This window comes from Hoylesella loescheii DSM 19665 = JCM 12249 = ATCC 15930, from assembly GCF_000378085.1.
GTDB classification, from domain to species: domain Bacteria; phylum Bacteroidota; class Bacteroidia; order Bacteroidales; family Bacteroidaceae; genus Prevotella; species Prevotella loescheii.
The window spans coordinates 1-57671 of record NZ_KB899222.1 but is presented as its reverse complement, the minus strand read 5'-3'; the positions used below and the strand labels follow the sequence as shown (position 1 = coordinate 57671).

Annotated in this window: 41 protein-coding genes and 2 pseudogenes (1 of these 43 running past the window's edge); 27 read left to right on the top strand and 16 right to left on the bottom strand. The window is 47.8% G+C overall.

The features are described 5' to 3' along the window. The 3 genes from F453_RS0111800 to F453_RS0111785 all read right to left on the bottom strand — a co-directional run. Positions 1 to 193 carry the start of a CPBP family intramembrane glutamic endopeptidase gene (locus tag F453_RS0111800; protein ID WP_018968201.1) on the bottom strand. Its footprint begins 611 nt before the window's first position, so 193 of the gene's 804 nt are visible here — the first part of the coding sequence; the start codon lies at positions 191 to 193; the stop codon falls past the left edge of the window. Positions 194 to 208: 15 nt separating this feature from the next. After that, a complete protein-coding gene (locus F453_RS0111795; RefSeq protein WP_018968200.1) occupies positions 209 to 2545 on the bottom strand; it encodes a TonB-dependent receptor in 2337 nt (778 codons plus the stop codon). A gap of 304 nt (positions 2546 to 2849) precedes the next feature. Further along, positions 2850 to 3983 (bottom strand): AraC family transcriptional regulator, encoded by a 1134-nt coding sequence (locus F453_RS0111785; protein ID WP_018968198.1) that lies wholly within the window; start codon positions 3981 to 3983, stop codon positions 2850 to 2852. A gap of 336 nt (positions 3984 to 4319) precedes the next feature. Between F453_RS0111785 and F453_RS0111780 the strand changes: the two genes are divergently transcribed. Next, positions 4320 to 4718, top strand: a complete 399-nt coding sequence (locus F453_RS0111780; protein WP_018968197.1) for a hypothetical protein — start codon at positions 4320 to 4322, stop codon at positions 4716 to 4718. A gap of 1551 nt (positions 4719 to 6269) precedes the next feature. Here the strand turns inward: F453_RS0111780 and F453_RS0111770 are convergent. Then, entirely contained in the window at positions 6270 to 7277 is a 1008-nt protein-coding gene (locus tag F453_RS0111770; protein ID WP_018968195.1) for a metal-dependent transcriptional regulator, read from the bottom strand. A 112-nt stretch (positions 7278 to 7389) separates the two neighbouring features. Further along, positions 7390 to 9660 (bottom strand): replication restart helicase PriA, encoded by a 2271-nt coding sequence (gene priA / locus F453_RS0111765; RefSeq protein WP_018968194.1) that lies wholly within the window; start codon positions 9658 to 9660, stop codon positions 7390 to 7392. A 489-nt stretch (positions 9661 to 10149) separates the two neighbouring features. Between priA and F453_RS0111755 the strand changes: the two genes are divergently transcribed. The 3 genes and pseudogenes from F453_RS0111755 to F453_RS16330 all read left to right on the top strand — a co-directional run bounded on the left by F453_RS0111755 (position 10150) and on the right by F453_RS16330 (position 15192). Continuing rightward, positions 10150 to 12906: a hybrid sensor histidine kinase/response regulator transcription factor gene (locus F453_RS0111755; protein ID WP_018968192.1), complete on the top strand. Its 2757-nt coding sequence runs from the start codon at positions 10150 to 10152 to the stop codon at positions 12904 to 12906. Between the two features lie 389 nt (positions 12907 to 13295). After that, positions 13296 to 13544 carry a hypothetical protein gene (locus F453_RS0111750; RefSeq protein ID WP_018968191.1) on the top strand — a complete coding sequence of 83 codons (249 nt, stop codon included), beginning with the start codon at positions 13296 to 13298 and terminating at the stop codon, positions 13542 to 13544. Between the two features lie 1456 nt (positions 13545 to 15000). Then, positions 15001 to 15192 (top strand): annotated as a pseudogene (locus F453_RS16330) (hypothetical protein). Positions 15193 to 15650: 458 nt separating this feature from the next. Here F453_RS16330 and F453_RS0111740 read toward each other — a convergent pair. The 4 genes from F453_RS0111740 to F453_RS0111730 all read right to left on the bottom strand — a co-directional run bounded on the left by F453_RS0111740 (position 15651) and on the right by F453_RS0111730 (position 18331). Continuing rightward, a complete protein-coding gene (locus F453_RS0111740) occupies positions 15651 to 16622 on the bottom strand; it encodes a tetratricopeptide repeat protein (RefSeq protein ID WP_025790092.1) in 972 nt (323 codons plus the stop codon). Positions 16623 to 16711: 89 nt separating this feature from the next. Further along, positions 16712 to 16891 carry a hypothetical protein gene (locus F453_RS15735; RefSeq protein WP_148295838.1) on the bottom strand — a complete coding sequence of 60 codons (180 nt, stop codon included), beginning with the start codon at positions 16889 to 16891 and terminating at the stop codon, positions 16712 to 16714. Between the two features lie 35 nt (positions 16892 to 16926). Then, positions 16927 to 17202 (bottom strand): hypothetical protein, encoded by a 276-nt coding sequence (locus F453_RS15730; RefSeq protein ID WP_154650702.1) that lies wholly within the window; start codon positions 17200 to 17202, stop codon positions 16927 to 16929. 154 nt (positions 17203 to 17356) lie between these two features. Then, entirely contained in the window at positions 17357 to 18331 is a 975-nt protein-coding gene (locus F453_RS0111730) for a tetratricopeptide repeat protein (RefSeq protein ID WP_018968186.1), read from the bottom strand. A gap of 264 nt (positions 18332 to 18595) precedes the next feature. Between F453_RS0111730 and F453_RS0111725 the strand changes: the two genes are divergently transcribed. The 6 genes from F453_RS0111725 (at position 18596) to F453_RS0111700 (ending at position 25289) form a co-directional block, all read left to right on the top strand. Then, a complete protein-coding gene (locus tag F453_RS0111725) occupies positions 18596 to 19534 on the top strand; it encodes a PorP/SprF family type IX secretion system membrane protein (RefSeq protein ID WP_018968185.1) in 939 nt (312 codons plus the stop codon). Positions 19535 to 19631: 97 nt separating this feature from the next. After that, positions 19632 to 21095 carry a T9SS ring complex lipoprotein PorK/GldK gene (porK, locus tag F453_RS0111720; RefSeq protein ID WP_199899120.1) on the top strand — a complete coding sequence of 488 codons (1464 nt, stop codon included), beginning with the start codon at positions 19632 to 19634 and terminating at the stop codon, positions 21093 to 21095. Continuing rightward, positions 21092 to 21892, top strand: a complete 801-nt coding sequence (porL, locus tag F453_RS0111715) for a type IX secretion system motor protein PorL/GldL (protein WP_018968183.1) — start codon at positions 21092 to 21094, stop codon at positions 21890 to 21892. Before porK ends, porL begins: the two co-directional genes overlap by 4 nt. A gap of 11 nt (positions 21893 to 21903) precedes the next feature. After that, complete coding sequence (gene porM, locus F453_RS0111710; RefSeq protein WP_009237534.1) at positions 21904 to 23460, top strand: type IX secretion system motor protein PorM/GldM; 1557 nt, start codon at positions 21904 to 21906, stop codon at positions 23458 to 23460. A gap of 103 nt (positions 23461 to 23563) precedes the next feature. Then, positions 23564 to 24586, top strand: coding sequence for a type IX secretion system ring subunit PorN/GldN (gene porN / locus F453_RS0111705; RefSeq protein ID WP_025790090.1), 1023 nt, complete (start codon positions 23564 to 23566; stop codon positions 24584 to 24586). 76 nt (positions 24587 to 24662) lie between these two features. Next, complete coding sequence (locus F453_RS0111700) at positions 24663 to 25289, top strand: porin family protein (RefSeq protein WP_018968181.1); 627 nt, start codon at positions 24663 to 24665, stop codon at positions 25287 to 25289. A gap of 389 nt (positions 25290 to 25678) precedes the next feature. Here F453_RS0111700 and F453_RS0111695 read toward each other — a convergent pair whose 3' ends face one another. After that, positions 25679 to 25870 (bottom strand): DUF8506 family protein, encoded by a 192-nt coding sequence (locus F453_RS0111695; protein ID WP_018968180.1) that lies wholly within the window; start codon positions 25868 to 25870, stop codon positions 25679 to 25681. Next, a complete protein-coding gene (locus F453_RS0111690) occupies positions 25848 to 26435 on the bottom strand; it encodes an ATPase (protein ID WP_018968179.1) in 588 nt (195 codons plus the stop codon). The genes F453_RS0111695 and F453_RS0111690 overlap by 23 nt, the downstream gene beginning before the upstream one ends. A 790-nt stretch (positions 26436 to 27225) precedes the next feature. On the opposite strand from F453_RS0111690, the gene F453_RS0111675 reads away from it, so the two are divergent. The 7 genes from F453_RS0111675 to F453_RS0111645 all read left to right on the top strand — a co-directional run bounded on the left by F453_RS0111675 (position 27226) and on the right by F453_RS0111645 (position 33878). Beyond that, complete coding sequence (locus tag F453_RS0111675) at positions 27226 to 27699, top strand: arginine repressor (RefSeq protein WP_018968176.1); 474 nt, start codon at positions 27226 to 27228, stop codon at positions 27697 to 27699. A 500-nt stretch (positions 27700 to 28199) separates the two neighbouring features. Then, positions 28200 to 28889, top strand: coding sequence for a PASTA domain-containing protein (locus F453_RS0111670; protein WP_009237542.1), 690 nt, complete (start codon positions 28200 to 28202; stop codon positions 28887 to 28889). Positions 28890 to 28940: 51 nt separating this feature from the next. After that, the gene (locus F453_RS0111665) at positions 28941 to 29990 is read left to right on the top strand and encodes an RluA family pseudouridine synthase (RefSeq protein ID WP_018968175.1); all 1050 of its coding nucleotides are present in this window, start codon (positions 28941 to 28943) and stop codon (positions 29988 to 29990) included. Positions 29991 to 30179: 189 nt separating this feature from the next. Beyond that, positions 30180 to 31181, top strand: coding sequence for a D-alanine--D-alanine ligase (locus tag F453_RS0111660; protein ID WP_025790088.1), 1002 nt, complete (start codon positions 30180 to 30182; stop codon positions 31179 to 31181). 164 nt (positions 31182 to 31345) lie between these two features. Next, entirely contained in the window at positions 31346 to 32503 is a 1158-nt protein-coding gene (locus F453_RS0111655) for a 1-acyl-sn-glycerol-3-phosphate acyltransferase (RefSeq protein ID WP_018968173.1), read from the top strand. Beyond that, entirely contained in the window at positions 32500 to 33186 is a 687-nt protein-coding gene (locus F453_RS14350; RefSeq protein WP_018968172.1) for a NigD1/NigD2 family lipoprotein, read from the top strand. Before F453_RS0111655 ends, F453_RS14350 begins: the two co-directional genes overlap by 4 nt. 200 nt (positions 33187 to 33386) lie before the next feature. Then, positions 33387 to 33878, top strand: a complete 492-nt coding sequence (locus F453_RS0111645) for a gamma carbonic anhydrase family protein (RefSeq protein WP_009237547.1) — start codon at positions 33387 to 33389, stop codon at positions 33876 to 33878. Between the two features lie 145 nt (positions 33879 to 34023). On the opposite strand, the gene F453_RS0111640 is transcribed toward F453_RS0111645, so the two are convergent. Continuing rightward, the gene (locus tag F453_RS0111640) at positions 34024 to 35820 is read right to left on the bottom strand and encodes an aminopeptidase P family protein (RefSeq protein WP_018968171.1); all 1797 of its coding nucleotides are present in this window, start codon (positions 35818 to 35820) and stop codon (positions 34024 to 34026) included. Positions 35821 to 36108: 288 nt separating this feature from the next. Between F453_RS0111640 and F453_RS0111635 the strand changes: the two genes are divergently transcribed. After that, on the top strand, positions 36109 to 37110 hold the full coding sequence (locus tag F453_RS0111635; protein ID WP_009237550.1) for a malate dehydrogenase: 1002 nt from the start codon (positions 36109 to 36111) through the stop codon (positions 37108 to 37110). Between the two features lie 288 nt (positions 37111 to 37398). Here the strand turns inward: F453_RS0111635 and F453_RS16325 are convergent. After that, positions 37399 to 37572: pseudogene (locus F453_RS16325) on the bottom strand (thioesterase). Positions 37573 to 38257: 685 nt separating this feature from the next. On the opposite strand from F453_RS16325, the gene F453_RS0111625 reads away from it, so the two are divergent. From F453_RS0111625 to F453_RS0111600, 6 genes are all read left to right on the top strand, one after another. Beyond that, positions 38258 to 41008 (top strand): GH92 family glycosyl hydrolase, encoded by a 2751-nt coding sequence (locus F453_RS0111625; RefSeq protein ID WP_018968169.1) that lies wholly within the window; start codon positions 38258 to 38260, stop codon positions 41006 to 41008. 30 nt (positions 41009 to 41038) lie between these two features. Next, entirely contained in the window at positions 41039 to 41806 is a 768-nt protein-coding gene (locus F453_RS0111620) for a discoidin domain-containing protein (protein ID WP_018968168.1), read from the top strand. Between the two features lie 183 nt (positions 41807 to 41989). Continuing rightward, positions 41990 to 44254, top strand: coding sequence for a GH92 family glycosyl hydrolase (locus F453_RS0111615; RefSeq protein ID WP_018968167.1), 2265 nt, complete (start codon positions 41990 to 41992; stop codon positions 44252 to 44254). Positions 44255 to 44318: 64 nt separating this feature from the next. After that, positions 44319 to 47519 (top strand): SusC/RagA family TonB-linked outer membrane protein, encoded by a 3201-nt coding sequence (locus tag F453_RS0111610; protein ID WP_033404301.1) that lies wholly within the window; start codon positions 44319 to 44321, stop codon positions 47517 to 47519. A gap of 15 nt (positions 47520 to 47534) precedes the next feature. Then, positions 47535 to 49295, top strand: a complete 1761-nt coding sequence (locus F453_RS0111605; RefSeq protein WP_025790087.1) for a RagB/SusD family nutrient uptake outer membrane protein — start codon at positions 47535 to 47537, stop codon at positions 49293 to 49295. A gap of 42 nt (positions 49296 to 49337) precedes the next feature. Next, positions 49338 to 50525 (top strand): glycan-binding surface protein, encoded by a 1188-nt coding sequence (locus tag F453_RS0111600; RefSeq protein ID WP_018968164.1) that lies wholly within the window; start codon positions 49338 to 49340, stop codon positions 50523 to 50525. A gap of 315 nt (positions 50526 to 50840) precedes the next feature. On the opposite strand, the gene F453_RS0111595 is transcribed toward F453_RS0111600, so the two are convergent. Together F453_RS0111595 and F453_RS16320 are read right to left on the bottom strand one after the other, a co-directional pair. Beyond that, positions 50841 to 51854: a hypothetical protein gene (locus F453_RS0111595; RefSeq protein WP_025790086.1), complete on the bottom strand. Its 1014-nt coding sequence runs from the start codon at positions 51852 to 51854 to the stop codon at positions 50841 to 50843. Positions 51855 to 52259: 405 nt separating this feature from the next. Continuing rightward, positions 52260 to 52487: a hypothetical protein gene (locus F453_RS16320; protein ID WP_018968162.1), complete on the bottom strand. Its 228-nt coding sequence runs from the start codon at positions 52485 to 52487 to the stop codon at positions 52260 to 52262. A gap of 578 nt (positions 52488 to 53065) precedes the next feature. Here F453_RS16320 and gltX point away from each other — a divergent pair. The 3 genes from gltX to F453_RS0111580 all read left to right on the top strand — a co-directional run bounded on the left by gltX (position 53066) and on the right by F453_RS0111580 (position 57117). Then, positions 53066 to 54583 carry a glutamate--tRNA ligase gene (gltX, locus tag F453_RS0111590; RefSeq protein ID WP_018968161.1) on the top strand — a complete coding sequence of 506 codons (1518 nt, stop codon included), beginning with the start codon at positions 53066 to 53068 and terminating at the stop codon, positions 54581 to 54583. A gap of 155 nt (positions 54584 to 54738) precedes the next feature. Further along, positions 54739 to 55959, top strand: a complete 1221-nt coding sequence (locus F453_RS0111585; protein WP_018968160.1) for a 3-deoxy-D-manno-octulosonic acid transferase — start codon at positions 54739 to 54741, stop codon at positions 55957 to 55959. Between the two features lie 573 nt (positions 55960 to 56532). Further along, positions 56533 to 57117: an Ig-like domain-containing protein gene (locus F453_RS0111580; protein ID WP_018968159.1), complete on the top strand. Its 585-nt coding sequence runs from the start codon at positions 56533 to 56535 to the stop codon at positions 57115 to 57117. 351 nt (positions 57118 to 57468) lie between these two features. Here F453_RS0111580 and F453_RS15915 read toward each other — a convergent pair. Next, positions 57469 to 57671 (bottom strand): hypothetical protein (locus F453_RS15915; RefSeq protein WP_026292596.1); only part of this gene is annotated, 203 nt, incomplete at its 5' end.

The window sequence follows — 57671 nt, the reverse complement described above, 5'->3', positions numbered from 1 at the left end:
ATGCCTTATTGCGCATAAATAAGATTGCTGCCACAACAATGGGCGTTAATAAGCCTGCCAATTCCAGGGTGATATGCCACCAGGGCGAAGGCGATATGGGCTGATGACTCCAATAGGCCACGATAAACCACAGCGCCCAAGGCAAGATAAGTGACAACGTAAAGAACGTTAGGGGCTTATATGCTGTTTTCATAAGAATGCCGTTTATTTAAAATTCTATTCTATAACTGATGTTAGGAATAATAAATGTAGCCTTGCTCAGCTGTATCTGTTTGGTCTTATAGTTGTAATTGTGCTCAATGTAGATAGGCGAACCCAATACATTTTTCATTTGGAAAGAGAACACGCTCGAACTCTTGCGATGGTTGATGCGGTAGTTTACGGTGAGGTCTGCATACACTAAAGCAGGCATTGAGCTCTCAAATGCACGACTGTCGTCGTAAATCACACGCTCTTTGGCAATCGATTCCGCTTCTAGATAAGGCGTAAAACGCTCACCTCCCGTAACGCTTACGCGTGCATTTACGTCTAACACCTTTCGGTTATTCTTGAAGAAGAACTCTTTTCCAAACAGGGCGTTCACTGCGTATTGCTTATTATAACGGGTGTTGCGCCATAAGCCATCGCCTGCTTTGTAAGTGGAATTGAACAGCGAGGCCGTTAAGAGATAATAGTAATGGTTGTGCATAAAGCGTTCGAGGGTGAGGTCTAGACCATAGTTACGCCCCGTGGTATTGTTTACAAGCGCCTTGTTGAGCGAGAAAATTCGGGTGTAGTTGATCAGCGAATACGAACTGCCTACTTCGCCAGGGACATCGTAAAGGTGTTGATAATATGCTTCGGCTTTAAGGCGCAGGTGTGGCGTTAACAACCAATCGTAACCCAATACGAAATGATGGGCTTTCGATAGTTTCAAGTTTCGATTGGGTTGTTCACCTCCAACATTTAGCATATACACATCCAAACTCTCAGGGCGCGAATGCTTTCCATAGCCAAGACTCAGGCTATGTGCATCGTTTATGTTCCATTGAAGGGCTATGCGTGGTTCGATGGATAGCTCTTTGTTGATTCCGAAGTATTCGGTATGCACCCCAACGTTTGCCAATAGAGAAGGGGTAAGGTTGTACTTGAATTGTGCGAACGCTTCAACAAGTGGTGTATTCCCTGTCGAATTTGCCAATAAGGCGTATGTAGAGGGGTCATAATCTTGGGCTGCACTTAGGTTATACTTGTAGAACAGGTGCTTGTAGCTAGCCCCGGCCTTTAAAGTGGCCATCGGAGAGTACTTATGTGTGAAGGCCGAAGATAGCGACAGCGTTCCGTTTTGACTTTTCAGTTTGCTGTCGGGCGTATAGGTGGTCAGGTCTTTACCCAGCAGGTCGGTCGTGATCTTGTTGTTCGTGCCCGACGCCGATAAGCTCGACTCAATGAATGTGTTACCACTCGTAATGCGATGCCTTAGCCCCGCAGCTCCCACATACATGTCCCAGTTGTTCTTAATGCGGTCCATGTCGGTTTCCCATTTGTCTTTCTCGGTAAGGGCTTCCTTTTTTGTGCCGTCTATTCCACCAATACCCCAAAGCGAGAATGTACCTGCACGCCTGGTGGGGAAAGTGAAATTAAACGAGAGGTCTTGGTATCTGATGCGCTGTTTTGTTTTGTTGATGTTCAAATCGTTGAGCAATCCAAGGGTTGAATATCGGTAGTTGAAGAGATACGACGAACCTTTTGAACGCGATAACGGACCTTCCGAAGCGAAATCGAGGCCTAACACGCCTATTTGTGCTGTGTGTTCATGTCTAGAAGGGTTGCCAGTGCGCATCCTTACATCAAATACTGCCGATAGTGCATTGCCATATTCCGCGGGAAAAGCACCCGTGAAGAAGTCCGAATTAGATAATACCTGATTGCTGAACAGCGTAATAAGACCGCCACCAACAATGTTTCCGCCAGCAAAGTGATGTGGGGCGGGGATTTCTACGCCTTCCAATCTCCACGACACACCTTGTGGCGAATTTCCGCGCACAACGATGGAGTTGTCTTGAAGATTGCCTGCTGCCACGCCTGCGTATGCCGAAACGAGGCGAGCGGGGTCGTTCAAGCCGCCTGCATAACGCTGTGTCTCCTCTACCGAGAAGCTTCGGGCGCTCACTATGGCCATTGGGTTAAGGGCTTTTTCCTTACGTATGCCAGCCACGATTTCCACTCCTTTCATTTGGGTTACCGATTCTTTAAGGGTGATGTCTAGCACAACTTCCTTACCCGAAGTTATCATCACTTCAGGGATTGAGCGTTTTTCATAACCTATATACGAAACTTGTAAGGTAACACGACCTACTGGAAGCTCCTTAAGGGTAAAGTTTCCGGCCTCGTCGGTTGTTGCACTTACTGCGGGGTCAGCACCTTCTACAACTATCGTTGCACCAATTAAAGGTTCGCGGGTAGCTTGATCTGTTACTTTTCCTTTAAGGGTTTGTCCTAGCTCTTGTGCGTTTGCCATGATTGGAAGCGCGATGCAAAGGATGATGTTCAATAACTTTTTCATTGCGTTTACATTTTAAGTTTTGATGCAAAGTTGCAATAAAAAACGATATGCATCGCCCAAGCGTGAGGGATTGGACGTATTTATGAAGCGTCTATACTTGTATTTGTTTGTTAATCAATTGTTTGTGCGTTATTAAGGTGGTGTAAAAAAAGAACGTCCGAACTTTTAAATGTGAGCGTTTGGACGTGTTTTTGTCGGTAGATAAGCTGACGAATGAGCCAGTTGACAAGGTTGTTTGTCGGTTGGAAAGTTCATGAATGAACAAGTTAACACAAAGATGTAACACGTGCATTCAACCTCTAACTTACGCGCCTTTTCTAAGATACGATGTGGGCGTCTCGCCCATAAACTTCTTAAAAACTTGGTTAAACGATGATTTTGAGTTAAAGCCCGACCCGTAAGCGATGCCAAGCAAGCTCAGGTTTTTATTCTTATCGTTTTGAGCGCGCACAATAAACTCTTGCACACGATAGCCGTTTACGAAGTCGTAAAAGTTCTTTTCTTCGTATTGATTGATAACTTGCGACAGCTTATTGGCAGCAACCCCTAGCATCTCGGCTAATTGTCCCAGCGAGAGTTTGGGTTCAAGATAAGGCTTTTCTTTCTCCATAAGCGAGCACATCTGTTGGTGCAGGGCCTCTGCTTCAGCGTCTTTTAGTCCCGATTTTTGGTATTTGTTCTCCTCCTGTGGCTCAACCAGTTCAATGTTTTTTGTCTTTTCGGTGGTAAATATCCCTTGATATCTGATGCCAAAAAAGCCAATGAAGGCTACAAACACCACGAATAGCGCGTAGGGTATTAGTTCTGCTTTAAAGCCAAGGTTAATATCCAACTCAAACTGCACCACATAAATAATGCTTATCGCACCATATATGATGACGAAACCATCGAGCAGCATAAGCAACCACCATAAGCTAATGCCTTCGTTGTAGCCAAAGTTGTTCTTGATGACGCGTTGATAATGATAGATTTTGATATAGGTCAGCACTAGATATACCGCACTTACAATCAGGTATTCTATAAAAGAAAACATGAAGAAGTAACGGAAAGGACTATTGAAACCTTCCTCGTCTAGCATGGCTTTTTCGGCAGCCGAATAGCCGAAGAGAAAGGGAAACATGCTAACATAAGTGAGTATAAAAGGCAAAAAGTGCAGAATGTCTTTCCATTTAAATCGCTGTTCCTTGCGTAAGTTCACAACAACATAGAGGTAAATAAAGGGTGCATAAAGCAAGGGAAAGGGATGTGTGGCCCCAACTAGATGCGGATACTTATGCCAATAGCCTAAATAATTCAGGTAATAGTTCAGTAGGTAGATGCTTATGCTTGTTAGGCAGATGCCAAGAATAGTGTCCGACAGTATTCTGTGCTTTTTAGTGAACAGCAATACTGCCAGAAACAGCGAGAGAAATATTCCTATTGTGAAAATCGTGCTCATCGTAATTATTATAACATAAACACAAAGATACACTAAATTTTGGAAAATCGTGACAGCTATTGTCTTTCAACTTGTTAATTCGTTAGTTAAGATATCTTACTCCTTTTGTTTTCGCCTATTTTATAGCTGAAAGTAAATGAGAAGAGAATAGCTCATTTTACTTTAGAACTGCGCAACGAAGTTGTTCCTTCCTTTTATTTCTTTCCGCTTTTTTTCATTCATAGTAAATATTTCCTTTACAAAGTCTTTGACGTCCGTTTCTTTTTACTTAACTTTGCGATATGCACCGCCATGGACCATGGCAATAGCGGTGTTGACTAGCGTATGTGAAACTTAATGGATGAAAAAATGAAGAAAAGTGGTAAGATTATTTTTGTGACCCTAGGCGTGATGCTACTCTTGGGTATGGGCCTTTTCATTTATTTGAACCACATTCCAAAAGCAGAGTCGTTTGGATATGAGAGTATGGCGTTTTGTGTGTTAGCCTATCTTTTCGACAGGCCCTTTACTAAGAAGGGGGAGCTAGAAGTTATTATGTTTACTTTCATTTGTATGTTGGGGATTAATGCCGTCATTCTTGTTCCCAAATGGACGTTCAACAACGTCATTACGGCTTGGGGATGGAGTGCAATTGGATTCCTTATTGTTTGTGTTATCAGCTTTATTGCACGTAAAACAAAGCTGCTTGCAGAGGTGGATGCTTCTGCCAAAGGGAACGAAAACCGAAGTTCGTAGCTAAACCAGATAGATTGTGGAATATATGACCATGAGTGCGAGATAAGAGCCAATGCTTTTTTAACAGGACTAGATGGGTTAAGAAATAGCTATCTCGCCAACCACCGCGTAGCGGCTGGTCTTTTGTTAGGGTAGGATTGCGAAGAAAGCGGGCTACCCTACCTAGGCTAATTTGTGGTCAAGCTAGACCGAAGGCCTTAGGCTTTTTATGTTCGGGCTATGCCCTTTACCGCCAAACTTCTGCAAGTGACTAAATGGTGATTGAACCCCAATCGTTTTGCAGGTGATTTGTTTGCAGATGAATGTTTGCTAAATGGCAGGTTTGTTAATTGTGGTAGATATTCTTTACAAAACGTGCTTCTCTCCTTCTGCCATTCTAGAAGAGTTAAAATCGAAAATGATGGTGGGTTGGTTGATGGACAAATGGGCTGTAATAAAGACGCGGTTAAGTGCTAATTAGTTGTTGGCGAGTGTATTATCGTGAAGAGTAAGGTGCAGCGAGCATCCGCTGCGCCAACTGTTATGCGCCAGTTTGCATAACGCAACTCGCATGTACATCGCCTATCGATGTGTTGTTTTTTATCCAAAACGGATGTGCTTATTGTGCATATATTACGCGAGTTCGGGATAAGAGAAGCTCGTTATGCCAACTACCGCTACGCGGTAGTTGGTGATATAGCCATTCGTTTTTTATCTAATCTTGCTCAAAACAGCATCGTTTCTTATCCCGAACTTACGTATATATTCATTTCTTATTCTCTTTTCCCCCTTTTTTAATTATCCTTTTACATGCAGTTCTAGCATCTTTTGATTGGGTTTCACTAACATGTAACATTGTTCCAGATGATGTGGAAGGGTGTTCCAGATGATATGGAATGATGTTCCAAATGACATGGAACGGTGTTATAGTTTATATTTTACTGCAAATCCAAGCATAAAGAGCGCTATCGATAACCAGAAAATGGCATGTTGAGGCATGCAAATTGGGAGGTGCTTTCTTTGTGAAAGGGATGCCAAAGCAAATCGGATAACGAATGTGTTTTCATTTAATGGCTTGAATACCAATGCTATATGCGCAGGTGGCGGAGGTGTTGGGTGAGTTGGCGGGTTAACGAATATACAGGAAGAGGAATAAAACAGGGTTTGTAATTTCTCACATCATGCCTTCTGAAAGCAGAAGGAAAAATGGGCAATAACTCTCATGCGGATATGGATGCGCTTTCTGTGAAATATGCAGTTTGTATGCAAACAAGTGCGCTCAATAATCAATTATATGCAGGCAAGTGGGCTAGTGGTGGGCAAAACTGTGGCTCATAATGTTAAAGAAAATGCCGATTAATTTACAAAATAGCGCCTCGCCCCAATCCCTCTCCAAGAGGAGAGAGGAGTGATATGTATGGTTACATCATTGCAAGCAGTTGGTTTGTGTAGCTAAGAGCGTGCATCTCGGTTTTTGATGCTAAAAACTGATGCGCATTTAGAAACAAAAGGTTATATGTTTTATCCGCAAATTCAGTATTTCTGCCTAGCGCTAGTGTTTCGCAATACTTATTATTGCTTTTCTTCCGTTACCTCAACCATGTCTTTGCGCACAAGAACGAACTTGGCTTGTTCGTGCCTTAGCGCGATGGCCGACCCGCGAACAACGTATGCGATGGGGTTGCCCATGGGGCTAGGCATGTCGATGCTCACCACGCTACCTTTGACAAAGCCCAAGTCGAGCAGACGTCGGCGAAGCGCTCCACGGCATGCTGGCGACAAGCCTACTATGCGCGCCTGTTCGCCCGCTTGTAGATGGATGAGCCTTTGCGCATGAATTTCGGGCAAGTTGGCCAGCTCGTTCTCGGCTACGGGGCGCATGTTGATGGCTTCGAGGGCTGTTATGGGCAGCGAGAAGCGTTCGCCCTCGTAGTTGAACATCATGGCGAGGTTGTCTATATGGGTGATGAAGATGACGGAATCTTTTGTTAATCCCTTCTCGGCAATGAGCGTAAACAGCTGCTTGTCGTCGTCTTCCACATGCGTAATGCACCACCATGTTTGCGCTTCTATCGGTTCGCCGCTTACGCTTTTATCTGCAACGGCCAGCGAAGGGGTGGGGATGGGGTCGCCATGAGGGTCGAAAAGCGGGTTGCCCAACAACGAAGCGATGCGCTCTTGTTCGTCGGGCGTGATGCGGTGTTCCATACGGTGCGCCCGCTCGTGCCATTCGGATGGCGCATAACCTGAGTGTTCGGCCAGATATTGTTCGTAGATGCGATGGGCGCGAATAAGCCGAAGGGCGTGCATGCAGCCCTTTTCGGTGAGCGTGAGCGCATCGTTGGCAGTCAGTTCGCCCGCCAAAACCAGTGCACCCACAATGGCAGCCATGCCCTCGCGGTTGGTATGGAGGTCTTTTGCGGCCTCGTCTACCTGTTGGCGAGTCATCGTCTTACCCTGCTCGTAGATATATTTAAGGAAGTCTTCTTGCAGTTCTTTGTCTTCCACACGTTTGTTGCGGGTAAGCAAATCTTTGGTTGCTTCCCACCAATGTGCCTTATTATTTATGGTTGATGCCATGATTAGGTCTCCTTTTATCTTTATAGTTGACGAGTTAATGAGAGTCTTCTCCACTCTGCAACCAAGCTTTTGGCTTAACTCTTTAACTCCTTAAGTCCTTTAACTGCTCCCCTTACAGGGGGTCTACATCGTAGAACACGTGTAGGGAAGCATATTTTTTATCTTTCGCCATTTCGGCGTGGGCGTATCGCAGACATTGTCGCACCTGCTCGCCACTGAGTGAGGGTTCTAGCTTTAACACCAACTTGCGGATGTGTAGTGTTTTTACGCGCGCCACGGCAGGCTTATCGGGACCCAAAACACGGTCGCCAAACAGTTGTCGAAGTCTGCCACCCAGTTCTATTCCTGCTGTTTCGGCCACCTGTTCTTTGGCGTGTTTCAGGTAGACATACACCAAACGATAGAACGGCGGATACCTAAACAGTCGGCGTTCTTCTTGCAAATCGGCGTAGAAAGCAGGGTAATCGTTGCGCACCACCTGACCAATGACGGGCAGTTCGGGCGATGTTGTTTGCAGCAAAACCAGTCCGCGCTTACCTTTTCTGCCTGCCCTTCCACTCACTTGCGCCATCATCATGAACGCCTGTTCGTAAGCCCTGAAGTCGGGATAGTTAAGCATGGCGTCGGCATTGAGTATGCCCACCACGCTCACCTTGTCGAAATCAAGCCCCTTGGTAACCATCTGCGTGCCGATAAGCACATTGCTCCGACCCTGCGAAAAGTCGTGTATGATGCGTTCGTAGGCGTTTTTGGTGCGTGTGGTGTCAAGGTCCATACGTGCAATTTTGGCTTCGGGAAACAGCTGTGAAAACTGGTCTTCAATCTTTTCCGTTCCATAACCGCGACCGCGTAAGTCGGTTTCGCCACAGTTGGGGCATTTTGTTGGCACGGCGTATGTAAAGCCACAGTAGTGGCAGGTGAGCTGATTCATATTCTTATGCAACGTTAGCGATACGTCGCAATTGTCGCATTTGGGCACCCATCCGCATGTGTGGCATTCGATCATGGGTGCAAATCCGCGTCTGTTTTGAAACAGAATAACCTGCTCGCCACGTTCTAACGCACTGCGAACGGCGGAGAGAAGAGGTGGCGAAAATGGTCCGTTCATCAGCTTACGGCGACGAAGGTCTTTCACGTCTACCACCTTTATCTCGGGCAGGGCAATGTCTTTATATCGTGTGGTGAGTTCCACCAGGCCGTATTTTCCTGTTTGCGCGTTGTAATAGGTCTCTGTTGAGGGGGTGGCCGTTCCGAGAAGCGTTTGCGCGCCATAATAGTTGGCCAACATGATAGCCGTGGAACGCGCATGGTAACGCGGTGCGGGATCTTGCTGTTTGAAGCTGCCCTCGTGTTCTTCGTCGATGATGACCAGCCCCAGACGTTGAAAAGGCAGGAACACGGCACTTCTTGCGCCCAGTATTACCTCGTAAGGCGAGGCGGAAAGTTGCTTTTTCCATATCTCCACACGTTCGGCATCGCTGTATCGCGAATGGTAAATGCCCAGACGTTGGCCGAACACCCGCTTCAGGCGGTTTGTCATTTGCACGGTCAATGCGATTTCGGGCAGCAGGTAAAGCACCTGTTTTTTCTCTTCTAGGGCTTTGTTGATGAGATGTATATACACCTCGGTTTTTCCGCTGGATGTTACGCCGTGCAGCAGCACCACCCGTTTTTTGAGAAACTGGAACACGATGTTGTTGTAGGCTTCTTGTTGTGCCGGGCTTAGCGGTTTGGGCTTTTCGGGGGGCTCGATGTCGTTGGTGTTGAGGCGTCCCACCTCCTTATTATATATACGGAGTAGTCCGCGGTCGGTTAGGGCCTTAATGGTGGCGCTGCTTGCACCACTCACGTTCATCAGCTCTACGCGTGTTATCTCGGCCACAGGCTGTTGCGTTTGGTTGTTTTCTAAGGTGTCCCAGTGGGTGAGATGCAGAAAATGGGTGAACGCTTTCAGTTGTTGGCGCGCGCTGCGCAACATGTCGAGAGCGATGTTTAGCGCCTTGTCGGTTTGAAAATTATCGGCCAGCGCCACGTACACTTCGGTCTTAGGCTGCCATCCTTCTTCGTCTTTGAGACCTGCGGGCAATGCAGCGGTGTACACATCGCCAATGGGTGCCATGTAATATTGGGCAATCCATTGCCAGAGGTCTAGCTGCTGAGGGAACAACATCGGTGTAGTGTCGACAACTTGCAGCACCTCTTTGGTGTCGAACTGCGGTTTGTCGTCGTGTACTCGCACCGCCATGGCCGTGCAAGTTTTGGATGCACCGAACGGCACAAGCACACGAATGCCCAGCTTCACCCCCGCTGCCAACTCGTCGGAGATGGCATAGGTGAAGTATCCCTCTAAGGGGCGGGGCAATATAACGTCTACGTAGCGCATGGGTAATGCCGTTTTTCCTTGTATGTTTGCGGTGCGGACGCGGTTTGCTTCATCCCTCTTGGCAGGGCGTTTCGTCCGCTCGCCATAACCACACGCAAAGTTACGATTATTTATTCAACAAGTTAAGGGGCTGGCCAAGTTTTTCGTTTACATCGCTTCTGGCGTTCGTGTTGATATGCAAAGTTTGCCTGTCGCTGAACATCTATTAACAGATTATTGCTACATTTGTCTAAATAATATGCTATTTTTGCAAAAAATACACAAGCAGAACTGAATGGAGGTTAAGGCGATAGCTCGTTGAGGCAGCGTCTTCGCTTGTGTTTGGTTGCGCCATTTGTTGCTAAACATCGTGCTTGGCTTACTTTTGGCAGCGGGTTTATTAGAACGATCTCACCGCTTATGGATGACACTACTACCAATATTAGGCCATGTTGGCGCATGGTTTCTTGCCTTAGAAAGGCATTAATTTTACTACCAACCCTTTTTCTCTTGGCTGCCTGCAACGGCAGACATCACCGCATTACGCCCCAAGAACGGCGTGAGGCCGACAGTATCGTGGCTCAAGCGCACGATGTAGAGGCTTTGTCAAAGCTGCAAGCACAGCTGGAGAAGGATGGAAACAAGCTAGGCAGCGTGGTTGCGCTGCGCGAATGGGGCAAGATTTTACGTGACGAGAGTCGATTTGAAGAGTCTTTGAAGGTGCATAGCAAGGGCTTGCAGCAGGCAGAAGCGTTGGGCGACACCATCGAATGGGTGTTGGCGCTGAACTATTTAGGTACCAACTATCGCCGATTGGGTGTGATGGATGCCGCCCAAACCTATCATTTTCGGGCCTTGCGACTAAGCGAAGAATGTGACGACACCTGTTGGCAGGCCAAGAAAAACTACGTAAAATCGCTTAACGGACTGGGTAATATCTACATGACCTTGGGTAATTTCGGGCGTGCCGACAGCGTGTTGCGACTGGCTTTGCGGGGCGAACGCCAGTTGGGTAGCGACGTGGGCCAAGCCATCAACTATGCCAATCTGGGTTCGGTGGCCAAACATCGGGGGCAAATAGACAGTGCTTGGACGTATTACAGGCAGTCGATGGCTTGCAATAGACGTGCCGACTGTAAACTGGGGGTGGCCTTATGCCACACGGCTTATGGCGAACTGTACCAGGATGTGAAGCAATACGATAAGGCTTATACCGAATACCAAATGGCCTACGAACAGCTACGCGACTCGAAAGACGAATGGCATGCCCTGCAACCGCTGCTTGCGCTGGTGAAAATAGACTATATTACGGGCAACTACAACACCGCTTTCGAAAACCTAAGTAAGGCTAAGGCCATCGCCGAGAAGATAAAATCGAAGGAGCATTTGGCCGATATATACTTCCAATATTACCGCCTATACGAACGACAAGGTGACTATCGCGAGGCGTTGAAGCAGCATGTGACGGCCAGTGCCATGCAAGACAGCATGATAGACCTTGAAAAGATGAACCGAATACAAAGCGTTAGCCTAAACATCGAACGTCATATTCAGGGCGAGAAGGTAAGTAAGGCGCGCGAGGAGTTAGCTTCTGAACGCACAGCCAAAACGGGCATCATCTATACAGGTACATTAGTGATCGTGATTTTAGGGCTTTTGCTGGGCACTTTGATATATACGGGGCGGATGCGAAAGCGAAATCACCTGCTGTTAAAGAAGATGAGCGCCCTGCGTGAGAACTTTTTCACCAACATAACGCATGAGTTTCGCACGCCTTTAACGGTTATCTTGGGACTAAGTCAGGCCATTTCGCAAGATAAGAACGTGCCCGACGAAACGCGCGAGAAATCTCGAACCATCGAAAGGCAGGGCACAAGCCTGCTAACACTTATCAACCAGCTGCTCGACATCTCAAAGATGAAGTCGGCTGTGGGTGATCCCGAATGGCGAAACGGTAACATCGTGGCACAAATAGCTATGACCATCGAGAGCTATCGCGAATATGCCCGCATGCGAAACATCAACTTCACGGCCGACCTTTGCGATGAAGTGTGCATGGACTTTGTGCCCGACTACGTGAATAAGGTGATGAACAACCTGCTGTCTAACGCCTTTAAGTACACGCCAACAGCGGGAACGGTGCACGTTAAGGTGCATACCGAGGGCAAAAGACTGTTGGTAGACGTGAGCGACACGGGTAGGGGAATACCGCCAGAGAGTATTCCGCACATCTTCGAGCCTTTCTATCAAGGCGAAAACGATGGTGCGAAGATTGGCACAGGTGTGGGATTGGCCCTCGTGAAGCAAATTATCGACTCGGTGCATGGCACGATCACCGTGGAAAGCACTATGGGGCACGGCACCGTTTTCCATATTAACGTGGCCATTCAGCAAGCGCACATGCCGTCGGGAGCTTTGAAACCGCAACAGCTCGATATGCCTTTGCCCATGCTACCTACCGATGGAGAACTGCCAACGAGCGCTGATTTGACTGACGATGATGCACGACGAGTGCTCGTTATCGACGATAATGCAGACGTTGCAGCCTTTATCGGGTCGCAGCTATCAGATAAATACGGCATTATTTATGCGCACGATGGACAAGACGGACTAGAAAAGGCCGAACAATTGGTGCCCGACGTGATTGTAACCGACCTGATGATGCCTGGCATCGACGGACTGGAAGTGTGCCGAAGAATAAGGACTAACGAGGTGACAAGTCATATCCCCATCATCGTTGTTACGGCTAAGATTACCGAAAACGATCGTGTTAAGGGTTTGGAAGCTGGTGCCGACGCTTATCTTTCTAAGCCTTTCAATCGCGACGAACTGCGTATGCGGGTTGAAAAGCTATTGGAACAACGGCGTATGCTTCGTGATAAGTATGCCAAACTGGAAGAAAACGACCGCGAAGAGGAACAACCGCAGAGCGACGCCGACCGTCGTTTTGTCAACAAGGTTACAGATGCGGTGTACATGTTGCTCAATGGCGGCAGCGAGGTAGATGTGATGGTCGTTGCCCAGAAAATGGGAATGAGTTACAGCCAGTTCTATCGCAAACTCTCGGCGCTTACGGGATGCACGCCCATGAGCTATATCTTGCGCGTTAAGATACGTAAGGCGCGCCTGCTGATAGATAAAAATCCCGCCATGTCCTTCCGTGATGTGGCCGAGCGTTGCGGGTTTAGCGACTATTCTAACTTTGTTCGCGCCTTTAAAAACGTGTGTGGCATAACGCCAACCCAATATGTAAGGCAGAAAGAATAGTGGCAAACGAATGCCCATTAACGGTTAGGTAAATGGGACGTTGCTGGCCAGATGGCCTACCATTATCGGTTAAATATTAGTCTCGGGCTAGTCGGATAACTCTGGCTAGCCCGATAATCATTATACTAAACACCTACTAAAAGTAACGTTTTTTCGTAACGCAAAGAGTCTAATATCTTTATTCTTTCTTAAATTTTAACCAAACATAATTATTGTAAACATGTCACTGAAAAACGCCCATTTCATCGAATGAAAGTACCGTTTGCGTGTAAGAAAGTGCAATTTGCGGTTAATGATTTGTGTGCAAAAAAGTCATTAAATTGTATGTTTTTACTAGTCGACCATTGTGGGAAAAGGTCTAACTTTGTCTTCGAATAAAAAAAGGAGCGATGAAGAAACCACGAGACACATCATTGCCTGAGCGACAGAGTAGCAACAGGCGGCAATGTGACGAACGGGTGGAACTTCTTGAAGTCATTAAAGAAATGGTGGAAGCAGAAGTTGACAGACGTTTGGGTGTGGTTTTTGATCATAAGAAGAAGGAAAAGAAAAAGGGAATGAAGTCGGGCAGACAACATCCCGATAATAACAAGGACAGTATTGAAGGTGAAAACCTGAAAGCTGGCCAACGAGAATGAAAATTGTTGAACTGCAAATAGAAGTCGTTGAACAAAGCGACTTTGAACTTTGAGAATAGAGTGACAAAAGAATTTTCATGAGACACGTTGTGAAACGGTAGGTTGATAAACTGGATTTGACTTTAAAGACGCAACAGGGTAAACGTTGTGAGACGTAATTCCCTGGATAGGGAAAGTTACGTCGAATGGACGGGAGGTCGCTGTCATAGGTGGATTTGAATAGTATGTTTAGTTTTGTTTTTCTACCGGCGGCCTTTCTTTCCCTATCGTTTTAGTGTTGGCGGAAAGATGAGAGAAACCTGTTTGTTTAAGTTTTGATTGGTAATGGTTATTCATCCATCAACCTCTCAATAGTGCAGAATGGTATGGAAATCGATGAATAGAGGGCAACGCAACTCGTCAATCCGCCAACTTTTCAACCTTGTTCCTTGTCACTATCTGTTCTACCTTAACTGGCTAACGGCATTTAGAAGCGCCAGCAGCCAAGTATAGGGCAAAGAGAAGCCATCTAGACGATGGCGAGAAACAAAGATTTGCAGTGAAATAGACGATAAAACGGTGGGGGAATAAAAGCCCACACGGTTGAGAAGAACAAGTTCAGGTGCGGGATAGGTAACAAAGACACGAAGAAAACGACATGATCTTTTCGTAAATATCAAAAAACTATCTAACCCCGAATACAAAAGTGCCTAATCTAATCAGGTTACCCCCGCAACCTTGTTCTTTCCCCAAACAGGCGGTATAAAATGCTTCAGACGACTATAGCCGACGGCATAAAGCCAGCAAAAGAGATATGGGCATTGGCCTTTTCGCCAGCATCCGATATTGAAAGAAGCACCCAATTCGGCAACTTACTTCGTGATGCAAGGTGGCTTGCTTGAAGAAAAAGGGGTGGGTGTGTTGAAAGAACGCTTCGCAAAGCAATGGTTTGAGCGGAGGAAAGACTGAGGAACTCTCCGCGAACGCTCAATAAATAACACATATTATATACAATGAACTCATAAATACAATGTTTTTTTCATACTTTTCATTCAGTGAGGCGCGAGCCTAACCCTTGCATTTAGCCAACAAGTTGGATCATAAGTCAGCGCTTGACACTAAATAATATCGTTGTGGCTAAAAAAGTATAGAATATAGAAGTTAGCTTAGTCAAAAGTATAAAGTTAAATTGTTGGTTGGAGTCGGATATCCAGTGATGGACGTTCGGCTCCGTTTTGTGAGGGATATGGCAACAAACGGCTCAGCGCAGGCTTCAAATCCCGACTTGTAATCGTTACGCGAGATGGGATAAAACTCAATCGTTATGCCTTTTGTTGCGTAGCGATAGTTGGCGAGAAAGCCATTTCTTACCTGTCCAATCTTGTTCAGGGGGCATGGCTACTTATCCCCAACTTGCCAATTCACCATTCTGTCGCTCGCATTTTCATTGTTCTGGAGAGGCGTTTTCTAAGCCCTGATGATGCATTATTATATTAACCGCCGTGTTAAATATGTTTTGGACGGCTGTTCCATGTTATCCGGAATGCTGTTCCAGTTGAATTGGAACACCGTTCCAACTTAGCTGGAACAGGAGTCCAACTTAACTGTAACAAGGCGGGAGCTGAAAAAGCTCACTACAAGAGCTTATTGGGTGGGGAATGAAAGCTGACGTTGGGAGGGCGAAAGGTAGAGTCGTTGGTGTTGATAGACTGTGGAACGAGCTGTCTAGATCGTGCCAAGCTGGTATCAAACGTTACGTGAATAGGGGATAAAATAAGATGCTTTCTTGAATAAGATTAGATAAAAAACGAATCGTTGTCTCGCCAACTAGCGATACGCGATAGTTGGCATAGCGAACATCTCTTGTCCCGAACTCGCGTAATAGTTTACATGTAGCATGAATGCCATATAGATGAGGCTCCACATGAGAACCTAAAGCAGGGCCAAATGCCTTATTAATAGTTGGTCAACAACTGTTTATGGCTTTGCGCTTTGTCGTCAGATGGGACGCACGATATATTCGAACTATCCCCACATGCCTACACCTTATTATATATGCGCACGCGCGCGAGCCGTCCCACTAATATCTAACGTGCTGCGTCATCGTGTGCAGACAAAGGGATATCCCTATCCCCTGCCAAGTTCTTTACCTTGTTTGATGTCGTCGATGTACCGCTGCGTATGCCGCAAAATTTTCTTAGCCCAGCGCATTCCCTCGCCATGTTCCGAGTAAGCGATGTAGTCTAGGCCTAGCGCAACAAGGCCTTCGAACTGCGCCAAGGCATCTTCATTTCGGCCACAGTACATCAACGCCACGGCGTAATTATATTTAACCAACGGATCGTTGGGTTCTTGTGCAAAGGCGTTTGTGGCATATTTAAGGCAATCGGCCTTGTTCCCAACCTTCTTGCTGTATTCAGACAGTCGCACATGGAAATAATATTCCTTGGGATAACGCTTGCAAACACCTTTAAGATAACGCACCAGCTTATCCCATTGCTTGGCATCTTCCAGTGCCTCCATCCTCCTTCCTATTCGATGGGCCTGTGGCCTGGTGGCGTAACCTTCATCCGAATAATCCACATCTGAATTGAGATAGCTGTACTTCAGCTCTTTATAAAACAGCGTAGCTTCCTTCTTTGTGAAGTCACTACGTATGCCTTTGCCCCGATGTTTCAGGTGTTCTTCCATCAGGGCGAATGCCTCCTTGTCTCTGAAAAGCGCGCGAAGGGAAAGGGCTTTGTAATATCTGGCCTCGTTAACAAACGTCTTAATCCATATTGGACGATACCCGCTTTTCTTCAAGTCGTGTTCGCTCATATTCAGAATGTTATCCCATTCGGCAATCGCCTCTTCGTCTTTGTCCAATGCCCAAAGCACGCGGGCACGCGTATAAATCACATAAGGGTCTGTTGGGCAAAACTTCTTGGCTCTATCTGCATATTGGAGTGCCTCTTCGTTTTTACAATCATCCCACAAATCATTTGCCATTAGTGCGAGCAGATAGTCGTTTTCGGGTGCCTGTTCCAACATTTTCCGTAGCAAATTACTTGCTGCCCTATATTTCTTCTGCCTTCTTAGTTGATTTAATTTGTCCATATCCACATTGTTTAGTTAGGGCTTTTAGTTGCTTATGTTTCTGCTTTCGCACGACAGGCGGGACTTTCGCCACCGCCTTTTGTGTGCGGTTAAGGCCTGGTAGACGGGCTTTTGGAGTGCATGGTATGTTCTTGATCGAAGCCATTGGCGATGTCGGCCCAATCGTCTAACATGCTCCGCAGTTGCGTATTTTTGGGATGAGCCTTCACTTGCTCTGCCAAAAACGCCCTTGCCCTTTCCTTTCCGTCGCGCAGGTATATGCCTTTCATCTTCGTGATGGCCACGTTCTCGTCGAATTTCTTGTTTAGCGCGCTGTCGCAAACCGCAAACAGCCTCGCGAAATAAAGGCAGGCCGAGTCATTTGCTGTTCTCTCATACCTTTCGAGGCCATGAACAGCAGGCGGTCTGGATTGTTCTTTGGCAGACAAAGAAATGCTTTCTCGCTGTTAGCCATAAACTCCTCGACACGTCCTAACCAACTGAAAACCAGGGCGCGACGATAATAGCAATGCCATTTGTTGGCGCGCGTGGTGTCGATGCGCAACAAACTGTCCGACAAAGACAATGCCCTCAACATCATTGCAGAGTCGTTGTGCAACGCCCCTTGCGACACCAACTTGGCCAAACTGTCGCGAAGTTCGCGATAATCCGCCTTGTTTTCTTCGCCCTTGCAACCTATTGCTAAGGCTAAAACACGAAAATGAATAATACAAATGACCTCATGTAGCTAGTGTTTAATGGTTTTCTGCTGTTTCTTCCTTTTGCTTAATTTCCTCGATATGTCGTTGCGTATGCCGCAAAATTTTCTTAGCCCAGCGCATTCCTTCGCCATGTTCCGAGTAAGCGATGTAGTCTAGGCCTAGCGCAACAAGGCCTTCGAACTGCGCCAAGGCATCTTCATTTCGGCCACAATACTTCAATGCCACGGCGTATGTGTACTTTACAAGTGGGTCGTTAGTTTCTTGTGCAAAGGCCTCTTCGGCATATTTAAGGCAATCGGCCTTGTTTTTTGCCTTGATGCAGTATTCAGACACCAAGGTTTTGTAGTAATACTCCCTGTGATACCGCTTGCAAACATCTTTAAGATAACGCACCAGCTTATCCCATTGCTTGGCATCTTCCAGTTCGTTTAGTCTTTTAAAGATCTGCTTGTCTTGCTTGCTTGTGGCGAACCCATCGGCTGTTTCGCTTACGTAAGGTCTGAAATCGCTGTATTTCAATTCTTTATATAGCAATGTAGCCTCCTTCTTTGTGAAGTCGCTTTGTACGCCTTTGCCCCGATGTCTTAGGTGTTCTTCCATCAGGGCGAGTGCCTCTTTGTCTCTGAAAAGGGCTTGCAGAGCGGCTGCTTTATAATATCGGGCATCGTTAATCACCGACTTTGCCCAACCCTTTCCAAAGCCTTTCTCCGCCACTTCCGCTTCTCCCATGCTGATGAGTTCCTCCCATTCGGCAGCACACGCTTCGAATTTGTGCAACGAGCCAAGAACGCGGGCGCGGGTAAAAAGCGTCAGTGGGTAGGTGGGAGAAATGCTTTTGGCCTTGTCAGCATAGGTCAATGCCTCCTCGTCTTTATTGAGGTTCCAAAGCGCATTTGCCAGTTGGGCGAGGAAATAGACGTTCTCAGGTTCCTGCTCGAGCTTTTTCCGCAGCAGGTTTTCTGCGGCTTTAAACCGATTCTGCTTTATCAATTGTGTTAATTCAGCCATATCCGTAGTGTTTAGTTAGCATTGTTAATACATTCTTTTTTGAGCTTTTAGCTTCTTGATTGGCCGCTTATTTTTGGTCGATTGGTGAGCAACAGTCGCCTTGTGTGCCCACAGATACAAATTTAGTGTTTTATTTTGTAAAATCTATTATTGACGTGAAGAATTTGATTTTTTTAATCGTCCTCAATGTCTAAACAATGTTTCGCTTGGCTATTTTTCATCCTCGCCACACAATATATCCGCTAGCCGAGCGTTATACAAAACGTGTTGAAACGTTTAACCATCATTACGCTGTGGCTGGTTCTGGGCTTTTCGGAGGCCAGTGCCCAATACGATGCGACCTTTTCTCACTACTTCGACCTCGAGCCCACATTCAATCCAGCCGCTGTGGGCAAGCTGTCGAAGCTCAATGTGACGGGCGCTTACGCCATGAGTATGGCGGGATTTGAGAACAATCCGCGAACGATGGTACTCTCGGCAGACATGCCTTTCGTTTTCGCAGGCATGAACCACGGGGCTGGTTTACAGCTGATGAACGACCAAATAGGCGTTTTCAAACACCAACGGATAGCTCTGCAATATGCCTATAAACTGAAACTGGGCAGCGGAACGTTGGGGCTGGGACTGCAAGGGGCGTTGCTGTTGGAGAACATAGACGGCACACGACTCGACCCAGGCGAAGCAAACGACCGCGCCTTGCCTACAAGCGAGGAGACGGGAAACGCTGTAGACTTGGGCTTAGGACTGTATTACATGGCTCGAACATGGTATGCGGGGCTCTCGGCACAACATCTTAATTCGCCAACCGTTGAACTAGGCGAACGCCACGAACTGCATATCGCCCCCACATATTATCTAACTGGCGGATGCAATATTTCTTTGCGAAATCCGTTTGTTAAGATAAAGCCCTCGGCTTTGGTGCGAACAGACGGCTCTGGCTATCGTGCCGACATCTCCACACGCGTCGAGTACACCAACGAAAAGCGCTTGCTGTACGCTGGAGTTAGCTATGCGCCCACCATTTCGGTAACGGGCATGATTGGCGGACGCTTCCATGGCATCGTGTTGGGGTATAGTTACGAGATGTACACCACGGCTATCAAGCCCGGAAACGGCAGTCATGAGCTTTTTGTAGGCTATGAGCAGGAGCTTAATTTCGTTAAAAAGGGAAAGAATAAACATAAAAGCGTAAGATTATTGTAGGGTACACCCCGCAACGCAAAAGCTTTAGACAACGGGCGGTTTGCCGCCGAATGACATGGCGGGGAGCGTGACTCGTGTTGATTGGATAAAACAGATGATGAAGAAAAAAAGGCAATTCGTGTTGGCGCTATGCGCCTTTGGCCTGTCGCTGGCAGTTTCAGGATGCTTCGGCGGTAAGGGTATATCTGCCTCAGGACGTGGTGGAGAAGTGGTTGGTGTGGGCTCAAGCAAGAGCTTCGCCGAACCAACACCCTTCGGAATGACCCGTGTGGGCCGTGGATACCTCAAGATGGGCATCGAGAAAGGCGATAGCCTGTGGGGCAAGAACACGCCCGTGAAAGACGTTTCGGTGGATGGATTCTGGATGGACGAAACCGAAGTGACCAACTCGAAGTATAAGCAATTCGTTAATTGGGTGCGCGATAGCATCCTGCGCACTCGCTTGGCCGACCCCGCTTACGGTGGCGACGAAACCTATATGATTACCGAAGACAAGGACGGAAACGCCATTCGGCCACAAGTGAACTGGAAAAAGCCATTGCCTCGCAAGCCTAACGAAGACGAACAACGTGCCATCGAGAGCATGTATGTTACCAATCCCGTTACGGGCGAGAAGTTGCTCGACTACCGACAGCTGAATTATCGCTACGAGATTTACGACTACACAACGGCCGCCTTGCGTAAAAACCGCATCCTGCCACAAGAGCGCAACCTCAATACCGACCGTTCTGTAGACCCCGACGAAGAGGTGATGATATCCAAGGACACTGCATACGTCGACGATAGCGGTAACATCGTGAGCGAAACAATTAACCGAAGGTTGAGCGGTCCGTGGGATTTTCTCAACACATATATCGTGAACGTCTATCCCGACACAACGTGCTGGGTGAACGATTTCACAAATTCGGACAACGAAGTGTACCTTCGTAACTACTTCAGTAACCCCGCCTATAACGACTATCCCGTAGTGGGCGTAACGTGGGAACAAGCTAACGCCTTCTGCGCATGGCGCACAGACTATCTGCTTAAAGGGCTCGGGCCTGTGGCGCGCTTTGTGCAACGTTACCGTTTGCCAACGGAGGCCGAATGGGAATATGCTGCACGTGGTAAGGGAGGTGCCGAATTCCCTTGGGAGAACCCCAGTGTGAAGAACGGGCAAGGTTGTTTCTACGCCAATTTTAAGCCCGATCGTGGCGACTATACACAAGACGGCAACCTCATTACCAGTCGTGTTGGGGCGTATCAAAGCAATAGCAACGGTCTGTATGATATGGCCGGCAACGTAGCCGAATGGACTAGCACCATCTATACGGAGGCTGGAGTCGACGCGATGAACGACCTAAACCCACAGCTAGACTATAAGGCGGCCAAGGAAGACCCCTATCGACTGAAGAAGAAAAGCGTGAGGGGAGGGTCGTGGAAAGATCCCGAATCGTACATTCGCAGTGCTTGGCGAAGCTGGGAATACCAAAATCAACCCCGCGCATATATCGGTTTCCGATGCGTTAGAAGCTTGGCCACCACGGCCACAGGCAAACCTCAAAAGCAAAAAAGCAAATGACATCGTACAGTAAATACAACATTGTCTATCGTCTGCAAAAGTGGATGGATAGCGTTCCCGGACAAACGTTCCTCAACTATGCATACAGTTGGGGCGCATCTATCGTTATCCTTGGTACCCTTTTCAAGCTAACCCACTTGCCGGGTGCCAACCTCATGCTCTTCTTTGGTATGGGAACAGAGGTCGTTGTGTTCTTTCTTTCGGCCTTCGACCGGCCTTTCGACAAGACCGCCGACGGCATGGACCTCCCCTCGCACGTAACGCCAGAGTATTTGGAAGGTAAGGAAGGCAAGGATGTTGATGTGGAGCAGTCTGCTCAAAGACGTGTGGCTGCCGTTCAGCAACAGCCTGTTGGTGCACCCGCTAGTGGTGTGGCGGCATCGGTTAGTGGTGCTGCGGTGCCTGTAGGCGGTGTAAATACATCCGGTGTAGCGCAAGTTGCGCCCGCTGCAAGCCCCGTTCACACCTCGCCATTGTTGGCCGACGCCGAAGTGGCAGAGGCAACGAGCCGTTACATAGACGAGCTTAACAAACTCACTGAGACGCTAGAAAAGGTTAGTCAGCAAAGTGCACGTCTTACGCGAGATAGCGAAGAGATGGAGAACCTTAACCGAACGCTCACCGGTATCGCTAAAGTTTACGAGATGCAGCTTAAAGGCGCTAGTCAGCAGATAGGCACCATCGACCAGATAAACGACCAAAGCCGACGTATGGCACAACAAATTGAGCAGCTCAACGCCATCTATGCCCGCATGATTGAGGCCATGACGGTGAACATGAAGATGCAAAACCCATAACCCCACGGCAGATGGCAATAAAGAAAAGGCCCATATCTCCGCGCCAGAAGATGATTAACCTGCTCTACGTGGTGCTGATGGCGATGCTGGCTCTCAATGTTTCTACCGAGGTGCTTGAAGGCTTCTCGGTGGTGGAAGACAGTCTCAAACGCACCATCGCGGGTTCTACCAAGCAGAACGAAGCCCTCTACGACGTGTTCGCCGATCAGCTGAAAACGAACCCCGAGAAAGTTAAGGCGTGGTTCGACAAGGCCGAAGGGGTGAAGCAAGCTAGCGATTCGCTCTTCAATTTCGTTCAACAGCTTAAGGTAGCAATCGTTCGCCAGGCCGATGGAAGCGATGCCGACGTGCGCAACATCGTAAATAAGGAAGATCTCGAAGCGGCAAGTCACGTGATGTTAGCACCGCTCGAGGGCAAGGGTCGCAAGCTTTTCGATGGTATAAACGCCTATCGCAACTACATCTTGAAGATGGTTAACGACCCCACGCAGCGCGAAATCATCGCCCAGAACCTCTCTACCGAGATACCCAAAGACAAGCGTTCGATGGGTAAAAACTGGCAAGAGTACATGTTCGAGAATATGCCCGTGTCGGCAGCAGTTACCCTTTTGTCGAAGCTACAAAGTGATATACGCTACGCCGAGGGTGAAGTGCTGCACACGTTAGTGGCCAACATCGATATGAAAGATATAAGGGTGAACAAGCTCGACGCGTTTGTGATACCCGAAAAGACTACGCTCTACCCTGGCGAAACGTTCTCGGCGAGCATCGTTATGGCTGCGGTAGACTCCACGCAGCAGCCCGACATCTATATAAATGGTGCGCGCGTGAACCTCAAAAACGGTAAATACACCTTCGCTGCAGGAGGAGTGGGACAGCACTCGTTTGGCGGATACATCACCATGCGTAACGGTTCGGGCGAGGTTTTGCGCCGAAACTTCCTGCAAAAGTACGAGGTTGTGGCCATGCCAACAGCCGCAACGGTGGCTGCCGACTTGATGAACGTGCTCTATGCAGGTTATACTAACCCCATGAGCGTTAGCGTTTCGGGCATACCGCAAAATGCTATCAGCATGACAATGACGGGCGGAACGCTCACCAACAAAGGCAACGGGCATTATGTAGCCGTGCCTTCGGCCGTTGGGCGCGATGTAACCTTCAACATAACAGCCAACGATAAGGGTAAGGTTCGTTCCTTGGGGCAAGCCGTTTTCCATGTTCGTAAGCTGCCCGATCCCACTGCCTACATCGCGGTAGGTACCGATCGCTTCAAGGGAGGCGGTCTAGGCAAGGGCGCACTGATGGGTGCCGATGGCATACATGCCGCCATCGACGACGGCATTCTCGACATCCGTTTCCGCGTTTTGAGCTTCGAGACGGTGTTCTTCGACAACATGGGCAACGCCGTTCCTATGGCCTCGGCAGGCAGTCAGTTCTCCGAGCGCCAGCGCGACGCCTTCCGTAAACTATCCCGAGGCAAGCGATTTTATGTCAGCAACGTGTCGGCCGTAGGTCCTGATGGCATCACACGCAAGCTGCCACAGGCCATGGAGGTAATCGTGAAGTGACAATACGAGGTGCCGAGATAGGCAAAGCGGTTGCCGAAAAGGTCTCGACCGCCGTTTATGAACCGTTCTTCCGCACCCCGATATCAACGCAATTCAACAACAGATGATAAGATTAGCATTCATAATTTTGATGTCGTGCGCCCTGCAAGTGGCTTTCGCACAACCTCCTGCACGCCGACACGACCAACAACACACCGCCACAAGCAACACCGATAACGTGAGCCTGCGCGCGCGCATATCCTTTCCCACCCAAAGCAAGATGGACGAGGACGTGGTTTGGAGGCGTGACATATACCGCGAACTGAACCTTACCGAAGACGCCAATGCGGGTCTTTACTATCCCGTAGAGCCCATCGACGGTCGCATGAACCTCTTCACCTACCTCTTTAAGCTGGTGATGCGTGGACAGGTAAAGGCTTACGAGTATCGTTTAGACGGCAACGAGAGTTTCGAAGATTCAGCTCGCGTGAAGCCGTTAGCCCTACTCGACAACTACCACATCTTCTACGAACGGGTAGATGGACGTGTGCGCATCGACAATAGCGATATCCCTTCGCGCGAGGTAACGGCCTATTATATTAAGGAAAGCGCTTACTACGACCAGGCAACGGCCACTTTCCACACTAAGGTGTTGGCCCTTTGTCCTATCATGAAGCGTCAAGACGACTTTGGCGACGCAACTGCCTACCCGCTCTTTTGGGTGAAATACGACGACCTCGCACCCTTCTTGGCCAAGCAAACGGTGATGACGAGCAACCTCAACAACGCTGCCACCATGAGCCTAGCCGACTATTTCACGATGAATAAGTATCGAGGCAAGATATATAAAACCAATAACATGCTGGGCTTAACACTTGCGCAATACTGCAAGAACGACTCGGCCATGGCGCAAGAACAAAAGCGTATCGAGGCAGAAATTGCCGCTTTCGAGAAAGGAATGTGGGGTGTTAAAGCCCCTCAACAGGTCGACAGCCTAGCGCAAAACACCAAAACCCGTCGCGGAGTGAAAGCCCCGCGCGCCAACCGCCGTGCAACGATGGCACCTGCACCTAAGAAAGAGAAGGCTGCACGCAGCTCTCAGAGTGCTAGTTCGCCACGTATGTCGGTGAGAAGAGAGAGACACTAACCGTAGAATCGCGCGCATTTGGCGTGTACTCCACGTTCAACGTGCGCATATTTGTTTAATTTAAAACTATTATTGTATGAAAAAGATGATGAAGATCGCTGTGCTCGCCACAGCATTGACCTTATCTGTAAATGCCAGTGCACAAGTGAAATTCGGATTGAAAGGTGGTATCAACACCTCAGAAGTTTTTGTAAACGACAACGTTTGGAAAACCGACAATCGCCTAGGGTTCTTCGTTGGCCCTACTATGAAGTTCACTTTACCCATTGTGGGTCTTGGTATGGATATTTCTGCGCTATACGAAAAGCGCGAGTCAAAAATGAAGAGTGACGATGGAAAACATAGTTCCGTTGTCTCTCGCGAGCAGTTGGCCATCCCCGTTAACATGCGTTACTCGTTCGGATTGGGCGAAACGGCTAACATTTTCCTCTTTGCTGGTCCGCAGGTAGCATTTAACCTGGGTAAGAAAGACAAGCAAATTATTCCCGAAGTGGCTGATTGGACGTTGAAATCGTCTAACTTCAGTATTAACTTGGGTGTTGGTTGCACCTTGGCTAGCCATCTCCAAGCCACCATTGGCTATAATATTGCCCTCGGAAAGACGGGTGAAGTGGAAGTTACTAGGAAAGGTGTTGATGATGCCGTTAAGAAATACGATGGCCGAAGCAATGCCTGGCAATTGGGCGTGGCCTACTTCTTCTAAGGTAAAGCGCACTTTACGGATGCTCTCTGCTGCATAGAAAACGTGCTGGTCTAATGCTTAGACCAAGGTGGCAGACGAGCCATTTAAACATATCAACGCTAGTTTTCGGTTGTTATAATACGACCGAAGACTAGCGTTTTGCGTTTAAAGAAAGCGGTGTGAGGCGACAGCATAGCATAAGAATGACATGAGTTCAGGATAAGATACCATGCCTTTTGAACAAGACAAGGTAGGTAAAGAAATGACTACCTTGCCAACTACCGCTATGCAGTAATTGGCATAACGAGTTTCTTTTATCCCAAACTCGTGTAAGAATAACGTTTGGCTGTATGCCATTCTGTTAACTATCGCTATAGGCAATGGATAGTGTAGGAGATGCCTGTTGCATCCTAGCTTTGCTCAAGATGTGTGCCTTTCTCCAACAAAATCTTTGCAGGAACATGTTTAATGTTCCCTTCATCGTCTGCAACAACGATGCTTTCACCCCGAAGTGCTTCCTCGTGAAGCATCTTTTCATAAGCTATTTGCATGCCTTTAAGCACCTTCCGCGCAAATTCACTATATTGTTTCTCGTTTGCCATAGTCTTTTAATTTCTCGAATTTAACCTTGTTGTGTATAATTTCCACTTTGTTAGGGCCGCTTTCTGCCAATATTTCCCTTGGCGTAATGCTGTTGTCCACAATTATCCATTCGTCAACGATCGGGATAAATACCTCGAATAGATTGTGGAGTCCCAAGTGGTAGCGGCGCTTAATAACATCTTTTGCAATGTTATGACCACCGCGGCTAACACGTTTTGCAACTCTTTCTTCGGCCAAATCAATGCTGTTCAACCAAAAGAACATCAAATGCACGGTGTAACCCATGGCCTGCGCACGCTGCACAAGTCTGCTGTACGATCGTGTAGCCAATGTTGTTTCGATGGCAAAGTCCCAGCCTTTTAATAGCAGTTCGTCAATACGCAGTAACATTAATCTGCCAGCTTCTATTGCCATCCCTTCGGGATTAAACGGCGAAAGCCCACGAGCGATCTCGTCTGCATTCACAAACTCCTTCACTTTCAGTATTTCGGGCAGCACTGTGTACGAAGCAGTAGTCTTCCCTGCTCCGTTACAACCGCTTATGATATATAAATGTTTGCTCATCGCTAGCAAATATACAACAATTTTCGCACATATTTATATCGCCTTTCATTTTTTGCGTAAGTTGGCTGTGTTTGTACTTTTGTGTTCGTATTTTCGTCCCCTTTTGCTTTCGAAAGACCTGTGTTTGGGGTGCGTATGATAAGCGTTAAAGAGCAAGTATTTATTTTCTTGTTGTGTTACATGTGTGTGGTACTCCTGTTCCATGTCATTTGGAATAGCGTTCCAACTTATATGGAATGATGTTCCAACTTATATGGAATGACGTTCCAACTTAGCTGGAATAATGCCGTATGCCAATGGAGGTATCTCCAAAGTTAATGTGCCGAATGGTAAGAGCCTTGTGCGCTCGTTTCGAAAAGGGTAAGAATGTGGATCGTTTTGATGTGTTCTGATTTCCGGTAGGGCTAGTATGGTATCGGATTTCTTATGCTGGCGCTGTTTCAGAGCTCCCCTCGCGCGCGTGCGCATGCGCGATATAATAATGAGAAGAGAACGAGTTGGGATCGGGAAGTTAACGAACTGACAAGTTAATAAGTTGACGAGAGGGTTTACTTAGAGGGATAATCAGGTGTCGGTTTTCATCTTATTCCCTTCTTTCTTCCTTAAATCTGTCCCCTTCTGCTTGCCATTTCCTTTCTTTTTCAACAAAATCGTGCGTTTTTCTTGCAAGTTGTCGTTTATTTCCCTACCTTTGCAAAACAAGGTATTTCGTTTACATGGTGCGCGTTAGGTCAATTTTGGGCGTGCTAGTTTTCGTTACCGCTTTTCTTAACTTGAATTAGATGCAGACATGAAAGAGAAAAACAACCGATTAGAAGCATTGAAGCTGCTTATATCCAGTCAGGAGATAGGCTGCCAAGAAGACCTATTGAAAGCACTTTCCGTTGAAGGTTTCCACATCACTCAGGCCACGCTTAGCCGCGACTTAAAACAGCTTAAGGTGGCTAAAGCTGCCAGCATCAACGGTAAATACACCTACGTGCTACCCAATGAAACGATGTATAAGCGCATACCCACACCGCGAATGGCGCGCGAGATGATGAAAGTTTCGGGTTTTCTGTCCGTCTCCTATTCGGGAAATTTGGGTGTAATGAAGACCCGTCCAGGCTATGCCAGTTCCATTGCATATAACATTGATAATGGCGGAATTGAAGAAATCTTAGGTACCATATCGGGAAACGACACCATTTTCATCGCCTTTAAGGAACCATACGACCAGGAGGAGATGACGCGCAGAATGCAAAACGTAATTTCTCAAATGTAGGTTAAGGCCCTTTTTGTTGCCTTAATGCACCCGCTTCTGTCACAGGCAATTGCCTCAACGCGCGTCCTTTCGCGCGACAAAAGGCTGTTGTCGGGTCGGCTTTTGTGCTTACATTTATGCCTAAGTACAAGCTTCAAATCTCTAATACTTGAATATAAATTTTCACTAATCAACCAAAATATTTGCAAATTTCATTTCTTTTAGCTAACTTTGCACGAAATAACAGTAGAATTTTCAATCTTCCTTCCATTACATTACAATGTGTTGTAACTGGTAAGGTGATTAGGAAGAACCCATACCAATTAACTTGTGATAAGGGCGTTGGTATCATGTTTCAATCTATTCATGATTAACGAGGATTTACTCTCGTTGATAATAAAACTCTCTTAAATTTGTGGGGCGACTGTGGCATGAGGATGTAGCAGTCGTCTTTTTTTATGTCTTTTTCTTTGTGTTTTGTGCTATTTGCACTACCTTTGCCTTTAAGTATAGAATAAAGAATGAAGTCATCAGATTTTTTCGGTAAACTAACAAGCAAATATATCTGGCTAAACCTCGCGGCAATGGCTGCGGTGTTAGTCGTACTTGCCGTTGGTGTGAAGTTCGGTATCGATATTTACACCCACCACGGCGAAGCTATCCCCATCCCCGACATCAGACGTAAGTCGTTCGCCGACGCCAAACACATACTTGCTAACGCAGGGTTGCTTATTGAAGTAACCGATACGGGCTACGTACGAACGTTGCCCGCCGACTGCATTTTGGAGCAATCGCCACAGCCTGGCGATCGTGTAAAGTCGGGGCACGTTATCTACGTGATTGTGAACTCTGGCAATACGCCCACCATCACCATGCCCGACATCATCGACAACAGTTCTATGCGCGAGGCTATGGCCAAGCTTAGGGCTATGGGCTTTAAGGTTGGGCCGGCCCAATTCATTGTGGGCGAAAAAGAATGGGTGTACGGAGCAACGGTCAATGGCCGTCATGTGGTGGCTGGCGACAAAATTCCTGTAGACGCGGTGGTGGTGTTGCAGGTGGGTAACGGTTCGCGTTCGGCCTCCGATTCGAGCATCGACTATGTAGAGCCAGTCTATAACAACTCGCAAGGAGATACGCAAGGCGAGGGCGAAGTAGACGAGTTCGACGTGGTGTCGCCTGCCGAACTGCCGCAGCGCAGCGACAACTAAACCGCCACTTCACCACGCCCGAAGGGCGCACATCAACAACAGTAACAACGCATGACCGACTATATAGAAGAGATAGAAGAACAGGATGACGACACGGGGCAACTCTACGAGCATCTGCGCATCGTGGTAGACAAGGGCCAAGTGCCTGTGCGTATCGACCGATTTATGACCGAGCGGCTGCAACATTCTAGCCGCAACCGCATACAAAAGGCAGCCGATTCGGGCTTTGTGCATGTAAACGAGCGTCCTGTAAAGAGCAATTACAAGGTGCGACCTGGCGATGTGATTACGCTGATGCTTGATCGCCCGCACCACGACACAACTATCGAGGCCGAAGAGATACCACTTGACGTGGTGTACGAAGACGAAGCGCTGATGGTTATCAACAAACTTGCGGGTATGGTGGTGCATCCTGGTGCGGGAAACTTCAACGGAACGCTCATCAATGCTGTGGCTTGGCATCTGCGCAACATGCCTTCGTTCGACGCTAACGACCCTGAAGTGGGGCTGGTTCACCGTATAGATAAGGATACAAGCGGACTTTTGGTGGTGGCGAAGACACCTGAAGCCAAGCGAAAGTTGGGTTTGCAGTTCTTCAACAAAACCACTCACCGCAGCTATAACGCCCTGGTGTGGGCCAATTTCGCAGAAAACGAGGGACGTATAGAGGGTAACATCGGGCGCGATCCACGTGATAGGCTTCGCATGGCAGTGTTTCCGCCAGACAGCGAAATGGGCAAACCCGCCGTCACCCATTATCGGGTGCTTGAACGTTTCGGGTATGTTACCTTCGTGGAGTGCATTCTCGAGACAGGCCGAACCCATCAGATAAGGGCTCACATGAAGCATATCGGCCACCCCATGTTTGGCGACGAACGTTATGGAGGCACCGAAATACTGCGTGGCGAACGTTCGTCTACCTACAAGGCCTATATTCAAAACTGCTTTAAGCTTTGCCCCCGACAGGCTTTGCATGCCCGAACGCTGGGCTTTGTGCATCCCACCACGGGCCAGCAGATGGACTTTACCTCGCCTATGCCCCAAGATATGGAACAGTTGCTAGACAAATGGCGCAACTACATCAAAGGTTTGGCCGTTTGATAAGGCAACTCGGTGTGGTGAGCTGACAAGTATCTTCTTGGCAAACAAGCCCAAGAGCGCGTTAGCTTATTAACTTGCGAACTTGCCAACCTGATGACTTGTAAACTCGTTAACTTGCCAACCTGACAGCTAGTCAACTTGTTTAACTCGTCAGCTCAAGAACTTAAAGAAGAAAAGATATATAAGGATATGAAAGATTTGAAGAGAAATATCGCTATCGTTTGCGGTGGTAACTCGTCTGAACACGAAGTGTCGTTACGTTCAGCACGTGGCTTGTACTCGTTTTTCGACAAGGAGAAGTACAACGTCTACATTGTAGATATCGAGCGGATGAACTGGAAAGTGGACCTTGGAAACGGCGAAAAGGCCATCATCGACAAGAACGACTTCTCGTTTGTACATGAAGGCGAGCAGGTGTTTTTCGACTATGCCTACATCACCATTCACGGAACACCCGGCGAAAACGGAATTATGCAAGGCTACTTCGAACTTATCGACATGCCCTATTCCACAAGTGGCGTGCTGGTTGAGGCACTAACCTTCGACAAATACGTGCTAAACAACTACCTTCGTGGCTTCGGCGTGAATGTGGCCAATAGCATTTTGGTGCGCCGTGGCGAAGAGTATGGCATCGACGAACGAGCTGTTGAGGCGCAATTAGGTATGCCCTGCTTTGTGAAACCTGCCGCCGACGGGTCTAGTTTCGGTGTGTCGAAGGTGAAAAACATAGACCAATTGGCTCCCGCATTGCGCAAAGCGTTGATGGAAGACGATTCGGCCGTGATTGAATCGTTCCTCGATGGTACCGAGATTTCTGTGGGATGCTATCGCGTTAAGGGCCAAACGAAGGTGTTGCCAGCCACCGAGGTGGTGAGCCACAACGAGTTCTTCGACTACGATGCCAAGTATAACGGACAAGTGGAAGAGATTACGCCTGCTCGAATTGCCGACGAAACGGCCCGCAGAGTGGCCGAAGAGACGGCGCGTATATACGAAATTTTGAACTGCAACGGCATCATCCGCATTGACTACATCTTGACTAAGGAACCCGACGGAACGGACAAGATAAACCTTATTGAGGTGAACACGACGCCAGGAATGACGCCAACGAGCTTTATTCCACAGCAAGTGCGCGCCGCTGGAATGGAAATGAAAGACGTGTTGAGCGAGATTGTGGAGAACCAGTTCTAATACAACGCTGCGCCAACGCGCCCAAAACGTATAACAAGACAGCCTCACTTCCCCATGAAATGTTTAGATTTTTTGATTGATTAATGGTTAGTTAGCGATGTGAATCGTATTAGATATTTTCGCATTTCAGGAGTAGGGGGCTGTCATTTTATCATCTACACAGCATGCAATCCAATAGCTATCAAGAGAAATTCGCACCTATTCGGCCTTTCGACGCTGAAGAATTGCCCGCCGCTTTCGACCGACTTCTGGCCGATAAGCAGTTCGAGACCGTGATAACCTACATCTTCCCGCAGCTTCCTTATTCGCTTTTTGCACAACAATTGCGGGCTTGCAAAACCAGTCTTGAGGTGCAAAAGACCTTTGCCTACCCATTCTTGGCCAATCTTTTGGCTAAGGCAAGCAGTGGGGCAGAAATGGATAGCACGGCCATCGACAATCAGGGTCGCTACACTTTTGTAAGCAATCACCGCGATATTGTGCTCGATTCGGCCTTCCTAGCGAAGTTTCTTATCGACAATGGCTTCTCGACCACATGCGAAATAGCCATCGGCGACAACCTGCTCTCACTGCCTTGGGTGAGAGATTTGGTGCGAGTGAACAAGTCGTTTATCGTAGAACGCAACTTGCCCATTCGCCAAATGCTGGTGTCTAGCAAGCTTTTGTCTGAGTATATGCACTATGCCATCAACGAAAAGCAAGAAAACGTGTGGATTGCACAACGCGAAGGGCGGGCGAAAGACTCTAACGACCGCACCCAAGAAGCTGTTTTGAAGATGATGGCGATAGGTGGCGAGGGCGATATCGTTGACCGTTTGACCGACTTACACATTGTGCCGCTGGCCATTTCCTATGAATACGACCCCTGCGATTTCCTTAAAGCCAAGGAGATGCAGCAAAAACGCGACACACCCGACTTTAAAAAGAGTGCGCAAGACGATGTGTTGAGCATGCAAACGGGTATTGTTGGCTATAAAGGTGCCATTCATTACCATTGCGCCCAGTGTATAGACGGATTCCTCGCAACACTCGATCGCGATATGCCCAAGGGCAATTTGTTTGCCGCTGTGGCACATCACATCGACCAAGAGATATACCGCAACTATCGCATTTACCCAGGAAACCGCGTCGCACTCTATCTACTCACGGGCGAGAAAGGGGCAAGCAATGCCTTTACGGCCCAAGAACAGGCCACGTTCGAAAAGTATTTGGAGGGTCAGATGGCTAAGATAGCGCTTCCACAAAAAGATGAAGCCTTCTTAAGACAATGCATGCTCGAGATGTATGCTAACCCCTTGATAAACCAACGCTCTGCCTTATGAACCCACGTAACCCCATATCGGGCCTCGCAGGCTTGTCGATAGGCGTGGCTTTCGTGTTTGTGCTCGCGATGTTGATAACCTTTTCTGCATGTGAAACCAACAGCTACGAAACGGGCGACGGTATCAATTCGTACCTGAAAGCTCACTTCGCCGAAGCCCACACGGCTACCAATGCCACGCTGGCTTTTGCCGTAACCGACGAGGGCGACACCCTTCGGTTTCCTCCGAACACGTCCAACAAGGCGTTAACCAAGGCCGATAGTGTTTATCGCGTGCTGTATTATTACGACCAACGTGGGAAGAACGTCAATCCGCGAAGCATCGTTCCCATCCCTGTTGTTACGCTTTCCGACAGCACCAATTTGCCTACCGACCCCGTAACGTTTGAAGCTGCGTGGGTTAGTAAGAACAGAAAGTACTTCAATATCGCTTTCTCCTTGAAGGTGGGACGAACCGACGAACCCGATAGAAAACAGCGAATAGGCGTCGTACGCGATTCACTTGTTACCACTCCTGGTGGCGATCACACCTTATATATGCACCTCGCGCATAGTCAGAACGGTGTTCCGCAGCATTATTCGCAACGCGTGTACATCAGCTTACCTCTCAAAAAGATTCCCGCCAACACCCGCTTCGTGTTCCGAGTGCAGGATTATCGAAGGATGATAATGGTGGAAAGGTGAAGATAGAATGAGGAGTTAAGGAGTTAGGAAGTTAAGGAGTTAAGCCAATAGCTTGGTTAAACAGCGAGGCTCGAAACATCTAAGACTGCAGGTTTATCAACAAGATGATTTGTAACTCTGCACACAAAGTAACGGCTTAACTCCTTAACTCCCTAACCCCTTAACACCTCATAAACTCACAATCTCAAAAACTCACACACATGCTTACTAAGCAAGTAAACGGTAAAGGCCCTCAATGGGGGCACAATTGTTATTTCTCTGAGAATGCCACCATTGTGGGCGACGTCACCATGGGCGACGATTGTTCGGTATGGTTTTGTGCTGTTCTCCGTGCCGATGTAGACGGAATACGTATCGGCAATCGTGTAAACATACAAGATGGGGCGTGCGTACACCAGTCGCATGGCACGCCCGTAGTGATTGAAGACGATGTGTCGGTGGGGCATAACGCCACCGTTCACGGCTGTACGCTTCGTCGCGGATGTCTCATAGGCATGGGAGCCACGGTGCTAGATGCCGCCGAAGTGGGCGAAGGAGCTGTGGTTGCGGCTGGTGCCGTGGTGCTGCAAGGCACGAAGATAGGTGCTAACGAATTGTGGGCAGGCGTACCTGCAAAGCTGGTTAAGCACACCGCGCCTGGCCAAGCCGAAGAGTTTGCGCAGCATTATATGGAGATAAAGAAGTGGTATTAAGGTTCATGCCATCGATTAGCTAGGCCTTCTAGCTTTCATGGTATCTTTAATGTCGCTTGTGTTACTAGCTTATCTAGGTAGGTCGCTATGTCTCGGACTACCTAGATAAGCTAGTTTGATTATGTAAAATCAAGTCAATCGCCTTTTATCTTCCCATCTCCAACGGCTTCGTTGCTTCTTTCAGCCATGCCGTATGTTCACGGTCAAGATGCGGTGTAAGCGTGGTGTACACTAGGCGATGATAGTCGTTAAGCCATGCAATCTCTTCCGCCGAGAGCATAGAAATCACAATTGGAGTGGTGTCTATGGGGCAAAGCGTTAGTGAAGAGAATTGTAAAAACTCGCCAAAGTCGGTAGAGCGATAGGGAATGGTGAGCAAAGTATTCTCTATTCTGATGCCATATTCGCCCTCGATATACAGTCCTGGCTCGTCGGTGATGGTCATTCCGGCGTGGAAAGGCGCAGGCCGCCATTGCATTCTAACTTGCTGTGGCCCTTCGTGCACGTTGAGGTAAGCCCCCACGCCATGACCCGTGCCATGCAAGAAGTTCATGCCCTCGCGCCAAAGAGGTAAGCGGGCTGTGGCGTCTAGCTGTGTGCCCGTTGCGCCGTCGGGGAATTTCAACATCGCAAAGTTGATAAATCCCTTCAACACCAGCGTATAGGCCGTGCGCTGATCGAGCGTTGTTTCGCCCAAGGCGATGGTTCGGGTGATGTCGGTAGTTCCGTCTTGATATTGCGCACCACTGTCAATCAGCACCAATCCACGTGGCTTTACGGGTATGTTCGTTTGTGGCGTAGCCTCGTAATGCACGATGGCCCCATGCGCTTCGTAACCAACAATGGTCTCAAACGATTTTCCACGGAATAGCGGTTGTTCGGCCCTGAACGACGTTAGCTTCTCGTCCAGACTTATTTCCGTTTCCTTTCCCGCTGCCACTGCAGGCTTCAGCCACTTCAAGAACTTCACCATTGCGATGCCGTCTTTCAGCATCGCATTGCGAAAACCACGTATCTCGGCCTCGTTTTTCACAGCTTTCAATGCAGGAACAGGTGAAGGAAGCGTTACAACCTCTTGACATCTGACCTTCTGCGCAAGCGTATAGTTGGTTGTATTGGGGTCTAACAGGATGTTGTATTCGGCATAACGCTCCAGCCCCTTTGTCACATCGCCATATTCGGCCACCTCTATTTGCTGCGATTTCAGGTATTCGGCCACCTCGTTAGTTAGCTTCTCCTTATTAATATATAGTGTAGAGCGATTTTGTTCGATAAGCAAATAAGCCACAAAAACAGGATTGCATTGCACATCAGAACCACGAAGGTTAAGTGCCCAAGCCACATCGTCGAGCGTGCTTACCAGCGTTCCGTCGGCATGCACGGCGCGTAAAGCCTTACGTATGCGGTCTATCTTGTGGCGCGTTTCTTCGCCAGCCAGTTCCAAAGGCTGCAATTCAACGCTGTTGGTGGGAATCTCAGGGCGGTCGGTCCATATCGTTTTCAGTGGGTCGAGGTTGGTTCTTAGTGTCAGTCCGCCCAGCTTTCTCAACTCCGCTTTTAGTGCGTTTACCTCACTCAGTGTGTTAACCATACCGTCTAGTCCCACCTCGGTGTTGTCGGTATGGCGCAACTTGTCGGCCAGCCACTCAGCTACAGACGGCGTTTGGGGCAGTCCGCCCTTCATCAGCTTAAATTCCGTGCCCTTTAATTGCTCTTCGGCGGCGATGAAGTAACGCGAATCGGTCCACACGGCAGCATCGTCTAGCGTCACCACGGCAGTGCCTGCCGAGCCGTTGAAACCCGAAATCCATTCGCGTCCTTTCCAATGTTCGGGTACATATTCACCCGAATGGGGGTCGGTGCTTGGAAAGATGAAGGCGCCCAAATGCTCCCTGCGCATCAGTTGGCGCAAGTCGTCAAGCCGTTGTTCGATTGTTTTCATATCTAGTGCTTTTAGTTTCTGTCATGTTATATTGTTGTGTTGCGTCCCCGTTTGCATACTGCATTCCGTCGAGCAGCATGTCGTTGGCTCGGGGCTAAGTTATGAAATAAATATGAAAAACATGGCCTTTGTCACCAGTTTTGTCAACCATAGGTAACAAAAAGCGTGTTTGTTTTAAAAATATAACAAATTAAAGGCCTTCTAAGGTGCATGCCTTATCATTTTTTTTTGCTACCTTTGCCCTAATAATAAAACGAAGTTACTTTAATCAAAAATCAAATAACAATTATGGAATTTCTAACAGATGAGAAACTAGTTATTGTCGGTGCTGCCGGCATGATTGGTTCGAACATGGCCCAAACGGCTGCCATGCTTGGTCTTACCCCTAACATTTGTCTGTACGACGTGTACGAACCGGGTTTGGCTGGTGTAACTGAAGAAATGCGTCACTGCGGTTTCGAGGACGTGAACTTCACCTACACCACCGACGTTAAGGAAGCTTTCAAGGGCGCTAAGTACATCATCTCGTCGGGTGGAGCTCCCCGTAAGGAAGGCATGACACGTGAAGACCTGCTCAAAGGCAATGCTACCGTGGCCGAACAACTGGGTAAAGACATCAAGGCTTACTGCCCCGACGTGAAGCATGTGGTTATCATCTTCAACCCCGCAGACATCACGGGCTTGGTAACCCTCATCTGGTCGGGCCTCAAACCCTCGCAAGTTTCAACGCTTGCAGCCCTCGACTCCATCCGTCTACAAAGCGAATTGGCTAAGCATTTCGGTGTTCCCCAGAGCGAAGTAACGGGTTGCCGCACCTACGGAGGTCATGGCGAGTCTATGGCTGTGTTTGCTTCTACGGCCAAGGTACAAGGCACGCCGCTGCTCGACCTTATCGGCACGCCGAAGCTCAGCGCCGAGAAATGGGCCGAAATCAAGCAGAAGACGGTGCAAGGTGGTTCTAACATCATCAAGCTTCGTGGTCGCAGCTCGTTCCAAAGCCCCTCTTACGTATCGGTTAAGATGATTGAAGCCGCTATGGGTGGCGAAGAATTTGCATGGCCCGCAGGTCGTTACGTGTCATTCGCAGGCATCGACCACATCATGATGGCTATGGAAGTGAGCATCACCGAGAAAGGTTCTGCCTACGAAGAAGTTGTTGGCACACCCGAGGAAATGGCTGAATTGAAGAAGAGCTACGAACACTTGGTGAAGATGCGCGAAGAGGTTATCGCCCTTGGCGTGCTTCCTCCAGTAGAAAAGTGGCACGAAATCAACCCCAACTTGAAGTAAGTTAGGGCTGAAAAGCTAACGCATGCATCCCCCAACGCACGGTAAGTGCGCTTGGGGGATGTTTTTGTTTGGGCGCGTTGGCATAGCGTTCGCACGCAAGGAAGATAATGTTCGCAACTCGATAGATATGCTCTTGAGATGTGTTGGAAGGCCTATCGAAATGTTCCACCTGTTTTGTACGGCTGTTGCTTGTTATTTGGAATAAAGTTCCATTTAACATGTAATCCCAAATTCACGTAAAGTCTGATGCTAGCTTGGCACTATCTAGCCGGTTCGTTCCACAGCCTATCACCACCACCAATTCACCCTTCCTACCTCCAAATGCCATCTTTCACGCCTCACCAGATAAGCCCTTGTAGTGAGCTTTTTAAGCTCTCGCCGTGTTACAGTTAAGTTGGACTCCTGTTCCAGCTAAGTTGGAACAGTGTTCCAATTCAACTGGAACAGCATTCCAGCTAACATGGAACAGCCGTCCAAAACACATGTAACACAGCGATTAATCTAATAATGCATAATCAGGGCTTAGAAAGTGCATTCTCGGAATGATGAAAATGCGAATGACGGAATGGCTTTCTCGCCAACAACCGCGCAGCGGTAGTTAACATAGCGAACATCTCTTATCCCGAACTCGCGTAATGAATAGGTTACAAGAGCATTTTAGGTGAGTTTGAAAAGTTGAAAATTGAAAGGGTGAAAAGATGGTTTAAAGAGTGGAAGGAGGAAGAAATGAGAAGGTGAAAAGATACTGTTCATCAGTTCATGTTGTTTGTTTCTTACGGCATGTTCTTATGTCCTTCTGTCAAGATTGCCTGTGCTTATGTTGGAATGGTGAAGGGGAGAAAGGGCAAAAGATGCTGTATTACGGCCCAAGTTACTAAAAAGAAAATGCGATAATGCAAGAAAGTATTAAATATTGATAACATAGTGTACAAAGATTTACTATATTATTCATAACTTTGTGCACATAATAATCGACCCTTTATTGCCTAATTATGACAAAATGTGCGCTGTAGCGACCTATTTATTCCATGTGAAGCTAAATAAGTAGCAAAATGAATAGTTGCCGTTAAACTGCTCCGCCTTGCCTAAACCTTGCAATAAGTGTAAAGATAGATTAACTATAACAATATATATACCTATTAGACAGATGAGAAAACATGCATTATTACCGGCCCTGTTGTTTGTGGCCATCGCCATGCAAGCGATGGTAAGGGCGAATTGGCCTGCCGACAACACGCGCACAAAGCGTAAAAAGGTGGCCGTAACAAAGCAGGTACAACCCGCAAGCATAGATACTGTTATGCGCAACATCGCCTTGTCGAAAGAGATTGATGTGAGCGCGTCGGCTTTCGTCAACCAAAGCGAGACGCCCGAAATGGCTTGCGATGGAAATGGACAAACCAAATGGTGCGACAATAGTTCGCCAAACAAGTGGTTGCTTTACGACCTTCAGAAAGATTACAATGTGCGTAAGGTTTGCTTGATTTGGGAGCATTGGGATCCTAACAATATCTATAAGGTGCAAACCAGTGCCGACGGGCAACACTGGACCGACCGAATTACAGAGACAACAAATACCCAAAACCAACGCATTTACGATGTTGACTGGAAAGAAGTGCGTTTAGTTCGCTTCCTTGTGCCCGAAGAAGCCAAAGACGACGCTGTGCGTTTGATGGAGTTTCAGGTGTGGACGAGGGGTGCAGGACAACCCTCGCGCATCGAGCCAATAGGCAAATGGGGTGCTATGGTTAAGCCACGCTACCTGCATACAGAGGGTAAGAAAAAGATATACGCCCTGATGTCGTTTGTAGACAATAGGGTGGGGGTTATCGATGCTAATGGAAGCAATTGCGTAATCGGTCCGCAAATGCCGTTCGGTTCTATCAATCCGTCGCCCCAAACACCAGAAGGCGAACACGACGGATATGCGCCTAATCAGCCAATACGTGGCTTCGGGCAGCTGCATGTTAGTGGAACGGGATGGGGAAAGTATGGCCATTTCTTGCTTTCGCCTCAAGTGGGGCTTAGCATTGGCGAAACCGAACACGACTCGCCAGCAAGTGACGAGGTGGCTAAGCCCAACTATTATAGGGCAAAATTAGATAGGTATGGTATCGTTACCGAACTAACGCCAACCGAACATGCCGCCATTTACCGCTTCACTTTCCCACAAACGCCCGAGGCGAACATAGCCATGGACGTAACCCACAGCCTTACACGCGACATTGCCAAATATATCGGCGGAACGGTTAAGGCAAACAACGTGAGCATAGACAGTGACGAAGGCGACAAGTTTTCGGGTATGATTGAATACGAAGGAGGTTTCAGCGGTGGTTTTTACAAGCTGTATTTCACCGCTCAGCTAGATAAGAAGCCTCGATCGTTTGGCGTATGGAAAAACGGAACACTGCAACAAGGTGCCAAGAAGGCTGAGCTTACCAAAGGAGAAGACCGTATTGGTAGCTACTTTACATACTACACGAACAATGGCGAGGTGGTTAAGCTCAAGATAGCCATATCGTTTAACAGTGTTGAACAGGCCAAGAAGTATCTCGCTGCCGAAATTCCAGGGTGGGATTTCGAGGCAACGAAGAAGCGTGGTGAGGACAAATGGAACCGCATATTGAGCGACATCGTAGTAGACGAAGCCCCTGCCGTGAGGATGAAGCAATTTTATTCGGCCTTGTATCACTGCTTGCTGATGCCCCGAAACCGTACGAACGAGTTTCCCGCATTTGGAAACATGGAACTATGGGACGACCATTTCGCCGTGTGGGACACGTGGCGCACGCTCTTCCCACTGCTCACTATCATCGAACCCGACGTGGTGGGGCGTAACGTTCAGGCTTTTGTTAACCGCTTTAAGGTGAACGGAAAGGTGAAAGATGCTTATATCGCAGGTAACGATATGGCTGAAGAACAAGGAGGAAACGATGTTGACAACATCGTGGCCGATGCTATTATTAAAGACATTAAGGGCTTTGACAAGGCGGAAGCTTACAAATATTTGAAGTTCAGTGCCGATCACGAGCGCCGTGCAGCTCCGTTAATGGTGGGCGAAAAGGGACTAGGCCAAAACGATTCGCTGTTCTATCGGCAGAACGGATGGCTTCCTGGTGGCGTGATGGCTCAGTCTACCGCCTTGGAATACTCCTATAACGACTACTGCATGGCATTAGCAGCCAAGAAATTGGGCCACGAATGCGATTACAAGAAATATCTGGAACGCTCAAAACGCTGGGTGAACATGTGGAATGCCAACTTAGAAAGCAAGGGCTTTAAGGGCTTTGTTTGTCCCAGAGACAAGGATGGAAAGTGGATAGACATAGATGCCACCTACTTTTGGGGTTCGTGGAAACGCTATTTTTATGAAGCCAACGCTTGGACTTATTCTTTCTTTGTGCCCCACGACATAGATAAGCTCATCGAATTGAATGGTGGCAAAGAGCAGTTTGCCAAGAAACTGGACTACGGTTTCAGAAATAGCCTGTTGGAGTTGGCCAATGAGCCATCGTTCCTTACAACGCGCCTCTTCAACCATGCAGGGCGAATGGACCTCACTTGCTATTGGGTGAACCACGTATTGGAAAATCTTTTCGGCGAGTATTCTATGCCCGGCAACGACGATAGCGGTGCCATGTCTTCGTGGTGGCTTTTCTCGGCTATGGGTTTCTTCCCCAACGCAGGGCAAAACATCTACTATCTCAATTCGCCTTTGTTTAAACGAGTGACCATACAACGGGCAAACGGCAACATTGAGATAAGCGCGCCTAACCGCACCGATAAGAACATCTATATAAAAGAGGTGAAAGTGAACGGCAAGAGCTGTCCTGACGGCATCATTACTTATGATGACCTGAAGAATGGAGCAACTATAAGATATGAACTAACTAAGTAAACATCAAATAACAATTAATATTTAAACAACATGAAACATTTCCTTTTGACGTTGGGCTTTATGCTCACGCTCGGTGTGCTTTCGGCATTTGGGCAACAAACGGGTAACAAACTCAGCCTTAAAGCCTCGAAAGTGCTGCTTCCCACTGGTGGCAAAGTGTCGTTTGAGGTAGAAGGTGTTAATTCGTCTGCCACCTATAAGTACAAGTGGACTTTGCCCAAGCAGTTTAAGAAACTGTCTGAAAGGGGTAACAAAGTGGTGGTGAAAATCCCCGATGAAGGTGATTACGAGGTGAAAGTGTTTGTGGAAAGCAACGATGAGAGCGACGACGTAGAACTGAAAACCAACATAGAGGTATCGAATAGCAAAAAGATAGAATTGCTAAGTGTTGGCAAGAAGGTTGTGTCGTGTAGTGGCAATGTGGGCGACGAAAGGCCCGATTGGCTCTTTGATGGCACTGCCGACCCCGACAATTACAGCAAAAAATGGTGTGCCGAGGGAAAGAAAGAACACGAAGTGGTGGTAGACTTAGGGCAAACATGCCAAATCTATCGCTTGAAATTCTACGACTGCCGTACCAAAGAGACCGATTATGACAATATCCAAAACTTTAAACTCTTTGTGAGCGACAATCAAACCGACTGGACTTTGGCCCTCAGCGAGACCGACAACAATGACAACGTGAAAGACGTAACCTTTGCTCCCGCCAAGGGAAGATACGTGAAATTCGTAGCCTACGACCCTAACAAAGACTTCACCATCCGCGTTTGGGAATTGGAACTATATGGCGTAAAATAGTAAATGGTGTGGTAAGGGGGCGTCTTATGATGCTGCGTGGTTCTCTTCTCGTTCCTCCCAAAAGAGCGTTTTCTCGCCATGGCAACGTTCAAGCAAGTTTGGCATTGATCATTTGGCTTAACGAAAACGTCGAATTATTGCGGTATCTGGCGCACCTCTTACCCCCTTACAAACAGGTGGCTTATGCTTAAGACGGTAAGATTTTGGGTATGTCTGGCACTTATTTCAGGCATACCAAGGGCTTTCTTTGCCCAAGACAAGACGCCCTATCAGCTTGTAAACCCCTTTATAGGTACGGGCAACGAGGGCAATTGTTTCCCCGGTGCACAGGCTCCGTTCGGTATGCTGTCGTTAAGTCCTAACAACACGTTCGATAATTACGAAGATGCCACATCGCGTCCAGGTTACAAATATTTCCGAAACGAGATAAACGGCTTTGGATTGACACATTATAGTGGTGTGGGTTGTCATGCCATGCAAGACTTGCAGTTTATGCCCGTCGCGGGAACTCTCGACAAATCGCCCGTGAACGATAAACATGCATACGTGTCGCGCTTCTCGCACGAACGCGAAAAGGCAATGCCTGGCTATTATTCCGTTACGCTCGACAATTACCTTATTGATGCGAAGTTCGCTGCTACGGTACACTCTGCCATCGGCGAAATTACCTATCGTGGCGACCAAGAGGCACATCTGGTGTTTGCTCCTACCAATTGCGCCAATGGCATAGGCGATGGAGAACTGCACATTGAGTCGACAGCCATGACTGTAACAGGATGGGTTTCGACGGGCGGATTTTGTTGGCGCGACCCCAAAGACCGTCCTTACCGAGTGTTCTTTGTGGCTAAGTTCAATACCAAGTTCAGCAGCTACGGCGTGTGGAAAGGAAAAACCAAAACCGAAGGGGTGTCTAACGTGGCAGGAAACGACCTAGGCGCATACGTATCGTTTGGCAAATTGAATGGAAAGGCAGTGAAAATGAAGGTGGGCATTTCGTATGTGAGTATCGAAAACGCTCGAAAAAACCTGCAAGAAGAGATAAGCTGTTGGGAGTTTGATGACGTTTACCGTGCAACGAAATCGCAATGGGAGCGCATGTTGTCGCGTTTGACCGTAGAAGGAGGTAGCGAAAGTCAACGACAAGCATTTTACACCGCCGTTTATCACAACCTTTTGCACCCTAACGTGTACAGTGATGTGAACGGCGATTACATGGGATTTGACGACAAAGTGCATCGTGTGGCCAATGGAAGGAAACATTATGCCAACTTCTCGTTATGGGACACCTATCGCACAACAGCCCCATTGCAGGCCCTAATCGCACCCGATGAGGCTTCGGATATGGCCCAATCGTTGTTACTTGATGCCGAGCAAGGGGGTGCTTACCCCAATTGGAGCATGAACAACGTGGAGTATGGGGTGATGAATGGTTACTCAACGTTCCCCTTCATTGCCAATCTCTATGCCTTTGGGGCACGAAACTTCGACCTGCAAGCAACCAAAGAGATGATGAAGCGCGTGTCGATGAAGCACATTAAGTGTAAAGGCTTCCACGGTTGGGAACACGTTGAAGACTACATGACGTATGGATATGTGCCCGTAGACAGGCATGGGCATGGCGCTTCGATGACTCTTGAATATTCTATCGACGACTTTTCTATTGCCCAAATATGCAAGGCCGCAGGCGACGAGGCAGCATACAACTATTATATGAATCGTTCGCAAAGCTTCGAAAACCTATTTGATGAAGAAACGCGACTGATAAGGCCGAGAAATGCCAATGGCCGTTTTCTTACGCCTTTCACGCCCAATATGGAGAAAGGCTTTAACGAAGGTAATGCCATGCAGTATTTCTGGAGCGTTCCGCATAACGTAGACGCATTGACAGACTTTTGTGGAGGTAAGGAAGCTATGGAGAAAAGGCTCGACACTTTCACATCGCAAGTGAAGCATGGTTGGGCACCCGACGTTCCATATTATTGGTTGGGTAACGAACCTTGCTTTGGAAGTGCCTACGTGTACAACTTCTTGGGCAAGGCATGGAAAAGTCAACGATTGGTGCGAAACATCCTCAACAGGTTTGATAACACGCCTAATGGCCTCCCCGGAGATGACGATGCCGGTGCAATGTCGGCCTTATACATATTCTCGGCTATGGGATTGTATCCCTATATCCCTGGTATTGGTGGCTTTGTGATAACTGGCCCGCTGTTTTCTAAGGTTCAGTTGCAGCTCAAGGAAGGCAAAACGCTTACTCTTATGGGTGCAAACGCAGGCAACGAAGCCCCTTACATACAGCGTTTGCAGGTAGATGGCCGCGAAACAACATCCACTTGGATAGACTGGAATAAACTGAAGAATGGCGCAAAGTTGAACTTCGTGATGGGTAAAGAGCCCAATAAACAATGGGGAACGACAGAGAAAGACGTTCCACCGTCTTATTATTAAGGTGGGGTGGATGAGCAAATGCTTTGCTGCCTGCCAACAATCAAAGTACAAACAATAAAATCAGATGAGAATGAATAAGTACGCATTGTTGCTGTTCTCGCTTTGTTCTGTGCCCTTGTCGGCATTGGCTCAGGGCAAGCACATAACGGGTAAGGTGTCTGACACAAAGGCCGAACCCATCGTGGGAGCAGTAATCAGAATACAAAACAAGGTTGCCGTGGTTACGGATGCCGAGGGGCGATACACCATTGAGGCAGAGCCTGGCGACGTGTTAGACATTACTTGCATCGGTATGCAGAGCCAAAGGTTGAAGGTTGGCAATCGGTCTACCCTCAATGTGGTGCTGCAAGACGATGCAGTGAAACTCGACGACATCGTTGTTGTAGGTTATGGTACGATGAAGAAACGTGACCTTTCGGGAGCAGTGGCCAAGATTAGCGGCGACGACCTTTTGGGAACGGGTGCTTCTAGCTTTAATCAGGCCCTGCAAGGAAGAATTTCAGGTGTGGTTGTCAACAAAACCGACGGAGCCCCGGGCGGTGCTATCAGCATCAATGTGCGTGGTGCAAACTCGTTCACCACAAGCACCGAGCCGCTTTATATTGTAGACGGTGTCCCCTTTGAAACGGCTGGCACGCCATCGAGTAAGGCTACCGACGGCAGTCAGATGCGCATGAATGCCCTCGCTTCGATAAACCCACACGACATCGAATCAATCGAAATACTTAAAGATGCTTCTGCAACGGCCATCTATGGATCACGTGGTGCCAATGGTGTAGTGCTCATTACCACGAAGAAAGGTAAGGCTGGACGTGGAAAGATAGAGTTCACGTCGAACCTGAGCATGTCGAACGTGCTGAAAAAGATAGATGTGCTCGACCCCGTTACATACGCGCGTTATATTAATGAGCAAACCGCCAATAGGGCAATATATAACGGAGAGATCGTGAACGGACTGCCTTACGAGGGGAAGTGGACATATCGAGACCTCAACGGAAAGATTGTTGAGAACTCGGGCGTGTATAATCCCTCGCCCGAAGACTTCCTTAATCCCGGCCTACGAACTGATCTATATGGGAACAAAACGATGGTGCGAGGTACCAACTGGCAAGACGAAATCTACCATACGGGCTTCTCTCAAGAGTATAACCTTAACGTTTCGGGTAGCGATAACAATGGTTGGTGGTCGTTCTCTGGTAACTATCTCAACCAAACGGGTATTATTAGGCGCTCGGGATTTGAACGTTACATCCTTCACATGAATATCGGACGTAGGGTGAAAGATTGGTTAGAGATTGGCATGAACATGAATTACACCAACTCGACTACCGACTTCGCCAAGTCGAGCAATGAAGTTGGCGTGGTAAGATCGGCCTTAGTGTTCCCCGCTACTTATGCCCCCGATGTCAGCGTGTATGAATCGGACAAGCTAAACTGGCTTGCATCGAACCCCGTGGTTTATCTTAACAACTCGAAAGATCAGCAGAAGATGAGCAACTTCTTCTCCTCGTCTTACTTAGAGGCCAAGATCAGACCATATTTAAAGTTCCGACAGAACCTCGGATTGGGTTATTCGGCGAACAGTCGCGGGTCGTATTACGACAGGCATACCTCTGAAGGCAAGTATCCCGACAATGGAAAGGGAGGCCAAAGCGATAGTTGGTGGAAGAGCCTAACGGCCGAATCGCTGCTGACTTTTGATAAGAATTTCGGTGGAAAGCATTCTGTAAACGCCTTGTTGGGCTTTACCTACGAGATAGCCAACTTCGGTTCGAAGGGTATGTCTGCAAAAAACTTCCCATCAGATGTAACCCAAGAACACAATATGGGATTGGGATTAAGCTATAATGCACCAGAAAGCGAGCGTGGACAGCAAAAGCTGATGTCGCTCTTGGCACGCGTCAACTATTCGTATTCAGGCGGAAAATACGTCGCTACCGCATCTTTGCGTCGCGATGGATCGAGCAAATTCTCTCAGGCAAACAACAAAATAGGGCACTTCGCATCAGGTGCGGTGGCCTGGCGACTATCAGAAGAACGCTTCGTTAAGGATTTAGATATCTTCGATAACCTTAAACTGCGATTCAGCTACGGACAAACGGGTAACCAAGGTATTGGCGCTTATCAGGCACAATTATATATGATAGCGTCTAACTATCCTTATAATGGCAGCATGTCTAGTGGTTTCTCGGAGGTGTTATGGCGTGGCGCGTTGAACAAAAACCTGAAATGGGAAACCACCGACCAATTTAATCTTGGCCTCGACATGGCCTTTTGGAGAGGAAGGGTTAACCTCACGGCCGACTTGTATTGGAAAAAGACGCGCGACTTGCTGCAAAGTACCGCCATCCCTTCTAGCAACGGCTTCGTCAATATGTGGTCTAACGAGGGTCATGTGGTGAACAAAGGACTTGAAGTGGCAGCGAAGTTCAATGCCATTAACCATAAGGGTTTCAACTGGAACATCGAAGCGAATATCGCCTTTAACAAGAACGAAATAGGCGGACTCTCGTCTGACCGCTTCGCCGAACGCATATCTGCGGGTATGGAAAAGGTGTTCGTTCAACGCAACGGACTTCCTATCGGAGCCATTTACGGCTTCTTGGAAGACGGATTTTATGATAACGAGGCCGAAGCTCGCATGAATAAGAGTTACGCAGGAATGTCGTCTGAAGATATTAAACGTTTCGTTATCGGTGAGGTTAAGTACAAAGACCTTAACGGAGATGGGATGATTACCGATGCCGACAAAACCGTAATAGGGAAGACTTTACCCGACTATACCTTCGGAATTACCAACACGTTCAGTTGGAAAGGGTTTAACCTGAGTTTCTTCTTCCAAGGTTCGGTGGGCAATAGCCTCTTCAATGCCAACATGCGTGATGTTCGCCTCGACGACATTGGCAATATTCCCCGCAGTGCGTACGAGGCTAGATGGACACCCGAAACGGCTGCAACGGCGCGTTATCCCAAAAATGTGGCCACGCGAAACCGCGATATGAAGGTGTCGGATCGTTATGTGGAGGATGCCTCTTACTTACGACTGAAGAACCTAAACCTAGGTTATAACATCAAGCCACATTGGCAAGGCATCTCTAATATATATGTATATGCCAGCGCCACAAACCTGTTTACCATTACCAAATATAGCGGAGCCGACCCCGATGTCAATGCTTTCGGATGGGACGCATCGCGACGTGGCGTGGATTATTACTGCTATCCTGGTAGTAGAACCTTTACCATCGGATTTAAGTTGGATTACTAAAAACGGAGTATCATTATGAAAAAGATATGTGTTAAATCCATTGTCGCTTGCTTGTTGGGCACACTTGCTACGACGTTTTGCGTCTCATGCGCAGACATGTTGGACGAGAAAGGCTTCTCGTTCGTTAACGACAAGAACATAGAAAACAACGATGAAGGTGCCCAGCAATGGGCCACAGGGGCATTTAGTGTGCTCACTTACGAGGTGTTTCGCTGGGATGCGTTCCCCCATGTACTCGATTTCGACTGCGATTATATGACCGGACCCGACTGGGCCTTTGGCAAATTTGGGTCGGGAAACTTCCAAGACGACGACCACGCACAGCAGATGTGGGAGAAGATGTATAACATGATACACCGCTGTAATCTAGGAATTGAGAACGTCGAGGCTATGACGGGCACCACGCCACGTGGCAAAGACAATGCCATTGGCGAAATGCAGGTGCTCAGGGCATACGCCTATTTCCTACTGGTAAGGGCGTTTGGCCCCATCCCCATTCGTGATCACACCATCAATTCGGGACTTTCTGACATTCACCAGCCACGCCAACCCATCGACTCGGTTTACCATTACATCATCGCCAATTTGCAACAGGCCGAACAACGGCTCTATAAGAACACTGATAGGGAGTTCTCCTTGGGGCACGTTTCGGCAGGAACGGCCGCGTCGCTCTTGGCAAAGGTCTACCTAACCATGGCTTCGGGTGCTGTTCCCACTGGCGAAAAGGTTATCGTAAGGGGTGGAAAGGCGTTCGAGAAAGTGGCAGGCGAGAAGGTTTACACCAATCCCGTGGCCATTGAACACCAGAAAACGCAGCTCGCAGGATATGACAAGATAGACTACATGAAGTACTTCGCCTTGGCCCGAGATAAGGCTAAAGAAGTTATTGACGGTAAGTATGGCTCGTACGACTTACTGCCTTATGATGCGCTTTGGGTAATCGGCAACCGCAATAAGGTGGAACACATCTGGAGTTTACAAACCGTTTCCAACGATGATATTTATGGCGTGTCTTTCGGCGAAGGCTATGCGGGCGTGTTAGGTACGGCTGGCGAGACCTATGGCTTACATCATGGCATGCGCAATCATTGGTATAAGCTGTTCGAACCACAAGACTATCGCATCACAAAAGGCGTGATGCACCGCTGGCAACGCTATCATGCCGTAGACTATCATGGCGGTTCTTATTATCCCAACACCGATGAATGGAAGAAAAAAGCCCAAGGTTATACCAATGATGAAGGAAAGTGGGTGGCTCCCGTTGCACCCTTCAACGATGGACTTTCTTACGAAAGCAAGAACGATAACAATTATCTGGCTTATCTCACTAAGTACACTTACGTAAGCGACAGAACGAAAAAGCGGGCCGACATATATTTCCCCTTCTTGCGTTTTGCCGATGTACTGTTGATTTATGCAGAGGCAGCCAACGAAGCCAACAATGGTCCTACCTCCGAGGCGCTTAATGCACTCAACCGCGTAAGGGTGCGCAGCAATGCCACGCCCAAATCGCTTACGGGTGTTGGGAAAATCAACGACAAGGTGCTTTTCCGTTCAGCCGTGTTGGAAGAACGAGCAATGGAATTTGCCGAAGAGGGCGATCGTCGCTGGGACTTGATAAGGTGGGGCATCTATCTGCCTGTAATGAACGCCATTGGTGGAACAGACGAGGTGGATATAGTGAAATCAAGGATGGAAAAACACCTGCTCTTCCCCATTCCAGGTTCGGAAGTGGGCGTTAATAAGTTTATAACAACAAACAATCCGGGGTGGTAATGGCCTTGCCTAGAGATACACATCCCCTTTAATTGCACGATAATGAAAATAAAGATAAGAAAACAATTGCACCTTGGTTTGTTTGTCATTGCCACGGCGATGATGTCTTGCCAAAACATTGTAGACAATCCCGCAGTGGAAGATTTCTCTGCCAACGGTGCCCCCACGATAACGAAGATAACCTCGGTTACCGATTTAGATCAGTCGGTTACCCAAAGTGGCATGGGTCAATGGCTTGCCATTCATGGCGACAACTTGGCTCATCCCACGGCCATTCTCTTTAATGATGTGGAAGTAAAACTCAAAGACGTTTATGCCGTTCGCACCCGAATAAACGTGGCCATACCCACCGAAGCGCCTAGCAAGCTAACGAACACGCTTACCGTGCGTACTGCTTTGGGTGAAGCCACCACGAATTTCACCGTCGATTTCCCAAAATTAAAGGTTGTGGGACTAGACAATGAATTTGCGAAACCTGGTAGTAACGTCACTGTTATGGGTGAGTTCTTCAATCTATATGGGCTTACTTCCAACGAGGCTACATTTACATTAGGTGGCAAATCGCTAACGGTTGTTGAGAAAAACGACAAGAAAATTGTGCTTACCATACCCGAAGATGCGGTTGATGGAGCAGACATCGTGATATCAAGTCCCAAGTTAGAGCAGCCCGTACGTCTGCCTTATCGCGACAAGGGCGTACAACTTTTCGCCAGTTACGATAAAGATTACCTTTTCGGAAAAGGCTATCTATGGACATCGCGAGACAATTTCACCGACGGAACGAACGAGGGAGACCCCGTTCCACCTATTGGAAAGTGGTTCTTTAGACGAAAGAACACTTACTCGGCATGGAATTGGGATACGCTCATTGCTGGGCATTTCGACCTCGATGATGCTGATGTGGTGAGCCATTTGGAAAACTATTGTATCAAGTTTGAGGTATGGACGGCCAAGGACAAGCCCATACCCACAGGCGATTTCATATTTTGGAGCCAGCAAAGCGCAGACAATATGAAGCTGCGTTGGAACCCTGCAGACCAAGGAGTGTCGTTAAATACCAACGGTGAATGGCGCACCATAACCCTAGATGCCACCACGTGGTTCAGGGATAACGATGCTCAACCAGTATTGAAAAAGGGTAGCAACGACTTCACCATTGTTTATCAGCCCCATAATGGGTTTGATGCCGACTTCGCACTTGCCAATCTAAGGTTCGCCAAAAAGCGGTAAGGGCGGGTCCTAAAATTAGTTTCTATGGATCTCTAGGTCTTATTTGAGCAGATTTCGCTTACTTTCTTGAAAGGGCATAATGAACAAATGCAACTGAAAGAGTAAACGAAACCTGCCAAGTAAAATAAGAAAGGCATAGAAGAGCCACCGAATAAAGGAGGCTTATACGATCGTTCAGATTCTTTATAACGTGATTATATGTAGTACCATTTATATTAGAAAAACACAAAAACAAGGCAGGCTCTGAACGCTATTAACGGTTTCAGAACCTGCCTTATTTGGTGTTGCGCATATTGTTATGCCATAACAGCCGTGTTACCTTCTAAACACTTTCTGTGTGCGGCCATTCTTTTTCTCTATGTGCAAACCTTTGGTGGGTTGTTTCAACTCTCTACCATCTAGACTATAATAACGTGTTTGCGTGTCGGCCGATGGCTTTTCGCTGTCAATACGCTTGATGGGGGTCACCTCGCCATTGGTTGCGAAGCGTGCGCCTTTAAGCACAAACGTGGCACCCGACGGACCTTTTATATAAACCTGCCTTAGCTTGTTCTTATCCTTAGATAAGGGTACGTTAATCTGCGAAGCACCTGCTTCAAACTTACTAGTGGTTGTTTGGGCGTTTTCACCATCGTATTCGATACCGATTTCACCTTCGGTTGCCGTTGGTTGGGCAAACTGAATGACGAACATGTCGAAGAGACTGAAATCCCTAAATTGGTCGTTGAAGTACCATCCCTTATGTGCCCAGTCGTCTTTAATGCTGATGGTTTTTGTTGCAGGGTCGTAATCTGCTCCGCCACCTTCGTTTACCTTCTTCAATGTAAGGTCGAATCGCTTGGCCTTTTCTTCTTTCAACATTTGTTCGTATTCGGCCTTTGTGCAGGCAATAACCTTGTCTATGGTAATCATACCTGGGTAGTCGGCACTTTGTAAGAAGAAATCTTTCACGTTCTTCTTATGTTCGGGGTTCAGGTCAATACCAGCAACGAGAAGTCCTGGCGTGATAGCTCGCTCCGCGCCCCAACTGTCTTGTTGTGTCGTTCCGTCTGTGTATTCGGTCTTAATTTTAAACATACACGAGGCGTCTTTTAGTTTTAGCACCAGCATGTCGTATTCCGAGAAGTCTGTTCCACCTTCAAACACGCATCCGTCTTTGTCGAAGAACTTGAAGGTGACCCCGTTCCACTCGGTCATAAAAGCGATATTGTTTCCCAAGATCTGGCAATTGGCATCCCACGGTTGGAATTCGCCAGCAATCTCTTTCATTGGGAAGGCGCTCAATGCTGTGAAGAGCGCAAAGGAAGCTAGTAAAAATGGCTTTCTCATGATAGTTTCTTGTTTATGTTAGACGTTACAAATTTAAGTCTTTTATCCCTCTTTCGTTGATACAATCTTATCATAAATTGGTACAATTTTGTTTTTATTCGTCTATATTCTCCTCTTTTTCGTATGTTCTAATGCCCCAGTTAAGCCAAGTAAAGTTTATTCTGTGTCCAAAACCTTTTATGTAAACGATGCTTATTTGCTGATGTTTTTGGGTGGTGGATACAATTTTTGCGCGCGTTTGGGATAAAATACAAGCGGTATGCCTACTGTCGCGTAGCGCTAGTTGGCAAGATAGCCATTCGCTCTTTATCTAACCTTGCCCCAAAAAGTATCGTATCTTATCCCGAGTTCACGTAATGTTTGATACTAGCCTGGCACGATCTAGGCTGTTCGTTCCACAGCCCATCACCGCCAACTACTCACCCTTCCTACCTCCAAACGCCATCTTTCACGCCTCACCCGATAAGCCCTTGTAGTGAGCTTTTTAAGCTCCCGCATTGTTATAGCTAAGTTGGACTCCTGTTCCAGATAAGTTGGAACGGCATTCCAGCTTAACTGGAACAGCATTCCAGCTAACATGGAACAGCCGTCCAAAACATATTTAGCATGGCGATTAATGTAATAATGCATCATCAGGGCTTAGCAGGTGCATTTTCGGAACGATGAAAATGCGAGCGACGCAATGGTTAATGGATGCGTTTGGGATAAGATACCATGACTTTTGAGCAAGACTAGACGGGTAAACGAATGGCTAACTCGCCAGCTAATGCTACGCGACAGTAGGCATGCCGATTGTGTTTTATCCTCAACTCGCGCGATGCTTAAACACGCTCTTCGCTTTTCTAGGAAAATGCGGGGTACGAACATGTGAGCGAAGAAGTGGGTAGTGTCAGGGGCATCAAGGCGGGTTTGTTGGCCAATTTAAAGGCTTTCCCATGTCAAGTTGACAAATTTGCCGCTTTCTTCGTTCCCTATTAAGACATGCCTTTACCATAGCTTGTCTTCCTTTTATGTGAAAGAGTTTGCTAGTTAAGCATAAAAATGGTAATTTTGCACAAATTAGTCGCCATACGTGTAGCGTGCGAAAGAACGCGGGGTGCATGTTGAGGCGAAAAACAACAGCATGGAAATAACAGCCATCCTCTGGGTGTGGGGCGTTGCGCCAACAAGCGTCGACCACCCCGCAGGGGAATATACCTATTATATATAATATGTCTGAAAGAAAAGTGAGGGTGCGTTTTGCACCCAGTCCCACGGGGGCGTTGCACATCGGTGGAGTGCGTACGGCACTCTACAACTACCTGTTTGCCAAACAACAAGGAGGCGATTTGGTGTTCCGCATTGAGGATACCGACTCGCAGCGGTTTGTGCCAGGGGCCGAAGAATACATCATCGAGTCGTTCCGATGGTTGGGAATAAAGTTCGACGAGGGCGTTACCTTCGGCGGAAAATATGGTCCTTACCGCCAAAGCGAACGTAAGGAGATTTATAAGCAATATGTAGACCAGCTGCTAAACGAGGGCAAGGCCTATATCGCTTTCGACACACCGCAGGAACTTGAAGCAAAAAGGGCAGCGACAGAAAATTTCCAATACGATGCCCACACCCGTAACGAGATGCGCAATTCGTTGACGATGAGTGCCGAAGAAGTGGAAGCGCTCATCGGCGACGGCACGCAATACGTGGTGCGTTTCATGGTGATGCCAGGCCAAGAGGTGCATGTTAACGACATGATTCGTGGCGACGTGATGATTAAGAGCGACATTCTAGACGACAAGGTGCTGTACAAAAGCGCCGACGGACTGCCCACATATCACTTGGCCAACATTGTAGACGACCATCTGATGGAGATAACCCACGTTATTCGTGGCGAAGAATGGCTGCCCAGTGCACCGCTCCACGTGCTGCTCTACAAGGCTTTTGGCTGGGCCGACACCATGCCGCGTTTCGCCCATTTGCCCCTGCTGCTCAAACCCGAAGGCAAAGGAAAACTGTCGAAACGCGATGGCGACAGACTTGGTTTCCCTGTTTTCCCACTCGAATGGCACGACCCAAAGACGGGCGAAGTGTCGTCGGGTTATCGCGAAAGCGGCTATTTTCCTGAGGCGGTGATAAACTTCTTGGCGCTGTTGGGATGGAATCCAGGTACCGAACAGGAACTGTTTACGCTGCAACAGCTTGTTGATGCATTCGACATCAGCCGTTGTTCGAAGGCTGGTGCCAAGTTCGATTATCAGAAAGGTATTTGGTTTAACCACGAATATATCTTGCAAAAGAGCAACGAAGAGATTGCTCGCCTTTTCGCACCGATGGTGGCCAACAATGGCATAGACGAACCCATGGAGCGCATTGTGCAGGTGGTTACCATGATGAAAGACCGCGTGAACTTTGTGAAAGAACTGTGGCCGCTGTGCTCGTTCTTCTTCATCGCACCGCTTGCATACGACGAGAAGACGGTGAAAAAACGTTGGAAAGAGAACTCGGCCGAAGTGATGACCGAACTGGGAACGGTGCTCGAAGGGCTGAACGATTTCTCTATCGAGAACCAAGAACGTGAGGTGTTTGCCTGGGTAGAAAGCAAGGGTTATAAGCTGGGCGACGTAATGAACGCCTTCCGCCTTGCTCTTGTGGGCGAAGGTAAGGGTCCTGGCATGTTCGATATCAGCGCATTCCTTGGCAAAGACGAAACGTTGGCACGACTTCGTAGGGCGATAGAGGTGTTGAAATAGGGTAGGGTGGCATCTCGTCACATACCCCATACTTAAAGGCTTATTGCATAGTGTGCCGTATGACGACAGTAAATAAAACAACAGCGTATTGTGCCATCGAGGCGCAAACCGTGCAATAAGGCCTAACATCACCCATTCATCAAAACCCTACACCCGTGTATAACATCATTATTTATATCTACCTATTGGGCGTTGCCATAGCCAGCCTTTTCAGTTCGAAGGTTCGAAGGATGTGGCGAGGCGAACGCGAGGCTTTCGATGTGTTGCGCAACGGCGTTGAAGACGGTGCGCAATATGTGTGGTTTCATGCTGCCTCGCTTGGCGAATTTGAGCAGGGGCGCCCGCTCATTGAAGAATTGCGCCGCACGCATCCACAATATAAGGTGCTACTCACGTTTTTTTCGCCCTCGGGCTACGAGGTACGAAAGAACTACGAGGGTGCCGACATCGTTTGTTACCTACCACTCGACACGCCACTCAACGCTCGTCGCTTCTTGCGGTTGGTGCGTCCTGTGATGGCCTTTTTCATCAAGTACGAGTTCTGGTACAACTACTTGCACATCCTTAAACATCGTGGCGTGCCCACATATAGTGTCAGCAGCATTTTCCGTCCCGATCAAATCTTCTTCCGTTGGTATGGTAAAAGCTACGGAAAGGTGCTGGCCTGCTTCTCGCATTTTTTCGTTCAGACCGAGCAGAGCCGCAAGTTGCTTGCCTCGATAGGCTTTCGCAACGTTTCGGTTACTGGCGATACGCGCTTCGACCGCGTGCTGCAAATACAAAAGGCCAGCAAACATTTGCCCCTGATAGAAAACTTCGTTCAGGGCAAACACTTGTTTGTGGCGGGCAGCAGTTGGGCTCCCGACGAAGAGATATTTGTGCCTTTCTTCAACTCGCGGTCTGATTGGAAGATGGTTATTGCGCCCCATGTGGTGAGTGAAGACCATCTACAACAACTGGAACAGATGGTGGAGGGCACCACCGTGCGTTATTCTAAGGCTACGCCCGAAACGGTGGTTGAGGCCGATTGCTTGCTCATCGACTGCTACGGATTGCTGTCAAGCGTTTACCATTATGCCGACGTAACCTACGTTGGCGGTGGTTTTGGCGTGGGCATACACAACGTTTTGGAGGCGGCCGTATGGGGCGTGCCTGTTGTTTTCGGACCAAACAACCAGCGTTTTCATGAGGCACAAGAGCTGATGGCTGCTGGCGGTGGCTTTGAAGTGGACTGTAAGGCGCACTTCGAAGCATTGATGGACGAATGGATTGATGCCCCTTGGCGCGTGCAAGTTGCAGGAGAGAAGTCCACCGAGTATGTAAAGAGTAAGGTGGGCGCAACGAATAAGGTTCTGGAAGAAGTGTTTTCGAAATAGGTAAAAGCCTCGCCCACGAGTCCTTTCCAAAGGAAGGAGGGAGTAGTATGCTTTGCTGTGGCATTGTTCGCCTCGTAGTTGCAGAGCATACTACTCCCTTTTCTTTTTGGAGAGATTTTATGGATGTTGACTTTTCATTTGTTTCTTGTAAATTGTTTGTTATAAGGGTGCTAGCCGTTACTTTAAATCCTCAGTTGTCATTTTTAATAGAGCCGCATAGTATTCAATAAAAATGTGAGTTCGAGATAAGACTAGATGCGTTTTGAATAAAAAACGGAGGTAGGCAGAGAAATGGCTATCTCGCCAATTACCGCTATGCGACAGTTAATACAGCATTTTAGTTAAGCCAGCACTAACACAAAGGCAGGAAGTAGATATTGTCAACTTGATAATTCGTCAATTCGTTAACTTTTCAACTAAAAAAAGAACTTCTAACTCGTTAATAGGCAGAGATTAAAGCGTATTGGCTTATTGTGTTATACATTATTTAACGTTTTTCTCGTGCAAGTTCTTTTTTATCTCGTGTTTATAAGGGTGAAATCAACAAGAAACAACTTTAAAAACAAAATGACAATGGAAACAAAATCCTTACTGAAAACCATGGCCGCAAGTGCCTTCTGTGTAGCAACGTTCTTATTTGCCGCTTGCGACAAAGACAAGGACAAACCCGTTTTGAACAAGTTGACCTTCGATAAGACAACCATTGAAGTGACTGAAGGTAAGACAGCAGACCTGAAAGTGAAGAACGGAACAGCACCTTTTAGGGTTGAAATATCGGGTAAGAAGGGTGAAAAGGTGGCAGAAGCCTCCGCGAAAGCTAACACCATCACCGTGAAAGGATTAAAGGCCGGCGCGGGTACGTTGTCTGTCACTGATAAGAATGGCGCACGAGGTGCAATCAGTGTGATGGTAAAGAAGGAGGCAGGCACGTTGAAGCTTGAACAGACAGCGGTTACTCTTGAAGTGGGAAAAAGCCAGGTGGTAAAGGTTCTCAATGGAGCAGGCCCTTTCGTGGCAATCGCCAAGGATCCGAATGTGGTGGAAACTTCTGTAAAGGGTAATGAAGTGACCCTTACGGGACGCAAGGTTAGCGCCACAACCGTTGAGGTAAAAGATAAAGACAATAATTTGGGTATCATATCAATAACTGTTAAGTAAACAATTCATTTCATCTATTCTGACTTCTGTATTTGGAAGCGCCGACCCCCGATTTGTGAAAATCGGGGGTCGGTTGGTTTATGGATATTCGCTGTTATCAGGCTGTTTGTCCGCTGGTTTTGCGGCCCTCGCAGTGCGCTTAGCCATGCCCTGGTTCGCTACAACTAGCTTGTAGGGTGACTACAAAAGGCTTGTAGTGTGGCTACAAAAGGCTTGTAGTGCGACTACAGAAGGCTTGTAGGGTGGCTACAAAAGACTTGTAGGGTGAGTACAAATGGGCTTGTTGTAGTGTACTGAGATTAGTTGACACTTTTCGTTGTTAAATACTCCTTTGGTTGACAAGAAAAATCCTTATGTTGTATTTAGGTTGTCATGTCCTTCTCCAAAGTCCAAATTTGGTTTACAGCTGCCATCCGTTTGCAAAGTTAAGCATTGTTTGTTGGCCGTCCAAGTTTGGGCTGGCCTTTTTTGCGTGAATGAAAACAAGGCCATGAAAAACACCGAGGGGGTGCCCTGCGGCAGGGGGCTCGCAGCCCCCGAGAGCAAGAGGTGCT

Coding starts and splice junctions, on each gene's coding strand:
- F453_RS0111695 (WP_018968180.1), bottom strand. CDS start 25,870: ATGGCAAACGAGAAACAATATAGTGAATTTGCGCGGAAGGTGCTTAAA.
- F453_RS0111610 (WP_033404301.1), top strand. CDS start 44,319: ATGAGAATGAATAAGTACGCATTGTTGCTGTTCTCGCTTTGTTCTGTG.
- porN (WP_025790090.1), top strand. CDS start 23,564: ATGATAAGATTAGCATTCATAATTTTGATGTCGTGCGCCCTGCAAGTG.
- porL (WP_018968183.1), top strand. CDS start 21,092: ATGACATCGTACAGTAAATACAACATTGTCTATCGTCTGCAAAAGTGG.
- F453_RS16320 (WP_018968162.1), bottom strand. CDS start 52,487: ATGATGCATTATTACATTAATCGCCATGCTAAATATGTTTTGGACGGC.
- F453_RS15735 (WP_148295838.1), bottom strand. CDS start 16,891: ATGAAAGGCATATACCTGCGCGACGGAAAGGAAAGGGCAAGGGCGTTT.
- F453_RS0111795 (WP_018968200.1), bottom strand. CDS start 2,545: ATGAAAAAGTTATTGAACATCATCCTTTGCATCGCGCTTCCAATCATG.
- F453_RS0111730 (WP_018968186.1), bottom strand. CDS start 18,331: ATGGCTGAATTAACACAATTGATAAAGCAGAATCGGTTTAAAGCCGCA.
- F453_RS0111690 (WP_018968179.1), bottom strand. CDS start 26,435: ATGAGCAAACATTTATATATCATAAGCGGTTGTAACGGAGCAGGGAAG.
- gltX (WP_018968161.1), top strand. CDS start 53,066: ATGTCTGAAAGAAAAGTGAGGGTGCGTTTTGCACCCAGTCCCACGGGG.
- F453_RS0111605 (WP_025790087.1), top strand. CDS start 47,535: ATGAAAAAGATATGTGTTAAATCCATTGTCGCTTGCTTGTTGGGCACA.
- F453_RS0111635 (WP_009237550.1), top strand. CDS start 36,109: ATGGAATTTCTAACAGATGAGAAACTAGTTATTGTCGGTGCTGCCGGC.
- F453_RS0111595 (WP_025790086.1), bottom strand. CDS start 51,854: ATGAGAAAGCCATTTTTACTAGCTTCCTTTGCGCTCTTCACAGCATTG.
- F453_RS0111700 (WP_018968181.1), top strand. CDS start 24,663: ATGAAAAAGATGATGAAGATCGCTGTGCTCGCCACAGCATTGACCTTA.
- F453_RS0111640 (WP_018968171.1), bottom strand. CDS start 35,820: ATGAAAACAATCGAACAACGGCTTGACGACTTGCGCCAACTGATGCGC.
- F453_RS0111580 (WP_018968159.1), top strand. CDS start 56,533: ATGGAAACAAAATCCTTACTGAAAACCATGGCCGCAAGTGCCTTCTGT.
- F453_RS0111660 (WP_025790088.1), top strand. CDS start 30,180: ATGAAAGATTTGAAGAGAAATATCGCTATCGTTTGCGGTGGTAACTCG.
- priA (WP_018968194.1), bottom strand. CDS start 9,660: ATGCGCTACGTAGACGTTATATTGCCCCGCCCCTTAGAGGGATACTTC.
- F453_RS0111675 (WP_018968176.1), top strand. CDS start 27,226: ATGAAAGAGAAAAACAACCGATTAGAAGCATTGAAGCTGCTTATATCC.
- F453_RS0111770 (WP_018968195.1), bottom strand. CDS start 7,277: ATGGCATCAACCATAAATAATAAGGCACATTGGTGGGAAGCAACCAAA.
- F453_RS0111665 (WP_018968175.1), top strand. CDS start 28,941: ATGACCGACTATATAGAAGAGATAGAAGAACAGGATGACGACACGGGG.
- F453_RS0111670 (WP_009237542.1), top strand. CDS start 28,200: ATGAAGTCATCAGATTTTTTCGGTAAACTAACAAGCAAATATATCTGG.
- F453_RS15730 (WP_154650702.1), bottom strand. CDS start 17,202: ATGATGTTGAGGGCATTGTCTTTGTCGGACAGTTTGTTGCGCATCGAC.
- F453_RS14350 (WP_018968172.1), top strand. CDS start 32,500: ATGAACCCACGTAACCCCATATCGGGCCTCGCAGGCTTGTCGATAGGC.
- F453_RS0111615 (WP_018968167.1), top strand. CDS start 41,990: ATGCTTAAGACGGTAAGATTTTGGGTATGTCTGGCACTTATTTCAGGC.
- F453_RS0111740 (WP_025790092.1), bottom strand. CDS start 16,622: ATGGACAAATTAAATCAACTAAGAAGGCAGAAGAAATATAGGGCAGCA.
- F453_RS0111750 (WP_018968191.1), top strand. CDS start 13,296: ATGAAGAAACCACGAGACACATCATTGCCTGAGCGACAGAGTAGCAAC.
- F453_RS0111620 (WP_018968168.1), top strand. CDS start 41,039: ATGAAACATTTCCTTTTGACGTTGGGCTTTATGCTCACGCTCGGTGTG.
- F453_RS0111600 (WP_018968164.1), top strand. CDS start 49,338: ATGAAAATAAAGATAAGAAAACAATTGCACCTTGGTTTGTTTGTCATT.
- porK (WP_199899120.1), top strand. CDS start 19,632: ATGAAGAAAAAAAGGCAATTCGTGTTGGCGCTATGCGCCTTTGGCCTG.
- porM (WP_009237534.1), top strand. CDS start 21,904: ATGGCAATAAAGAAAAGGCCCATATCTCCGCGCCAGAAGATGATTAAC.
- F453_RS0111645 (WP_009237547.1), top strand. CDS start 33,387: ATGCTTACTAAGCAAGTAAACGGTAAAGGCCCTCAATGGGGGCACAAT.
- F453_RS0111785 (WP_018968198.1), bottom strand. CDS start 3,983: ATGAGCACGATTTTCACAATAGGAATATTTCTCTCGCTGTTTCTGGCA.
- F453_RS0111780 (WP_018968197.1), top strand. CDS start 4,320: ATGGATGAAAAAATGAAGAAAAGTGGTAAGATTATTTTTGTGACCCTA.
- F453_RS0111655 (WP_018968173.1), top strand. CDS start 31,346: ATGCAATCCAATAGCTATCAAGAGAAATTCGCACCTATTCGGCCTTTC.
- F453_RS0111625 (WP_018968169.1), top strand. CDS start 38,258: ATGAGAAAACATGCATTATTACCGGCCCTGTTGTTTGTGGCCATCGCC.